Annotated in this window: 53 protein-coding genes, 1 tRNA gene and 1 pseudogene (2 of these 55 running past the window's edge); 17 read left to right on the top strand and 38 right to left on the bottom strand. The window is 64.1% G+C overall.

Features of this window, described 5'->3' with window-relative positions; genetic code table 11:
• The 13 genes from G5S42_RS18215 to G5S42_RS18155 form a co-directional block, all read right to left on the bottom strand.
• Nucleotides 1–13, bottom strand: the 5' end (the start) of a protein-coding gene (locus tag G5S42_RS18215) for an integration host factor subunit alpha (protein ID WP_176108086.1). It extends 398 nt beyond the left edge of the window; the window shows 13 of its 411 coding nt (coding positions 1–13); it begins with the start codon at nt 11–13; its stop codon lies off the left edge, out of view.
• A gap of 69 nt (nt 14–82) precedes the next feature.
• Nucleotides 83–2,518, bottom strand: a complete 2,436-nt coding sequence (pheT, locus tag G5S42_RS18210) for a phenylalanine--tRNA ligase subunit beta (RefSeq protein ID WP_176108085.1) — start codon at nt 2,516–2,518, stop codon at nt 83–85.
• 159 nt (nt 2,519–2,677) lie between these two features.
• Nucleotides 2,678–3,691: a phenylalanine--tRNA ligase subunit alpha gene (gene pheS, locus G5S42_RS18205; RefSeq protein ID WP_176108084.1), complete on the bottom strand. Its 1,014-nt coding sequence runs from the start codon at nt 3,689–3,691 to the stop codon at nt 2,678–2,680.
• A 158-nt stretch (nt 3,692–3,849) separates the two neighbouring features.
• Nucleotides 3,850–4,209, bottom strand: coding sequence for a 50S ribosomal protein L20 (gene rplT / locus G5S42_RS18200; protein ID WP_006052502.1), 360 nt, complete (start codon nt 4,207–4,209; stop codon nt 3,850–3,852).
• A gap of 29 nt (nt 4,210–4,238) precedes the next feature.
• A complete protein-coding gene (gene rpmI / locus G5S42_RS18195; protein WP_006052501.1) occupies nt 4,239–4,436 on the bottom strand; it encodes a 50S ribosomal protein L35 in 198 nt (65 codons plus the stop codon).
• A gap of 258 nt (nt 4,437–4,694) precedes the next feature.
• Nucleotides 4,695–5,219: a translation initiation factor IF-3 gene (gene infC, locus G5S42_RS18190; RefSeq protein ID WP_075643713.1), complete on the bottom strand. Its 525-nt coding sequence runs from the start codon at nt 5,217–5,219 to the stop codon at nt 4,695–4,697.
• Nucleotides 5,220–5,267: 48 nt separating this feature from the next.
• Nucleotides 5,268–7,175, bottom strand: a complete 1,908-nt coding sequence (gene thrS, locus G5S42_RS18185) for a threonine--tRNA ligase (protein WP_176108083.1) — start codon at nt 7,173–7,175, stop codon at nt 5,268–5,270.
• Nucleotides 7,176–7,428: 253 nt separating this feature from the next.
• Nucleotides 7,429–7,505: transfer RNA gene (locus G5S42_RS18180), tRNA-Val, on the bottom strand.
• Nucleotides 7,506–7,610: 105 nt separating this feature from the next.
• Nucleotides 7,611–9,854 (bottom strand): RelA/SpoT family protein, encoded by a 2,244-nt coding sequence (locus G5S42_RS18175; RefSeq protein ID WP_176108082.1) that lies wholly within the window; start codon nt 9,852–9,854, stop codon nt 7,611–7,613.
• Between the two features lie 69 nt (nt 9,855–9,923).
• Nucleotides 9,924–10,277, bottom strand: a complete 354-nt coding sequence (locus G5S42_RS18170; RefSeq protein ID WP_176108081.1) for a RidA family protein — start codon at nt 10,275–10,277, stop codon at nt 9,924–9,926.
• Nucleotides 10,278–10,355: 78 nt separating this feature from the next.
• Nucleotides 10,356–11,270 (bottom strand): alpha/beta fold hydrolase, encoded by a 915-nt coding sequence (locus G5S42_RS18165; protein ID WP_176108080.1) that lies wholly within the window; start codon nt 11,268–11,270, stop codon nt 10,356–10,358.
• A gap of 225 nt (nt 11,271–11,495) precedes the next feature.
• A complete protein-coding gene (locus G5S42_RS18160; RefSeq protein WP_013089923.1) occupies nt 11,496–12,137 on the bottom strand; it encodes a CoA transferase subunit B in 642 nt (213 codons plus the stop codon).
• Between the two features lie 2 nt (nt 12,138–12,139).
• Nucleotides 12,140–12,844, bottom strand: coding sequence for a CoA transferase subunit A (locus G5S42_RS18155; protein ID WP_176108079.1), 705 nt, complete (start codon nt 12,842–12,844; stop codon nt 12,140–12,142).
• 223 nt (nt 12,845–13,067) lie between these two features.
• Here G5S42_RS18155 and G5S42_RS18150 point away from each other — a divergent pair, with 223 nt between their 5' ends.
• Nucleotides 13,068–13,613, top strand: coding sequence for a LuxR C-terminal-related transcriptional regulator (locus G5S42_RS18150; protein ID WP_176108078.1), 546 nt, complete (start codon nt 13,068–13,070; stop codon nt 13,611–13,613).
• Nucleotides 13,614–13,659: 46 nt separating this feature from the next.
• On the opposite strand, the gene G5S42_RS18145 is transcribed toward G5S42_RS18150, so the two are convergent.
• Nucleotides 13,660–14,091, bottom strand: a complete 432-nt coding sequence (locus G5S42_RS18145; protein WP_176108077.1) for an acyl-CoA thioesterase — start codon at nt 14,089–14,091, stop codon at nt 13,660–13,662.
• A gap of 55 nt (nt 14,092–14,146) precedes the next feature.
• On the bottom strand, nt 14,147–14,923 hold the full coding sequence (locus G5S42_RS18140; RefSeq protein ID WP_013089927.1) for an SDR family oxidoreductase: 777 nt from the start codon (nt 14,921–14,923) through the stop codon (nt 14,147–14,149).
• Between the two features lie 187 nt (nt 14,924–15,110).
• Between G5S42_RS18140 and G5S42_RS18135 the strand changes: the two genes are divergently transcribed.
• Nucleotides 15,111–16,784, top strand: a complete 1,674-nt coding sequence (locus tag G5S42_RS18135; RefSeq protein ID WP_176108076.1) for an electron transfer flavoprotein-ubiquinone oxidoreductase — start codon at nt 15,111–15,113, stop codon at nt 16,782–16,784.
• Nucleotides 16,785–16,959: 175 nt separating this feature from the next.
• Here the strand turns inward: G5S42_RS18135 and aroC are convergent, their stop codons facing one another.
• From aroC to G5S42_RS18120, 3 genes are all read right to left on the bottom strand, one after another.
• Entirely contained in the window at nt 16,960–18,060 is a 1,101-nt protein-coding gene (gene aroC, locus G5S42_RS18130) for a chorismate synthase (protein WP_176108075.1), read from the bottom strand.
• Nucleotides 18,061–18,199: 139 nt separating this feature from the next.
• Nucleotides 18,200–20,137 carry an MFS transporter gene (locus tag G5S42_RS18125; protein ID WP_176108074.1) on the bottom strand — a complete coding sequence of 646 codons (1,938 nt, stop codon included), beginning with the start codon at nt 20,135–20,137 and terminating at the stop codon, nt 18,200–18,202.
• Nucleotides 20,138–20,326: 189 nt separating this feature from the next.
• Complete coding sequence (locus G5S42_RS18120; RefSeq protein WP_176108073.1) at nt 20,327–20,794, bottom strand: CBS domain-containing protein; 468 nt, start codon at nt 20,792–20,794, stop codon at nt 20,327–20,329.
• 287 nt (nt 20,795–21,081) lie between these two features.
• Here G5S42_RS18120 and G5S42_RS18115 point away from each other — a divergent pair, with 287 nt between their 5' ends.
• The 3 genes from G5S42_RS18115 to G5S42_RS18105 all read left to right on the top strand — a co-directional run bounded on the left by G5S42_RS18115 (nt 21,082) and on the right by G5S42_RS18105 (nt 23,686).
• Nucleotides 21,082–22,419: an O-acetylhomoserine aminocarboxypropyltransferase gene (locus G5S42_RS18115; RefSeq protein ID WP_176108072.1), complete on the top strand. Its 1,338-nt coding sequence runs from the start codon at nt 21,082–21,084 to the stop codon at nt 22,417–22,419.
• On the top strand, nt 22,416–23,249 hold the full coding sequence (locus G5S42_RS18110) for an alpha/beta fold hydrolase (RefSeq protein WP_176108071.1): 834 nt from the start codon (nt 22,416–22,418) through the stop codon (nt 23,247–23,249). The genes G5S42_RS18115 and G5S42_RS18110 overlap by 4 nt, the downstream gene beginning before the upstream one ends.
• Before the next feature lie 116 nt (nt 23,250–23,365).
• Nucleotides 23,366–23,686, top strand: coding sequence for an Mpo1-like protein (locus tag G5S42_RS18105; RefSeq protein ID WP_176108070.1), 321 nt, complete (start codon nt 23,366–23,368; stop codon nt 23,684–23,686).
• A 34-nt stretch (nt 23,687–23,720) separates the two neighbouring features.
• On the opposite strand, the gene G5S42_RS18100 is transcribed toward G5S42_RS18105, so the two are convergent.
• Complete coding sequence (locus tag G5S42_RS18100; protein WP_176108069.1) at nt 23,721–25,031, bottom strand: YihY family inner membrane protein; 1,311 nt, start codon at nt 25,029–25,031, stop codon at nt 23,721–23,723.
• Nucleotides 25,032–25,173: 142 nt separating this feature from the next.
• Between G5S42_RS18100 and wrbA the strand changes: the two genes are divergently transcribed.
• The 4 genes from wrbA to G5S42_RS18080 are packed head-to-tail and all read left to right on the top strand — an operon-like array spanning nt 25,174 to nt 28,615.
• The gene (gene wrbA / locus G5S42_RS18095) at nt 25,174–25,776 is read left to right on the top strand and encodes an NAD(P)H:quinone oxidoreductase (protein ID WP_176108068.1); all 603 of its coding nucleotides are present in this window, start codon (nt 25,174–25,176) and stop codon (nt 25,774–25,776) included.
• A gap of 10 nt (nt 25,777–25,786) precedes the next feature.
• The gene (locus G5S42_RS18090; protein ID WP_176108067.1) at nt 25,787–26,305 is read left to right on the top strand and encodes a DUF2069 domain-containing protein; all 519 of its coding nucleotides are present in this window, start codon (nt 25,787–25,789) and stop codon (nt 26,303–26,305) included.
• Nucleotides 26,306–26,337: 32 nt separating this feature from the next.
• Nucleotides 26,338–27,756: an FAD-binding oxidoreductase gene (locus G5S42_RS18085; RefSeq protein WP_176108066.1), complete on the top strand. Its 1,419-nt coding sequence runs from the start codon at nt 26,338–26,340 to the stop codon at nt 27,754–27,756.
• A gap of 52 nt (nt 27,757–27,808) precedes the next feature.
• Entirely contained in the window at nt 27,809–28,615 is an 807-nt protein-coding gene (locus tag G5S42_RS18080; protein WP_176108065.1) for a metallophosphoesterase, read from the top strand.
• A gap of 19 nt (nt 28,616–28,634) precedes the next feature.
• Here the strand turns inward: G5S42_RS18080 and G5S42_RS18075 are convergent, their stop codons facing one another.
• Nucleotides 28,635–28,787, bottom strand: coding sequence for a hypothetical protein (locus G5S42_RS18075; RefSeq protein WP_176108064.1), 153 nt, complete (start codon nt 28,785–28,787; stop codon nt 28,635–28,637).
• Nucleotides 28,788–28,985: 198 nt separating this feature from the next.
• Nucleotides 28,986–29,924, bottom strand: coding sequence for a LysR family transcriptional regulator (locus G5S42_RS18070; RefSeq protein ID WP_176108063.1), 939 nt, complete (start codon nt 29,922–29,924; stop codon nt 28,986–28,988).
• Nucleotides 29,925–30,135: 211 nt separating this feature from the next.
• On the opposite strand from G5S42_RS18070, the gene G5S42_RS18065 reads away from it, so the two are divergent.
• The 4 genes from G5S42_RS18065 to G5S42_RS18050 are packed head-to-tail and all read left to right on the top strand — an operon-like array spanning nt 30,136 to nt 35,089.
• A complete protein-coding gene (locus tag G5S42_RS18065) occupies nt 30,136–31,761 on the top strand; it encodes an efflux transporter outer membrane subunit (RefSeq protein WP_176108062.1) in 1,626 nt (541 codons plus the stop codon).
• A gap of 8 nt (nt 31,762–31,769) precedes the next feature.
• Nucleotides 31,770–33,986, top strand: a complete 2,217-nt coding sequence (locus tag G5S42_RS18060) for an FUSC family protein (RefSeq protein ID WP_176108061.1) — start codon at nt 31,770–31,772, stop codon at nt 33,984–33,986.
• Nucleotides 33,976–34,176: a DUF1656 domain-containing protein gene (locus G5S42_RS18055; RefSeq protein WP_013089944.1), complete on the top strand. Its 201-nt coding sequence runs from the start codon at nt 33,976–33,978 to the stop codon at nt 34,174–34,176. Before G5S42_RS18060 ends, G5S42_RS18055 begins: the two co-directional genes overlap by 11 nt.
• A 13-nt stretch (nt 34,177–34,189) precedes the next feature.
• On the top strand, nt 34,190–35,089 hold the full coding sequence (locus G5S42_RS18050; protein WP_176108060.1) for an efflux RND transporter periplasmic adaptor subunit: 900 nt from the start codon (nt 34,190–34,192) through the stop codon (nt 35,087–35,089).
• Nucleotides 35,090–35,203: 114 nt separating this feature from the next.
• Here the strand turns inward: G5S42_RS18050 and G5S42_RS18045 are convergent, their stop codons facing one another.
• The 3 genes from G5S42_RS18045 to G5S42_RS18035 are packed head-to-tail and all read right to left on the bottom strand — an operon-like array spanning nt 35,204 to nt 38,193.
• The gene (locus G5S42_RS18045) at nt 35,204–36,022 is read right to left on the bottom strand and encodes an ankyrin repeat domain-containing protein (RefSeq protein ID WP_176108059.1); all 819 of its coding nucleotides are present in this window, start codon (nt 36,020–36,022) and stop codon (nt 35,204–35,206) included.
• Between the two features lie 18 nt (nt 36,023–36,040).
• Entirely contained in the window at nt 36,041–36,862 is an 822-nt protein-coding gene (locus G5S42_RS18040; RefSeq protein WP_176108058.1) for an ankyrin repeat domain-containing protein, read from the bottom strand.
• 14 nt (nt 36,863–36,876) lie between these two features.
• The gene (locus G5S42_RS18035; RefSeq protein WP_176108057.1) at nt 36,877–38,193 is read right to left on the bottom strand and encodes a Tle-like phospholipase domain-containing protein; all 1,317 of its coding nucleotides are present in this window, start codon (nt 38,191–38,193) and stop codon (nt 36,877–36,879) included.
• A gap of 110 nt (nt 38,194–38,303) precedes the next feature.
• On the opposite strand from G5S42_RS18035, the pseudogene G5S42_RS44360 reads away from it, so the two are divergent.
• Nucleotides 38,304–38,618 (top strand): annotated as a pseudogene (locus G5S42_RS44360) (hypothetical protein); the annotation flags it as partial.
• Here G5S42_RS44360 and G5S42_RS18030 read toward each other — a convergent pair.
• On the bottom strand, nt 38,573–40,174 hold the full coding sequence (locus G5S42_RS18030; RefSeq protein WP_176108056.1) for a methyl-accepting chemotaxis protein: 1,602 nt from the start codon (nt 40,172–40,174) through the stop codon (nt 38,573–38,575). The pseudogene G5S42_RS44360 and the gene G5S42_RS18030 overlap by 46 nt on opposite strands.
• A gap of 477 nt (nt 40,175–40,651) precedes the next feature.
• Between G5S42_RS18030 and G5S42_RS18025 the strand changes: the two genes are divergently transcribed.
• From G5S42_RS18025 to G5S42_RS18015, 3 genes are all read left to right on the top strand, one after another.
• Entirely contained in the window at nt 40,652–41,917 is a 1,266-nt protein-coding gene (locus tag G5S42_RS18025) for an MFS transporter (protein ID WP_217709915.1), read from the top strand.
• Nucleotides 41,918–42,598: 681 nt separating this feature from the next.
• Complete coding sequence (locus G5S42_RS18020; RefSeq protein ID WP_176108054.1) at nt 42,599–44,956, top strand: UvrD-helicase domain-containing protein; 2,358 nt, start codon at nt 42,599–42,601, stop codon at nt 44,954–44,956.
• Nucleotides 44,953–45,747 carry a 5'-methylthioadenosine/adenosylhomocysteine nucleosidase gene (locus G5S42_RS18015; protein WP_176108052.1) on the top strand — a complete coding sequence of 265 codons (795 nt, stop codon included), beginning with the start codon at nt 44,953–44,955 and terminating at the stop codon, nt 45,745–45,747. The genes G5S42_RS18020 and G5S42_RS18015 overlap by 4 nt, the downstream gene beginning before the upstream one ends.
• 12 nt (nt 45,748–45,759) lie before the next feature.
• On the opposite strand, the gene G5S42_RS18010 is transcribed toward G5S42_RS18015, so the two are convergent.
• The 13 genes from G5S42_RS18010 to G5S42_RS17950 all read right to left on the bottom strand — a co-directional run.
• Entirely contained in the window at nt 45,760–47,703 is a 1,944-nt protein-coding gene (locus G5S42_RS18010; protein ID WP_176108050.1) for a propionate--CoA ligase, read from the bottom strand.
• A 405-nt stretch (nt 47,704–48,108) separates the two neighbouring features.
• Complete coding sequence (locus G5S42_RS45770; RefSeq protein WP_176108043.1) at nt 48,109–48,447, bottom strand: hypothetical protein; 339 nt, start codon at nt 48,445–48,447, stop codon at nt 48,109–48,111.
• A gap of 527 nt (nt 48,448–48,974) precedes the next feature.
• Entirely contained in the window at nt 48,975–49,265 is a 291-nt protein-coding gene (locus tag G5S42_RS18000) for a hypothetical protein (protein ID WP_176108042.1), read from the bottom strand.
• Between the two features lie 43 nt (nt 49,266–49,308).
• Nucleotides 49,309–49,914 (bottom strand): HEPN domain-containing protein, encoded by a 606-nt coding sequence (locus G5S42_RS17995; protein WP_176108040.1) that lies wholly within the window; start codon nt 49,912–49,914, stop codon nt 49,309–49,311.
• A gap of 11 nt (nt 49,915–49,925) precedes the next feature.
• A complete protein-coding gene (locus tag G5S42_RS17990; protein ID WP_176108038.1) occupies nt 49,926–50,195 on the bottom strand; it encodes a hypothetical protein in 270 nt (89 codons plus the stop codon).
• A gap of 352 nt (nt 50,196–50,547) precedes the next feature.
• Entirely contained in the window at nt 50,548–51,240 is a 693-nt protein-coding gene (locus G5S42_RS17985) for an HK97 family phage prohead protease (protein ID WP_176108036.1), read from the bottom strand.
• Nucleotides 51,182–52,243, bottom strand: a complete 1,062-nt coding sequence (locus G5S42_RS17980) for a phage major capsid protein (protein ID WP_176108034.1) — start codon at nt 52,241–52,243, stop codon at nt 51,182–51,184. The genes G5S42_RS17985 and G5S42_RS17980 overlap by 59 nt, the downstream gene beginning before the upstream one ends.
• Nucleotides 52,244–52,347: 104 nt before the next feature.
• Nucleotides 52,348–52,620, bottom strand: a complete 273-nt coding sequence (locus G5S42_RS17975; protein ID WP_176108032.1) for a hypothetical protein — start codon at nt 52,618–52,620, stop codon at nt 52,348–52,350.
• Between the two features lie 12 nt (nt 52,621–52,632).
• The gene (locus G5S42_RS17970; protein WP_176108030.1) at nt 52,633–53,880 is read right to left on the bottom strand and encodes a hypothetical protein; all 1,248 of its coding nucleotides are present in this window, start codon (nt 53,878–53,880) and stop codon (nt 52,633–52,635) included.
• A 95-nt stretch (nt 53,881–53,975) separates the two neighbouring features.
• On the bottom strand, nt 53,976–54,653 hold the full coding sequence (locus tag G5S42_RS17965; protein ID WP_176108028.1) for a ParB N-terminal domain-containing protein: 678 nt from the start codon (nt 54,651–54,653) through the stop codon (nt 53,976–53,978).
• A gap of 41 nt (nt 54,654–54,694) precedes the next feature.
• A complete protein-coding gene (locus tag G5S42_RS17960) occupies nt 54,695–55,147 on the bottom strand; it encodes a hypothetical protein (RefSeq protein WP_176108026.1) in 453 nt (150 codons plus the stop codon).
• A 109-nt stretch (nt 55,148–55,256) separates the two neighbouring features.
• Nucleotides 55,257–55,823 (bottom strand): hypothetical protein, encoded by a 567-nt coding sequence (locus tag G5S42_RS17955; protein ID WP_176108024.1) that lies wholly within the window; start codon nt 55,821–55,823, stop codon nt 55,257–55,259.
• 152 nt (nt 55,824–55,975) lie between these two features.
• A protein-coding gene (locus G5S42_RS17950; protein ID WP_176108022.1) for a tyrosine-type recombinase/integrase crosses the window boundary here: on the bottom strand, nt 55,976–56,690 show its 3' portion. The gene runs 533 nt beyond the window's last position; only the last 715 of its 1,248 coding nucleotides appear in the window; the start codon falls outside the window, past its right edge — the gene reads right to left on this strand; it ends in the stop codon at nt 55,976–55,978.

Raw genomic sequence — 56,690 nt, 5'->3', positions numbered from 1 at the left:
TCATTTCATTCATATCTATCAAATGGCGCGCCAAGCATAAAACAATGGATGCGGAAACAGCCGTGCAAATGTTAAATGCGGGTTATCCGCGCAACCGTGCGCCATATACTCGAGCCAGACGTTCCACCAGAGTTTGAATAGCCAGATCGACCGTTTCATCCTGAAGGGTTCCGCCAGTATCTTGCAAGGTCACCCGGAACGCAAGGCTTTTCTCGTGCGCGGCCAGACCACCGGAAGTGTTTGATTTTGGACGAAATTCGTCGAAAAGCGCAACCTTCTGGACAGCCTTGCAGGCCGGTTCGGACTGGGCCTTCTGGAGCTCGTCGAGCAGCGCCTGAACCTCGATTTTCTGATCGACGACCACCGCAATATCACGTCGTACCGGCGGGAATTTTGAAACTTCCGACGGAACCGGCAATACCCGTTGCATTAATGCTTCCGCTTCGATTTCAAACAGAATCGGCGCATGCGGCAAATCATATTTTTGCATCCAGCGCGGATGCAATTCGCCAATCCAGCCCACTGCGCGACCATTCAATTCGATACGCGCGCTGCGTCCCGGATGCAGCGCCGGATGCTCGGCCTTTACGAACCGCGCGAGCGCCGGTGCGAGCAGCGCTTCGATGTCGCCCTTCATGTCGAAGAAGTCGACGGCACGCGTCGGTGCGCCCCATTGCTCGTCGAGCGCGGGACCATAGGCGAGCGCGCCGATCATCTTCGGCTGCGCGAAACCTTCGACCGTCAGCTCGCCGTCCTTGATCGACGGATCGTGCAGGAACACGCGGCCCGCTTCGAACACGCGCACGCGGTCCGCCGCGCGACGGTTCAGGTTCGTGCGCAGCACATGAATCAGGCTGCCGAACAGCGTCGTGCGCATCACCGACAGCTGGCTTGCGATCGGGTTAATCAGACGCACCGGGTTGCTATTGCCCGCGAAGTCCTGCTCCCACTCGGCGTCGACGAAGCTGAAGTTCACCGTTTCCGCGTAGTCGCGCGCGGCGAGTGCATGCCGGATCGCGTGGATCGAGCGTTGCGTCTCGTTGGTCGCGCGCATTTCGCTGGTCGCGACCGGCGGGCGCGCCGGAATCTTTTCGAAGCCGTAGATACGTGCGACTTCTTCGATCAGGTCCTCTTCGATTTCGATATCGAAGCGGTACGACGGCGGCATCACCGAGAACGTATCGCCGTCACGCTCGAACGACAGGCCGAGGCGCGTGAAGATCTGCCCGATTTCATCGGCGCCGATCGCGACGCCGATGATGCGGTTCGCGCGCGAAACGCGCATCTTCACGGGCGCGCGCTTTGGCACGTTGACGATCTGATCGTCGACCGGACCCGCTTCGCCGCCGCAGATGTCGAGGATCAACTGCGTGATGTGCTCGATATGATCGACGGTCGTTGCGTAATCCACGCCGCGCTCGAAGCGATGGCCTGCATCGGTCGAAAAGTTGTACTTGCGCGAGCGGCCACGAATGCTATCGGGCCACCAGAACGCGGCTTCGAGATAGATGTTGGTGGTGTCGAGCGTGACCGCGGTGCTGTCGCCGCCCATGATGCCCGCGAGGCTTTCGATGTGCTGCTCGTCGGCGATCACGCCGACCGTTTCATCGAGCTCGACCGTGTCGCCGTTCAGAAGTTTCAGCGTTTCGCCCTTGCGTCCCCAGCGCACGTCCATGCCGCCGTGGATCTTGTCGAGATCGAACACGTGCGACGGACGCCCCAGCTCGAGCATCACATAGTTCGAGATGTCGACGAGCGCGGAGATGCTACGCTGGCCGGAGCGCTCGAGACGCTCGACCATCCATTGCGGCGACTTCGCGCGCGCATTGACGCCGCGGATCACGCGGCCCGAGAAACGGCCGCACAGATCGGGCGCCGAGATTTTCACGGGCAGCGTTTCATTCAGCTTCACCGGAGCCGGCTTGATGTCGAGCGAGCGCAGCGGTGCCCCGGTAATCGCCGACGTTTCGCGCGCCACGCCGAATACCGACAAACAGTCGGCCTTGTTCGGCGTCAGCTTGATTTCAAAAACGGTGTCGTCGAGGTTGAGGGTCTCGCGGATGTCCTGGCCGATCGGGGTATCTTCCGGCAGGATCATCAGACCACTGTGATCTTCGGAGAGCTTCAGCTCGCGCGCCGAACACAGCATGCCTTGGCTTTCGACGCCGCGCAGCTTCGACAGCCTGATCGCGAACGGTGCGCCGCCCTCTTCCGCCGGCGGCAGTTGCGCGCCGACCAGCGCGACCGGCACCTTGATGCCGGGCGCGACATTCGGCGCGCCGCATACGATGTTCAGCGTCGCGCCGGTGCCGGCGTTGACCTGACACACGTTGAGCTTGTCCGCGTCCGGGTGCTTGACGACTTCCAGCACCTGGCCGACGACGATCTTCGAGGTCGGCGGCGCGGCCGGCCGCAGGTCCTCGACTTCGAGACCCGCCATCGTCAACGCGTGCGACAGTTCGTCGGTGGTCAGTCGGGGATCGACAAAAGTTCTGAGCCAGGATTCCGGAAATTGCATGGTTCTGTGTACGTTCTGATCAGGTTAGGTCCACGTCCGGCAGGTGCTTCGTAAAGCCGGTGGTCTTGCGCCGGTTCAGCGAACTCTGCCGGGGACGCTCGCGGCGCGCACCGGGTGCGCTGCCGCGTTCTTTGCTTTGTAGCGCTCGCGCGCGCCGGTTCACGCGAATTGACGCAGGAAACGCAGGTCGTTTTCGAAGAACAGGCGCAGGTCCTGCACGCCGTAACGCAGCATCGTGAGACGCTCGAGGCCGCTGCCGAAAGCGAAGCCGATATAGCGCTCCGGGTCCAGACCCATGTTACGGATCACGGTCGGATGCACCTGGCCGGAGCCCGAAATTTCGAGCCACTTGCCCGCGTTCTTGCCCGTTTCGAACTGCATGTCGATCTCGGCCGACGGTTCGGTGAACGGGAAATACGACGGACGGAAGCGCACGAGAATGTCGTCGCGCTCGAAGAATTTTTTCAGGAAGTCGGTATAGACACCCTTCAGGTCCGCGAAGCTGATGTTCTCGTCGATCCACAGGCCTTCGACCTGGTTGAACATCGGCGAATGCGTGGCGTCGCTATCCACGCGATACGTGCGGCCGGGCACGATCACCTTGATCGGCGGCGTGTTGGTACGCGCGTAGCGTACCTGCATCGGACTCGTATGCGTACGCAGCAGCAGCGGGCGGCCGTCGGCGTCCTTGCCGTCGACGTAGAAGGTATCCTGCATCGAACGCGCCGGATGGTTTTCCGGGCTGTTCAGCGAAGTGAAGTTGTACCAGTCGGTTTCGATCTCGGGGCCGTCGGCCACGTCGAATCCGATCGTACGAAAAATTTGCTCGACGCGCTCCCAGGTGCGCATCACCGGGTGCAGGCTGCCAGCATTGGCGCCGCGGCCCGGCAGCGTGACGTCGATCGCTTCAGCGGCGAGGCGCTGGTTCAGAAGCGCATCGGCGAGCGACTGACGACGTGCCGTCAGCGCGGCTTCGACCTGTTGCTTGACGAGATTGATCCGAGCGCCTTCTGTCTTGCGCGTTTCGGGATCGAGTTTGCCAAGGCCTTTCAACATCTCGGTCAGCGCACCCGCCTTACCGAGAAAGCGCGCTTTCTCGTTCTCGAGGGTGGTGACGTCGGGGGCTTCTGCGAAGGCTTTTTGCGCGTCGGCGACAATCTGGTCCAGATCCATTGATCCCATCATTTCAACGTCAGTGTTCTATCGAAACAAAACTGGTTCTACCAACAAAAACGGGGCTCGGTGAGGAGCCCCGTTTTTGTTGCAGCGTCACCGAGACTACCGGATGTTCGCTGCAACGAACCACGCAGTTTTAATTGCCAGAAGCGCAATCAGGCTGCAACGGCGGCTTTCACCTGCTGAACGATCGCAGCAAAAGCAGCCTTGTCGAATACAGCCATGTCGGCCAGCACCTTGCGGTCCAGTTCGATCGACGCCTTCTTCAGGCCGTTGATGAACACGCTGTACGTCATGTCGTGCTGACGCACCGCCGCGTTGATACGCGTGATCCACAGTGCGCGGAACACCCGCTTCTTGTTGCGGCGATCGCGGTAGGCGTACTGGCCTGCGCGCATGACCGCCTGCTTGGCGATGCGATAGACGTTATTGCGACGGCCGCGGTAACCCTTGGCCAGCTTGATGATCTTCTTGTGACGGGCCCGTGCGGTAACCCCACGTTTTACTCGAGGCATGTTTCGCTCCTATGAGTGTCGGTTAAGGGTTAAGCGAACGGCAGCATTGCGCGAACGGAGTTCAGATCGGAATCATGAACTGCCGTGGAGCCGCGCAGATGGCGTTTGTTCTTGGTGGTCTTCTTGGTAAGAATGTGACGCTTGAAGGCCTGACCGCGCTTAACGGTACCGCCCGGACGCACCACGAAGCGCTTTGCAGCGCTCTTCTTGGTCTTCATCTTCGGCATGACAACTCCATTATTAGATGGACATGGGTGTGCGGTCGGCCAGATGGCCATTTCCCGCCCTTCGAAACCCATTCCACTTGGTATGCAGGCCGCCGATACCGCCAGCGGCCGCTTTTCGGGAACGACTGCGCGCTTGCATGCGCGACGTTCCGAAATTTTCCAACACCGCGCCAGACACCCAGCACAGCGTCAAACAACCTTGCGCTACCGGAGAGCGGGCCGCATGGCACGCCGCCGCTCCGGCCAACTGCTCCCCGCTTACTTCTTTTTCTTCGGAGCGAGCACCATGATCATCTGGCGCCCTTCCATTTTCGGCATCTGCTCGACCTGACCGACTTCGTCGAGGTCGGTGCGCAGGCGTTCGAGCATGCGCATGCCGATTTCCTGGTGAGCCATTTCGCGGCCACGGAAACGCAACGTGATTTTCGTCTTGTCGCCGTCTTCGAGGAAGCGGACGAGGTTGCGCAGTTTGACGTTGTAATCGCCGTCGTCGGTACCCGGGCGGAATTTGACTTCCTTGACCTGAATGACCTTCTGCTTGAGCTTGGCCTCGTGTTGCTTCTTCGCTTCCTGGTACTTGAACTTGCCGTAGTCCATCAAGCGGCAAACCGGCGGAACCGCTTGCGGGGCGATTTCGACCAGATCCACGTCCTGCTGTTCCGACATGCGGAACGCATCAGCGAGTTTCACGATGCCGAGCGGTTCGTTCTCGACGCCGACCAGACGCACCTCGGGTGCTGTAATTTCACCGTTGATGCGGTGCGCAGACTTATCAGTAGCGATGTTACGTTTCCTCTAAAAATTAAAAAAAACGAGCCGGGTACCGAGTGGTTAGTTGAACGACTGCACATCCTGGCGCAGACGCTCAATGAAGGCGTCAACAGGCATCACACCCATATCGACACCACCACGGGCACGCACGGCTACCGTTTGCGCTTCACGCTCCTTGTCGCCGACCACCAGCAGGTACGGCACCTTTTCCAGCGTGTGCTCGCGTATTTTATAGCTAATCTTCTCGTTGCGCAAATCGGCCTCGACTCTAACCCCTTGTTTTTGCAACGATTGGGCTAGCGACTGCGCATATTCGGCCTGACTTTCCGCGATATTCATCACGACGACCTGGATCGGCGCGAGCCAGGCGGGCATTGCACCAGCATGGTGCTCGATGAGAATCCCGAGGAAGCGTTCCATCGATCCGACGATTGCCCGGTGGAGCATGATGGGGCGACGACGACTATTGTCTTCGGCGACGTATTCGGCACCCAGACGCTCCGGCAGCACCATGTCGAGTTGCAGCGTACCGCACTGCCACGAGCGGCCGAGCGCGTCCTTGATGTGATACTCGACCTTCGGGCCGTAGAACGCACCCTCGCCGGGCAGTTCTTCCCACGTGACGCCGCAGGCCGTCAGCGCCTCGCGCAGCCCCTGCTCCGCGCGATCCCACGTTTCGTCGGTGCCGGCGCGCGCATCCGGACGCAGCGACAGCTTGATCTCAACGTTGTCGAAGCCGAAGTCGCGGTAGACGCTCATCGCCAGCGTGTTGAACGCGATCGATTCGCTGATGAACTGGTCTTCGGTACAAAAAATATGGGCGTCGTCCTGCACGAAGCCGCGCACGCGCATCAGTCCATGCAGCGCGCCCGACGATTCGTTGCGATGGCACGAACCGAACTCAGCGTAACGCAGCGGCAGATCGCGATACGAGCGCAGACCGTGGTTGAACACCTGCACGTGACCGGGGCAGTTCATCGGCTTGATTGCGTAGTCGCGCTTTTCCGATTCGGTCGTGAACATATTTTCACGATAGTTCTGCCAGTGTCCCGACGCTTCCCACAGCGAGCGGTCCATGATCAACGGCGTCTTGATTTCAAGGTAGCCGGCGTCATTCACGCGACGGCGCATGTACTGCTCGACCTGCTGCCACAGCGTCCAGCCGCGCGGATGCCAGAACACCATGCCCGGCGACTCGTCCTGCATGTGGAACAGGTCGAGCTGCTTGCCCAGCTTCCGATGATCGCGCTTCTCGGCCTCTTCGAGCATGTGCAGGTATGCTTCCTGGTCTTCCTTCTTCGTCCAGGCCGTGCCGTAAATTCGCTGCAACTGCTCGTTCTTCGAGTCCCCGCGCCAGTAGGCTCCCGCGACTTTCATCAGCTTGAAGACCTTCAGCTTGCCGGTGGACGGCACGTGCGGGCCGCGGCACAGATCCGTGAAGCCGCCATGGGAGTACAGTTTGATTTCGTCGCTGGCGGGAATCGATTCGATGATTTCGGCCTTGTACTTTTCGCCGATGCTCTTGAAGTACTCGGCCGCTTCGTCGCGCGACACCACGCGACGCGACACCGGCTCGTCCTTCTTCGCGAGCTCCTGCATGCGCTTTTCGATCTTTTCGAGGTCTTCCGGCGTGAAAGGACGGTTGTACGAGAAGTCGTAATAAAAGCCGTTGTCAATGACGGGGCCGATCGTAACCTGCGCTTCGGGGTACAGATCCTTCACCGCATACGCGAGCAGGTGTGCCGTCGAGTGGCGGATGATATCGAGTCCGTCTGCATCCTTCTCCGTGATGATGGCGAGCGCCACGTCGCGATCGATCAGCGCAGACGTATCGACCAACTCCCCGTCGATCTTCCCGCCGAGTGCGGCTTTCGCGAGGCCGGGGCCGATCGAGGCGGCCACTTCGGCGACGGTCACCGGATGCTCGTACTGTCGAACAGAACCGTCAGGCAAACGTATCGAAACCATTGCGTTCTCCGTGGTGCCGACCGGCGGCGGCACATACAACCAGGGTCAAAAAGACAAAAAAAATGCGGCCCCACTTTCGAGGGGCCGCATTCACATTTTACGCAAACATCACTGGCGAAAGAGGTCCTCGACTAGCGTCGCTCCGAAGTGGTTTCGGTCAACGTTCGCGGTGTCATAACCGTATTCGCCTTTTTGCGCTCAAAGCGCTTACTGCATCTTGCGAAACCCCGGCGAGACCGGAATTCCATTTCGTTGGTAGGCTCGATTGGACTCGAACCAACGACCCCCACCATGTCAAGGTGGTGCTCTAACCAGCTGAGCTACGAGCCTGAAGAAACGAGAGTATATGGGGTACAGCCCAGCTTGGCAAGTACTTTTATGCAGCGACTTTAATTCGTCTCTCCGTCGGCAGGCCCTTTTCCAATCGTCCGCGCCTCAGTTCTTGCGCGTCGCCCGCACCACGCCCGTGATTTCGCCCAGCAACGTGCACGCGCGCTGGATCTGCGCAGAGCTAGAAACCTCGACGGTAAATTGCATGAACGCGGCATTGCGGCGCGTTTGCGTCTTCACGCCAATCACGTTCATCTTTTCCCGCGCGAACACTTCGGAGATATCGCGCAGCAAGCCTTGTCGGTCCGTCGCCTCGATGCTGAGGTCGACCGGGTAGACGGACTGGCCGCGACCGCTCATCACGTCCGCCGACCACGCGGTCTGCAGCACGCGCTCCGGCGCGCGCTCTGCCATCCGGCGGAACGTCGCGCAGTCGCTGCGATGCACCGACATGCCCTTGCCGCGCGTGACGAAGCCGCAGATGTCGTCGGGCGGCGCGGGCCGGCAGCAGCGCGCGAGCTGGGTGAGCAATGCATCGACGCCGACCACCAGCACGCCGGTAGACGCGCCGCGCGCGACGCTCGCGCCACTGCTGCGTTTCTCGAATTTTTCCGGCGCCTCGAGCTCGGGCTCGGGCGGCGGCGCGTCCTGCAGCGCCTGCTCGACGAGCCGCAGGCTGAATTCCTCCTTGCCGACCACGGAGAACAGGTCGTCGGTGGTCTTGAAACCAAGCCGCGCGGCCAGCTGATCGAGATTGACCGAGGTCTTGCCTTCGCGCTGCAGGGTTTTTTCAACCATCGCGCGACCGTTCGCGATGTGCTCCTGCAACTCGACCGCGTTGAACCACGCGCGCACCTTCTGCCGCGCTCGCCCGCTTTGCAGATAGCCAAGCTGCGGATTGAGCCAGTCGCGCGACGGACCACCCTCCTTCACCGCCACGATCTCGACCGTCTGGCCATTCTGCAATGCGGTGTTGAGCGGCACCATCACGCCGTCGACGCGCGCGCCGCGGCAACGATGCCCAAGCTCGCTGTGCAGGTGATATGCGAAGTCGATCGGCGTCGCGCCGTGCGGCAACGGAATCACGCGCGCCTGCGGCGTCAGCACGTAGATGTGATCGTCGTCGAGCGTGGCCTGCCGCAACTGCTCCCATGGCTGCACCGCGCCCGCTTCGCCATGCTCGCCCTCGGACACCTCGTCCTTCCACGCGAGCAGCTGTCGCAACCAGGCGATCTTCTCGTCGTATTTCTCGCTCGCGGTGAACGTGCCGCCATAGCCGCGCGCACCCGCTTCCTTGTAGCGCCAGTGCGCGGCCACGCCGTATTCGGCGAAGCGATGCATTTCCTGCGTGCGGACCTGCACTTCGAACGCGCGGCCGTCGTCGCCGATCACGACCGTGTGCAGCGACTTGTAGCCGTTCGGCTTCGGCCGGGAAATGTAATCGTCGAACTCCTTCGGCACCGGCTGCCACAGGTTGTGCACGATGCCGAGCACGGTGTAGCAGTCCTTGATGTCCGGCACGATCACGCGAAACGCGCGCACGTCGTACAGCTCCGCGAAGTCGAGCTGCTTGCCGCGCATCTTGCGCCAGATGCTGTAGATATGCTTCGGCCGACCGCTCACTTCGGCGCGAATGTGCGCGGCGGCCAGCTCCTGCTGCAGGCGTTCGATCGCCTGTGCGACATAGCTCTCACGCTCGACGCGCTTCTCGTCGAGCAGCTTCGCGATGCGCTTGTAGGTGTCCGGCTCCTCGAAACGGAACGCGAGATCCTCGAGCTCCCACTTCAATTGCCAGATGCCGAGGCGGTTCGCGAGCGGTGCGTAGATATCGAGGGTTTCGCGCGCGACGTCGGGCGACGGCGTGATCTTCGCGGCCGCGTAGTAACGCAGCGATTGCAGCCGCGACGCGAGGCGGATCAGCACGACGCGAATGTCCTGCGCGAACGCGAGCAGCATCTTGCGCAGCGCCTCGACCTGCGCGCGGCGCGCAGCCTGCGCGTCACGCCCGGCCTCGGGCATCGCGTTTTGCGCCGCACGCAAACTGACCGTGCCGAGCCGCAGCAGTTTGCGCACGTCGCCGACCAGTTGCGCGACTTCTTCGCCGAAGTTGTCGGCGATCACGCGCTCCGGATCGTGCAGATGCGGTGTCAGCGCGAACAGGGCCGCGGCCAGCACCGCCGGCGGATCGACGTTGAGCTTGCGCATGATCGACGCGGTGCCCGCCGCGTGATCCGCGAGCAATTCGCCCGACGACAGCCGCACCTCGCCCGCATATTCGCGCACGAACGCCATCGCTTCGTCGAAGGAACGATGGGGATGAGGCGCGTTCGGAACGGTTTCGGTATTCATGGTGCGACGGCCCGCCGGGCCAGACGATTCAACGGAAAATCAACAACGGTGCGGCCTCTCAATCGCAAATCAGCTGCGCTGCGCCGCGATCACGACTATTTCGACGAGGCACTTCGGATTCGCGAGCTTTGCCTCGACGGTCGCGCGCGGCGGCGTGTCACCCTGCGCGACCCACTCGTCCCACACTGCGTTCATGCCGGCGAAATGCGCCATGTCCGAGATATAGATCTGCACCGACAGCAGCAGCGACTTGTCGCTGTTCGCTTCAGCGAGCAGACGGTCGATGTGGCCGAGCACTTCGCGCGTCTGGCCGGTGATGTCCTGCTCGTCGTCCTCGGCGATCTGACCCGCGAGGTACACGGTGCCGTTGTGCACGGCCATTTCCGAGAGACGCTTGCCGACGTGATAACGAATGACTGCCATGAAATGTCCTGAGCTGAGGGTTGATCGAACTACACGCCGCACGACACCGTTAATAAAAGCTTCATGCGGAACTCAATATTATGACCCGTTCGCGGCCGAGCCGATGAAGAACTCCCTCGCGAGCGCGATCTGGTCCGCCGCGAGAAACGCCGGCGCATGACCGACGCCCGCGATCTCCACGCTCGATACCGCACGCCCGGCCGCCACCATCTTCGCGACCGTTTCACGCGACAGCAAATCCGACTGCTCGCCGCGCACCACGAGCACCGGCCCCTGGAACGACGCGAGCGAATGCCACAGCGCCGCTTCGCCGAGCTTCGCCGCTTCCTCGGTGACCGCCGCGAACGGCTGGGCGATGCGCGGGTCATAGCGCAGCACCCACGCGCCGTCTTCTTCGCGCAGCAACGGCGTATTGATTTCGCGCCATTCGTCAGGCGTCAGCGGGCCGAAGCCCTGCGCGAGTTGCGCCGCGTAGTCGACACCCTGCTGCAGCGTATCGAAGCGTGCGGGCTTGCCCAGATAATCGCCGATGCGCTTGACCGCGACCGGCTCCAGATGCGGCCCGACGTCGTTCAGCAGCAGCTTGCGGATCGGCGTGTCCGGCAGACCGGCGAGCCCCATGCCGATCAGGCCGCCCATCGAGGTGCCGAACCAGTCGACGGTATCGACGTCGAGCCGCGCGATCAGCGTGACCATGTCGGCGACGTACTGCGGTACCGCATATAAGTTGGGGTTCGCGAGCCACGACGACAAGCCCCGGCCAACCACGTCCGGGCACACCACGCGATAGGTGTCCGCGAAGTTGGCAGCGAGTCGGTCGAAATCGCGCCCCGATCGTGTCAGTCCGTGCACGCACAGCAGCACGCGCGGATTGTCCGGATCGCCCCACTCGGTATAGGAGACGCGATGCAGGCCGGCCGCGCTCGCGCACTGCACGTAACGTTGACGCGGCGCGGGCCGCCCGGTGGTGGAAGCATAAGTCGTTGCGGTCATCTGGTGTCCTTGCAAAGACGCTGCGGATTGGGCTGCGAACGATTGTAAACCGCTTCGTCGCGCGGCAAGCATCGGCCAGAAGGCTTAGGAAGATCGTGCAAACCGTCCGGCGCATCCGGCGCCGCGCGCCAAAAATAGAACGGGCGAGACTCGCGTCTCGCCCGTCCGGAAAGCATCGTTGCCGCCGCGCTCGCATCGACGCGCGCAGCGGCGTCTCAACCCGCGTCAGCTCACCGCGCTCACATCGAGCGGCGCGCCGGTCTTCGCCTTGATTTCGTCGACGCTCACGCCCGGCGCAAGTTCGGTCACTTTCAAGCCGTTTTCGGTCACTTCGATCACGCCGAGATCGGTGATGATCTCATCGACCACACCCACGCCCGTCAGCGGCAGCGTGCATTCTTCGAGGATCTTGTGCTGATCGCCCTTGGCGACGTGCTCCATCAGCACGACCACGCGCTTGACGCCCGCGACCAGGTCCATCGCGCCGCCCATGCCCTTGATCATCTTGCCCGGGATCATCCAGTTCGCGAGATCGCCCTTCTTGCTGATCTGCATCGCGCCGAGAATCGCCAGATTGATGTGGCCGCCGCGAATCATCGCGAACGAATCCGCCGAAGAGAAAATCGACGAACCGGGCAGCGTCGTCACCGTCTGCTTGCCGGCGTTGATCAGGTCGGCGTCGACTTCGTCTTCGGTCGGCGACGGGCCGATGCCGAGCAGACCGTTTTCCGACTGCAGCCACACTTCGACGCCCGCCGGCACGTGGTTCGCGACTAGCGTCGGCAAGCCGATGCCGAGGTTCACATAAAAGCCGTCCTGCAGTTCCTTCGCCGCGCGCGCGGCCATTTCGTCACGAGTCCATGCCATGATCAGTCTCCTTTCGCGCGGACGACGCGTTGTTCGATGCGTTTTTCCGGATGCGCATTCAGCACGATGCGCTGCACGAAGATGCCAGGCGTATGGATCGCGTCCGGATCGAGCTCGCCCACTTCGACGATCTCTTCAACCTCCGCGACGGTGATGCGGCCCGCCATCGCGCACATCGGATTGAAGTTGCGCGCGGTGCGGCGATAGATCAGGTTGCCGGCCTTGTCGGCCTTCCATGCCTTGACGAGCCCGATATCCGCGGTCAGCGAATGTTCGAGCACGTAGTGGTTCTCGCCGAACTGACGGGTTTCCTTGCCCTCGGCGATCTGCGTGCCGAAACCAGTGTTCGTGAAAAACGCCGGGATGCCCGCGCCGCCTGCGCGCAGCTTCTCGGCGAGCGTGCCTTGCGGCGTGAATTCGAGCTCGAGTTCGCCGGCCAGGTACTGGCGCTCGAACTCCTTGTTCTCACCGACGTACGACGAGATCATCTTCCTGATCTGGCGCGTCTCGAGCAGCAGGCCAAGGCCGAAACCGTCGACGCCCGCGTTGTTGCTGATGCAGGTGATGCCCCGCACCTTCGAATCGCGCAGCGCCGCGATCAGCGCCTCGGGAATGCCGCACAAGCCGAAGCCGCCGACGGCGAACGTCTGCCCGTCCTTGACGATGTCCTTCAGCGCCTCGGCGGCGCCTGGATAGACCTTGTTCATCTGTATGTCCCTTCCTCTATGGAAACCCGAAACCTGAACGCAGGCCGCCGGATCATTGCGGCTGATATCGCAACTGGCGAACTTCACGTCGCCTCACGATACCGCTACGTCATTCTAGTAGTCATCCGCGACATGCGCCGCGTTGTCATCTGCCCGAAAGAGTACGCTGGGCCCGCCATACGGCACAATACGCAAAAATACATAAGTACTTGCCGCCCCGCCCATGCCCTCCCTGGATTACCGCACTGCATTTCACCTCGCGCCGATCGGACTCGTGCTGTCGCGCGAGCGGACCATCGAAGACTGCAACGACGAGCTCGCGTCGATTTTCGGCTACGCGCGCGACGCGCTGATCGGTCAGTCATTCCAGGTGTTGTACCCATCGGCGGATGAGTTCGAGCGGATCGGCGCGCGCATTCCGCCGATCATGACCGCGCAAGGCAGCTACGCGGACGACCGCATCATGAAACGCGCGAACGGCGAGCTGTTCTGGTGTCACGTGACGGGCCGCGCGCAGCAGCGCACCGACCCGCACGCGGCGGGTGTCTGGACCTTCGAGGATCTGAGCGCGACCCGCCGGGTCGCGGTGGAACTGACGCCGCGCGAGCGCGAAATCGCCGCGCAACTGGTGACGGGCAAGACCAGCAAGCAGATCGGCCGCGTGCTCGACATCAGCCCGCGCACGGTCGACGTCTACCGTGCGCGGCTCATGCGCAAATACGATACGGGCAATGCGACCGAGCTCTTGCAACGGCTGCTCGGGGATTGACAGAGAAAGGAAGGATGAAGCACGCGACCACGCTCAGGCAGCGCCGTCAGGCCGCCTTGACGAGAGCGGCGCTCTCGATGGCCGCGCGCAGCACGTCGGGCACCGGCATCGACTTGCCCGCCGCGTAGTCGATCCACACGCATCGCGCGGCGCCCCGCGCATAGAGCGTATGCGGCTCATCGGCACGCAGGAGCTCGAAAGCCGTATCGAAGCTGCTGCGCCCCGGCGTGGCCACCGACATCCGGCCGATCACGTCACCCGGATAGTGCAGTTGCTTCAGAAACTCCATCGACGCATTGACGATCACTGGTCCCTGCCCGTCCGGGCGCTCGCCGAGGAAGTCCATCTGTTCGAACCAGGAAATCCGCACCTGCTCCATGTAGCGAAAATAAACCGTGTTGTTGACGTGACCGAAGGCGTCCATGTCGCCCCAGCGGATCGGCATCGTCATTTCGAAAACTGCGTGAAAATCGCTCATGCTTTACTTCCGTTCTTCCTTTGCTGCCTGACTGTTGAAACGTTTGACTGCGCGCTCACGCGAGCCCGAAACCGTCGTCGGCGGCGATCACCGAGCCGTTGATGAACTGCGATTCGTCCGCCGCGAGCAGCAGGAGCAGCCCGTCGAGATCCTCCGGTTTGCCGACCCGATGGCGCGGCAGCATCGCAATCAGTTTCTGCCCCTGATCGGTCGACCAGTGGTGGTGGTTGATCTCGGTGTCGATATAGCCGGGGCAGATCGCGTTCACATTGATGCCATGCTTGCCCCACTCGAGCGCCATCGCCTTCGTCATGTGGACGACCGCGGCCTTGCTCATCGAATACAGGCCGATTTGCGGCAGCACGCGCAAGCCCGCCATCGACGCGATGTTGATGATCCGGTACGACGGCTTCTGCGCGTTGTTGCCGCGCATGATCATGCGCTTGGCGACTTCCTGCGCGACGAAAAAAGCGCCGCGCGTATTGGTGTCGAACACGTATTCGAAGTCCGCCGGCGTGACCTCGGACAGCTTCTGCGTAGTCGACACGCCCGAGTTATTGACGAGGATATCGATGGTGCCGGCTTCGGTCTCCGCGTGCGCGACCGCCGACTTGATGCTCTGGTAGTCGGTCACGTCGAGCGACACCACGTGCGCGGCGCCGCCGGACGCCTCGATTTCCGCGCGCAGCTCCTTGAGCCGCTCGGTCCGTCGGCTCGCCAGCACGACCTTCGCGCCCGCCTGCGACAACACCTGCGCGAAGCGCTTGCCCAACCCGCTCGAGGCGCCAGTGATCAGCGCGACCTTGCCTTCCAGATTGATCGAACGGCCCATTGTCTTTCCTTGCTCGGTTGTAGTGACAACTGCGGTTGACGGGGTTTGGTACGACCGCGATAAGGGTCTATACCGTATCATGAAATAGTACGCTCGTGCTAATCTGTGGCTTTTGGGTTGCGGCGTAGGGATCGATCGCCCACAATACGAACCCGAAAAAAGCATTCTAACGGTAAGAGGAGCATCAATGACCCCCGCAAGTCTCATTGAGCAGTACGGCCCGCGCGAGTCGATGGAGTATGACGTCGTCATCGTCGGCGGCGGCCCTGCGGGCCTGTCGGCTGCCATTCGTCTGAAGCAGCGCGCCGCCGAACAAGGCGTCGAGCTTGGCGTCTGCGTACTCGAAAAAGGCTCTGAGATCGGGGCGCATATCCTGTCGGGCGCGGTGATGGACCCGCGCGCGCTGACCGAGCTGATCCCGGACTGGAAGGAGAAAGGCGCGCCGCTGACGGTCGAGGTGACCGAAGACCGCTTCCTGTTCCTGTCGGCGACGGGCGCGAAGAGCGTGCCGAACTGGGCGCTGCCGGACAATTTCAAGAACCACGGCAACTACGTGATCAGCCTCGCGAACGTGACGCGCTGGCTGGGTCAGCAGGCCGAGGCGCTCGGCGTCGAGATTTTCCCGGGCTTTCCGGCGGCTGAAGTGTTGTACAACGACGACGGCTCGGTCAAGGGCGTCGCGACCGGCAACCTCGGCATCGGCAAGGACGGCGAGCCGACCGAGAACTTCCAGCTCGGCATGGAGCTGCACGCGAAGTACACGCTGTTCTGCGAAGGCGCGCGCGGCCACCTCGGCCGCCAGCTGAACGAGAAGTTCAAGCTGCGCGACGGCGTCGATCCGCAGGTGTACGGCATCGGTATCAAGGAGCTGTGGGAGATCGATCCCGCCAAGCACAAGCCGGGTCTGGTGATGCACACGGCCGGCTGGCCGCTCGAGAACGACACCTACGGCGGCTCGTTCCTCTACCACATGGACAACAACCAGGTCGTGGTCGGCTTCGTGGTCGGCCTCGGCTATTCGAATCCGTATCTGTCACCGTTCGAGGAATTCCAGCGCTACAAGACGCATCCGGCGATCCGCGCGATTCTGGAAGGCGGCAAGCGCGTGTCGTACGGTGCGCGCGCGATCACCGCGGGCGGTCTGATGTCGCTGCCGAAGCTGGTGTTCCCGGGCGGCGCACTTGTCGGCGACGACGCTGGCTTCCTGAACGCGTCGCGCATCAAGGGTTCGCACGCCGCGATCAAGACCGGCATGCTCGCCGCCGACGCCGCATTCGCCGCCGTACAGGCCGGCCGTCAGTCGGACGAACTGACCGCTTATCCGGAAACCTTCAAGACGTCGTGGCTGTACACCGAGCTGTATCGCGCGCGTAACTTCAAGCAGTGGATGAGCAAGGGTCTCTACCTCGGCACGCTGATGGTCGGCGTCGAGCAGAAGCTGCTCGGCGGTAACGTGCCCTGGACGCTGCATCACCAGCATTCCGATCATGAGATGCTGAAGCCGGCTTCGCAGTGCAAGCCGATTCCCTATCCGAAGCCGGACGGCAAGCTGACGTTCGACCGGCTCTCTTCGGTGTTCATCTCGAACACGAACCACGAGGAAAATCAGCCGGCGCATCTGACGCTGAAAGATCCGAGCGTGCCGGTCAACGTGAACTGGCAGACTTACGCCGGACCGGAGTCGCGTTATTGCCCGGCTGGCGTGTACGAGTTCGTGAAGAACGACGAAGGCAACGAGCGGCTCGTCATCAATGCGCAGAACTGCGTGCACTGCAAGACCTGCGATATCAAGGACCCGACGCAGAATATCGTGTGGGTCACGCCGGAAGGCGGTGGCGGTCCGAACTATCCGAACATGTAATTGTTGTGCTGTTTGCTTTTGCGGCGCTGTGCGATAAGCGGCAGCGTCGCGAAGGCAAATTCCGATAGCGCGCTCGCGCCTTCGTCTGCGCGCATTCTCGCGCGTTTCGTCCGTCCCCTTCGCTATTCATTTTCATGGCGGCTCGTTCGCCGCCAATCTCGGGGCCGCGTCAGCGTTACGGCGCGCTCGCCGCGATCTTCGGCGTGCTCACGGCCACATCGCCGCATTGCGCGCGATGGCGCAGCGCGTGATCGATCAGCACGAGCGCAAGCATCGACTCGGCGATCGGCGTCGCGCGAATGCCGACGCACGGGTCGTGCCGCCCGAAGGTTTCGACGACCACCGGCTGTCCCGCCTTGTCGATCGAACGGCGCGGCGTGCGAATGCTCGAGGTCGGTTTGATCGCGATCGACACCGTGATGTCCTGTCCCGTCGAAATGCCGCCGAGCACCCCGCCCGCGTGATTGCCGACGAAGCCCTCCGGCGTCAGCTCGTCGCCATGCACCGAGCCGCGTTGCGCGACGCTCGCGAAGCCCGCACCGATCTCGACGCCCTTCACCGCGTTGATGCCCATCATCGCGTGCGCGATGTCGGCGTCGAGACGGTCGAACAGCGGCTCGCCGAGGCCGACCGGCACACCGGAGGCGACCACGTTGATGCGCGCGCCGATCGAATCACCGTCCTTGCGCAGCGCGTCCATATACGCCTCGAGCTGCGGAACGATCTGCGCATTCGGCACGAAGAACGGGTTTTCGCGCACCTGCGCCCAATCGACGAACGGCACGTCGATCTCGCCGAGCGCGGCCATATAGCCGCGAATCTCGGTGCCGAACTTCTCGCGCAGCCACTTCTTCGCCACCGCGCCCGCCGCGACCGTGGGCGCCGTCAGCCGTGCCGACGAGCGGCCGCCGCCGCGGTAATCGCGAATGCCGTACTTCTGCCAGTACGTGTAGTCGGCGTGGCCCGGGCGGAACGTCTCGGCGATGTTGCCGTAGTCCTTGCTGCGCTGGTCGGTATTGCGTATCAGCAGCGCGATCGGCGCGCCGGTGGTTTGACCTTCGAACACGCCCGACAGGATCTCGACCCTGTCCTCTTCCTGGCGCTGCGTCACGTGGCGCGACGTGCCCGGCTTGCGGCGATCGAGTTCGAACTGGATATCGGCTTCGTTGAGCGCCATGCCCGGCGGGCAGCCGTCGATCACGCAGCCGATAGCGGGGCCGTGCGATTCGCCGAAGGTCGTGACAGTGAAAAGCGTACCGAGCGTGTTGCCGGACATGAGCGTCGTCCAAAGAAATTCGGGGAGAACGCTATTATGCCAGCCCGCTCGCCCCGAAGACGGGCGTGGCGACAGCGCTGCCGAATGCGGGTGATAGTGGACGAGCTAGCGACCTCGGCATCCGCGCACCGGCCCAAGGCTATTTGCGCGCGCCGCGCAACTCGGTCACGATCTGCTGCAGTGTTTCCGGCGTCGCGAGCGCCGGGTCGATCGGCTCGCCGACCGCGAGGCTCAGCCGGCTCATCACGCCCTTTCTGAGCGGACGCGGCCAGTGGGCATCGACCGCGCGCGAAAACACGCTGCCCCACAGACCACGCAGCGCCATCGGAATAACCGGCGCCGGCGTGCGTCTGACGATCTCGGCGACGCCGTGGCGAAACGGGTTCAGCTCACCCGTGCGCGTCAGCTTGCCTTCGGGAAAGATGCAGACGAGTTCGCCGTCCGCGAGCGCCCGCGCGCACAGATCGTACGCACGCGAGAGCAGCGCCGCGTCCTGATGCGCGGGCGCGATCGGAATCGCCTTCGCATGCCGGAATAGCCAGCCGACGAACGGCGAGCGGAAGATTTGATGGTCCATCACGAAGCGGATCGGCCGCGGGCTTTCGGCCATGATGACGATCGCATCGACGAAACTGACGTGGTTGCACACGAGCACCGCCGCGCCGCGCTCCGGAATCCGCTCCGCGTGCACGAGCCGGATCCGGTAAAACGTATGCACGAGCAGCCACGCAACGAAGCGCAGCAGAAACTCGGGCACGAGCGAATAGATGTAGCCCGCGACCACCACGTTCAGCAGCGCGGTGACGAGAAAAATTGCCGGAATGGCGAAGCCCGCGGCGGTCAGGCCCATCGCCATCAGCGCCGACACGATCATGAACAGCGAGTTGAGGATATTGTTCGCGGCGATGATGCGCGCGCGATGACTCGGCTGGCTACGGCTCTGAATCAGCGCATACAGCGGCACGCTGTAGAAGCCGCCAAACATCGCCAGCAGGAACAGATCGGCGAGCACGCGCCAATGTGCGAGCCGCGCGAGAAATTCCCCGACGCTGAGCAGATTCCCCGCCGGCGGCAGCGCATGGCTCGCAAAAAAAAGATCGATCGCGAACACGCTCATGCCGATCGAGCCGAGCGGCACGAGGCCGACTTCGATCCGCCGCTTCGACAGCCGTTCGCACAGCAGCGAGCCAATGCCGATGCCGATCGAAAACGTGGCGAGCAGCACGGTCACGACGTCCGGATCGGCGGACAGCACGTCCTTCGCAAAATTGAAGAACGACGCGAGGAACGTCGCACCGACGAACCACAGCCACGAGATGCCGAGCAGGCTCAGAAACACCGTGCGGTTTTCGTGCGCGAGCTTCAGATTGCGCCACGTTTCGCTGACCGGGTTCCAGTTGATGCGCAAGCCGGGCTGCGGCGCGGGCGTAGCCGGCACGAAGCCGGACACGCCGCGCCCGATCAGCGCGATCGCGATACACGCGCCAGCGAGCACCACCGCGCCATGCTCGGCGAACCCCGCGCCCGCGCCGCCGACGATCGTGCCGACCAGGATCGCGACGAAGGTGCCCATCTCGATCATGCCGTTGCCGCCGACCAATTCGGCCTTCGACAGATGCTGCGGCAGATACGAGTACTTGACCGGCCCGAATACGGTCGAATGCACGCCCATCAGGAACGTGCACAGATACAGCAGCGGCGCGCTATGCAGCCAGAAGCCCGCGCCGCCGACCAGCATCACCGCGATCTCGAAAGTCTTGACGAGTCGCGTGAGCAACGCCTTGTCGTACTTGTCCGCGATCTGGCCGGAAGTGGCCGAGAACAGCACGAACGGCAGAATGAAAATCGCGGAGATCAGGAACGCCGCGGTTTTCGGATCGACGCCCGAAAACTGCGCCGCCTGATAGGTGACGAGCGACGTGAAGCCGATCTTGAACACGTTGTCGTTCATCGCGCCGAGAAACTGTGTCCAGAAGAACGGCGCGAAACGGCGCTGGCGGAGCAGGCGGAACTGGGATTCGTGCGCTTCGTGCGCGCGAGCGGCGCGGCGGGCGGCAGGCAACGGACGATCGTTCATGAAGTCAGAACAACGGCGCGGAAAATGGCGATGAAGCGCGCGGAGCGGCGGACAAACGGGCCGGTGCGACGCGCGCTCCAGATCCGGGCACCGGCCCGGACACAAAAAAAGCGCCCGCTTGCGCGCGCGCCCTGTCGGCGGATTCGCGCTCGCGGCGACGGCCGGAGCGCGACCTTCGAGCCACGCGCATCAACGCGCCGGCTGCTGATCCTGTCCTTCCTGCTCTTCCGGCCAGTCGCGGATATAGGCCTTCAGCATGCGATTCTCGAACCCCTGCTCCTCGACCACCGCCTTCGCGACGTCGTAAAACGAGATGACGCCCATCAGCGTGCGGCTTTCCATGACCGGCAGATAACGCACGTGATGCTCGAGCATCATGCGGCGCACTTCGTTGACGTCGGTTTCGGGCGTGCAGGTGAGCGGATGGTCGTCCATCACCTTGCGGATCGTCGAAGTACCGACGCTGCCGCCGTTTTCCCTCAAGGTCAGAATGATTTCGCGAAACGTCAGCATGCCGACGAGGTCGCCGTACTCCATCACGACGAGCGAGCCGATGTCGTGCTCGGCCATGGTAATGACGGCGTCATGCAGCGTGGTATCCGGCGTGACCGTAAAAAGGGTGTTGCCCTTGACTTTAAGAATGTCGCTGACTCGCATGATCTATCTCCTGGTACCGCCAATCTTGCAGTGCATTAAATGGTTGTTTCGATCCTATCGGAAAGGCCCATAAAAGGAAAGCGGCCCGCCAGCCAAGGCTCGGCGGGGTTTCGGGGGCTCCAATTCATCTGACTTCCAGATAGCGAGCATGCCCCGCTCCCGGCACGAGCCGCACAAATCCGCGGTCCATCCCACGGGAAAACCGCGCTTGAAGCGGCGCGCGCCAATGATAGGATGGCCGGCCTACCCTGATCATTCGCGTGGCCCCTCGCGGCCCGCCGCACACGATGTCCGCCAACCGTTTCGATACGCTTGCGCTGCACGCCGGCGCTGCCCCCGACCCCGCCACCGGCGCGCGCGCGACGCCGATCTACCAGACCACGTCGTTTTCATTCCGCGACTCGGACCACGCCGCCGCGCTGTTCAACATGGAGCGCGCCGGCCACGTCTACTCGCGCATCTCGAATCCGACCGTCGCCGTGTTCGAAGAGCGCGTCGCCGCGCTCGAAAACGGCGCCGGCGCGATCGGCACCGCAAGCGGCCAGGCCGCGCTGCATCTGGCGATCGCGACGCTGATGGGCGCCGGCTCCCACATCGTCGCGTCGAGCGCGCTGTACGGCGGCTCGCACAATCTGCTGCACTACACGCTGCGGCGCTTCGGTATCGAGACGACCTTCGTGAAGCCCGGCGACCTCAACGCGTGGCGCGCCGCGCTGCGCCCCAACACGCGCCTGCTATTCGGCGAAACGCTCGGCAATCCGGGCCTCGAGGTGCTCGACATCGCCGCGCTCGCGCAGATCGCACACGCGCACCGCGTGCCGCTGCTGGTCGATTCGACCTTCACGACGCCCTACCTGCTGCGCCCGTTCGAGCACGGCGCCGACTTCGTCTACCACTCGGCGACCAAGTTTCTCGGCGGCCACGGCACGACGATCGGCGGCGTGCTGGTCGACGGCGGCACGTTCGACTTCGAGGCTTCCGGCCTCTTTCCCGAGTTCACCGAGCCATACGACGGTTTCCACGGCATGGTGTTCGCCGAGGAAAGCACCGTCGCGCCGTTCCTGCTGCGCGCGCGGCGCGAAGGCTTGCGCGATTTCGGCGCGTGCCTGCATCCGCAGGCCGCGTGGCAACTGCTGCAAGGCATCGAGACGCTGCCGTTGCGCATGGAACGGCACGTCGCCAACACACGCCGCGTGGTCGAGTTTCTCGCCGCTCATGCGGTGGTCGAATCGGTTGCCTATCCCGAGCTGCCGACGCATCCCGACCACGCGCTCGCGAAGCGGCTGCTACCGCGCGGCGCCGGAGCGGTGTTCAGCTTCAACCTGCGCGGCGACCGCGCGGCCGGGCGCGCCTTCATCGAAGCGCTGACGCTGTTCTCGCACCTCGCGAACGTCGGCGACGCGCGCTCGCTGGTGATCCACCCGGCATCGACGACGCACTTCCGCATGGATGCCGCCGCGCTCGCCGCGGCCGGTATCACCGAAGGCACGATCCGTCTGTCGATCGGCCTCGAAGATCCGGATGACCTGATCGACGATCTCAAGCGCGCGCTGAAGGCCGCGCAAAGAACCGCCGCTGCGGCGCCCACCGCCACGAACGCCCCCGCCCGCCCGGAGTCCCCATGATCGTCACCGTCCAAGGCAAACCGGCCTACGCCTACACCGGCGGCAAACCCTTCGACGCGGGCCTGCCGACCGCGGTGTTCATCCACGGCGCCGAGCACGATCACAGCGTGTGGGCGCTCCAAAGCCGCTATTTCGCGCATCACGGCTTCGGCGTGCTCGCGCTCGACCTGCCGGGCCACCGACGCAGCGCCGGCCCCGCGCTCGCCAGCATCGCCGCGCTGGCGGACTGGCTCGCCGCGCTGCTCGATGCCGTGGGCGTCACGCGTGCGTTCGTCGCCGGTCACAGCATGGGCTCGCTGATCGCGCTCGACTTCGCCGGCCGCTATCCGCAGCGCGCCACGCATCTTGCGCTGCTCGCGACCGCGCTGCCGATGACGGTCTCCGACGCGCTGCTCGACGCGGCGCTCAATCGCGAGCCCGAGGCGATCGACATGGTCAACCAGTGGTCGCATTCGACGCTCGCCGCGAAGCCCTCGTGCCCCGGCCCCGGCTTCTGGCTGCACGGTATGAACCAGCGGCTGATGGAGCACGTGTCCGCCAGCGGCGAGCCGCATCTGTTCCACACCGATTTCACCGCCTGCCATACCTATGCGGACGGCCTCGCCCGCGCGGCGCAGGTGCGTTGCGCGACGCGCCTGATCGTCGGCCGCCGCGACGCGATGACGCCACCGCGCGCGGCGAAAGCGCTCGCCGATGCGCTCGCGCAGGCGGGCACGCCGGTCGACACCGTCACGCTCGATGCGGGCCACGCGTTGATGACCGAGCAACCCGACGCGACGCTCGATGCGCTGTACAGCTTCGCCACGCGGGCACCGCACGAAGGGCGCTGAATCACGACGATATCCACGCCGAACCCGCCGCGCCATCGGCCGAATGGCCAGGTTGCGTTAGGCAGGCGATCGCCGGAGAATGATTGAAGCTGTCTTTTCAGCCTCCGGAGGCCGCTATGGCTCATACAGCACATACCGATCACTTCGCGAGCTTCGCGGAGTTTTATCCGTACTACCTGAGCGAGCATCGCAACATCGCGTCGCGGCGGCTGCATTTCGTCGGCTCGCTCGGAGTCATTGGCTTTCTCGCGATGGCGCTCGCCACCGGCAACTGGGTATGGCTGCCGGCGGCCGTGGTGTGCGGCTATGGCTTCGCGTGGGTCGGCCATTTCTTCTTCGAAAAGAACAAACCGGCCACGTTCCGTCATCCGCTTTACAGCCTGATGGGCGACTGGGTGATGTTCAAGGACATCTGCGTGGGGAAGATTTCGTTGTAGTTTTACCAACGCGGCTCGAAGTCGAGCCGCCCTGTCACGCCGCCTGGTGCGGCATCGAAGCCGCCGCGCGCTCGTTTCCGGGTCGCGCTGCCCTTGCCGCCGCGCGCGAGGCAAGGAGCGCGGCGAGCGTCACCTTCAGCTGGTCGTTGTCGAGCGCGGCGAGCAGCATTCCGCCGTCAACCCGCGTGGAGTCGAGTTCGAGCTGATACGTAAGCTCCGCGCGGTCGATCACGAACAGGTCGTACAGCCGCTGCACGGTCACCTGCGCCGGGTTCGCGAGCAGCACGTAGTGCGGGCCGGTATGGTCCTCCTCCAGCCGCGCGATCCATTCGATCTCCTCGAGACGCTGCAACAGCATCAGCGTCGTATCCTTGTCGCGGCGAAGCATGCGCGCAAGCTCGGGCATCGTGTAGCCACGTCTGCCGCCCTCACGCGCTTCGCACAGCCGCGCGAGCAATTCGAGCGAATCGAACAGATTGCTGCCATAGAACACCGGGCGGTGAAACTGACCGATGCGGATCGCCGGCAACGCCGATGCGATCATCGCTCCGGTCAGCGTGATGAACCAGCAGAGGTACATCCACACCAGGAACAGCGGCACCGCGGCGAACGCGCCGTACACCGCCGTATAGGTCGGAATACGGCGCACGTAGTAGCCGAAACCGCGCTTGGCGAGCTCGAACGCGACCGCGGCGATCACGCCGCCGACCACCGCGTCGCGCCATTCGACACGGCAGTTCGGCAAATAAACGTAAAGAATCGTGAACGCGAGCATCGTGAACGGCAGCGTGGCGCTCGCGAGCGCCCATTCGATCAGCGGCGTGATGCGCTGCGCGGCGCTAAACGACATCGATTGCGTGAACAGATACGACGAGATGGACAGGCTCACGCCGATCAGGATTGGACCGAGCGTGATGATCGCCCAGTACACGAGGATGCGCTGCGCGACGGGCCGCGCCTTGCGCACGCGCCAGATCACGTTGAACGCGGACTCGACGGTCATCATCGTCATCACCGCGGTGACGAACAGAATGATCATGCCGATCGTTGTCAGCCCTTTGGCCTTCGACGCGAACTGGTTCAGATACTTGAAGATCTGATCGTTCAGTTGCGCGGGCATCAGGTGATCGGCAAGAAAAAACTGCAGCGACGCCTGGAACGAGCTGAAGATCGGAAACGCGGTGAACAGCGCAAACGCGACGGTGGCGAGCGGCACGAGCGCGAGCATCGTGGTGAACGTCAGGCTGCCCGCGACCTGCGGAATCCGGTCTTCGCCGATGCGTTGCGCGGCGAATTGCGCGAGCCGTTTGAGCGTGTCGAGATCGAAACGCACCCTAACCAACAAACCTGCCTCCTTGCTTGCTGAACCGTCAGAACGGGACTTCGGGAACCCCTTGCGGCGTTTGGCCGAACCTCCTGGCCGAACGGCTATGAATGTCCTGTGCAACGGACCGAACCCCTATAATACCCGTTCAATGATGAGGCCTATGAAAGACATTCTCGTGCTTTATTACAGCCGTCACGGCGCCACGCGCGAGCTCGCGCTGGCGATCGCGCACGGCGTCGACAGCGTCCCCGGCATGCAGGCGCGCGTGCGCACCGTACCAGCGGTTTCCACGGTCTGCGAGGCGAGCGAGCCGGACATCCCCGCCGAAGGACCACCGTACGTCGAGCTGCGTGACCTCGAAGAATGCGCGGGCCTCGCGCTCGGCTCACCGACCCGCTTCGGCAACATGGCGGCCGCGCTCAAATACTTTCTCGACGGCACCACGCCGCAGTGGCTATCCGGCGCGCTGTCAGGCAAGCCGGCCTGCGTGTTCACGTCGACCGGCAGCCTGCACGGCGGCCAGGAATCCACGCTGCTGTCGATGATGCTGCCACTGCTCCATCACGGCATGCTGATCGTCGGCATTCCGTACACGGAGAGCACGCTGACCACCACGCAAACCGGTGGTACGCCGTATGGCGCGTCGCATTTCGCGCGCGCGGGCACGGCCGGCCATGGCATCTCCGCCGACGAACGGACGCTGGCCATTGCGCTGGGTGCGCGCGTTGCGCGCACGGCGGCGTCGATGTCCGAACGGCCCTGAGCGCAAAGCCGTGAACGACCCGCATCCGCAACCAACCGAACGCCGCGACGCCCGTCGGGACGCCAGCGGCGCGGAATTCGCAAGCACGTCGGCAGCCGCAACCGTTGCACCCGTGCAGCCCAAAGCCGCCGCCGCGCTCGTCGCCGCTTTCACACTGGTCGCGATGATCGTGCTGGCGGTCGCATGGGAATGGTGGCTCGCGCCATTGCGGCCTGGCGGCTCGCTGCTCGTGCTGAAGGCGTTGCCGTTGCTCTCCGCGTTGCCCGGCGTGTGGCGACGTCGGCTCTATACGATGCAATGGGCGTCGATGCTGATCCTGCTGTATTTCGCCGAAGGCGTCGTGCGCGGCTGGAGCGATCATGGCTTGGGCGCGCGGCTCGGCTGGCTGCAAGCGGCGCTCGCCGTGGTCTTCTTCGCCTGCGCGCTCGCGTATGTCGGGCCGTTCAAGCGCGCGGCGAAACGAGCCGCGAAGCAAGCCGCAAAGCAGGCTGCAAAGCAAACCACCGGCGAACCAACCCCGCCCCGCTGACGTCCAAGCCTCAAAACCGTCAACCGATCCGCATGAAACACACCGCTTTTCTCGCCGCCTGCCGCGACGCCATCGGCGCGGCTCACGTCCTGACCGATCCGCACGACACCGCTCCCTTTCTGACCGACTGGCGCCGCCGCTACACCGGCGCGGCCTGCGCGGTGCTGTGCCCGGCCACGTCCGCGCAAGCCGCCGCGCTCGTCAGGCTCGCGGTCGAACATCGCGTCGCGCTGGTGCCGCAGGGCGGCAACACCGGCCTCGCAGGCGGCGCGACACCTGACGCCAGCGGCGCGCAGGCGGTCATCAGCCTGCGTCGCCTGAATCGCGTGCGCGACATCGATCCGCACAACAACACGATCACCGTCGAAGCCGGCGTGATCCTCGCCGACGTGCAGAAGCACGCCGAAGCGGCCGGGCGTCTGTTTGCGCTGAGCCTCGCCGCCGAAGGCAGCTGCACGATCGGCGGCAATCTGTCGACCAACGCGGGCGGCACCGGCGTGCTGCGCTATGGCACCACGCGCGAGCTGTGCCTCGGCCTCGAACTGGTGACGCCGCAAGGCGACCTGTGGGACGGCCTGCGCGGGCTGCGCAAGGACAACACCGGCTACGATCTGCGCGACCTGTTCATCGGCGCGGAAGGCACGCTCGGCCTGATCACCGCGGCGGTGATGAAGCTGCATCCGCAGCCGGCCGCGCGCGTGACCGCGCTCGCCGCGCTCGCATCGCCGCATGCGGCGCTCGATTTTCTCGCGCTCACGCAACGCGTCGCCGGGCCGCTCCTGACCGGCTTCGAACTGATGTCGGATTTCTGCCTGCGCCTCGTTGGCCGGCATTTCGAACAGATGCGTTATCCATTCGCCGAACCGCATGCGCAAATCGTGCTGCTCGAACTGTCGGACAGCGAAAGCGAAGAGCACGCGCGCAGGCTGTTCGAGGGGCTGATGGAAACCGCGCTCGAACAGGGTCTCGTCGAAGACGCCGTGGTCGCGGAAAACCTCGCGCAGTCGCGCGCGTTCTGGAATCTGCGCGAGCACATTCCGCTCGCGCAGGCCGAGGAAGGCCTGAACATCAAGCACGACATCGCGGTGCCGATCTCACGCATCGGCCACTTCATCGAAGCGACCGATGCCGCGATCGCGCAAGCCGCGCCGGGCGCGCGCATGGTCACGTTCGGCCATCTCGGCGACGGCAATCTGCACTACAACGTGCAGGCGCCCGAGGGCGTCGATGCGAAGGCGTTTCTGCGCCAGTATCAGAGCCCGATCAACCGGATCGTCTACGACAGCGTGAATGCGCACCGCGGCAGCATCAGCGCGGAACACGGACTTGGCCAGCTGAAGATCGACGAAGCCGCGCACTACAAACAGGACGTCGAGGTGCGGATGATGCGCGCGATCAAGCAGGCGCTCGATCCGCTGAACCTGATGAATCCGGGCAAGGTGCTACGCTAATGTTTGAAGCCACCGCGATCCGGCGCGGCGGCGTTTCGCAGGAGGCGCGTCCGTGAAGATTCGCGTGCTGTCCGATCTGCATCTGGAAAACGACGAGCCTGAACTGATCCCGCATGCGCAGGCGGATCTGGTCGTGCTGGCGGGCGACATTCACAACCACGCGGCCGGCCCGCGCTGGGCCGCGCAGGCGTTCGACGACACGGTGCCGGTCGTCTACGTACCGGGCAATCACGAGTATTACGACGGCGAGTTCGGCGCGCTGGAGAGCGCGACGCTCGACGCGGCCGCACAGGTCGATAACGTGCACGTGCTGAACAACGCCACGCTCGTCGATAGCCAGGGGCGCTGGCGCGTGCTCGGCACGACGCTGTGGACAGACTTTGCGCTGTACGGCGCGACGCCCGAAGCAATCGAGGAATCGATCGTCGCCGCGCGGCGCGTCATGCTCGATTATCGCGGGCTGATCCAGATGAACTGGCCGCACGACCCGCGCGATGCGGCGCGCGACTTCACGCCGGCCGATTCGCTCGCGCTGCACCAGCATGCGCGCGCGTGGCTCGAAAGCGAGCTGACCAAACCATTCGCCGGCCAAACGATCGTGGTCACGCACCATGCGCCGCATCGGCTGAGTCTCGCCGAGCGCTTTGCCGAGGACCGCGTGTCGGCGGGCTTCGTCAATCACCTGCCGGAGCTCGTGCGCGCGCCCGTCGCGTTGTGGATTCACGGCCACACGCATACGTCGTTCGACTATGTGGTGGACGGCACGCGTGTGGTGTGCAATCCGCGCGGCTATTTCGACCGGCGCACGCGCGAGTGGGAAAATCCGCTGTTTGCGTGGGACAAGGTCGTCGAGATCTAGCTGGTTCTAGCGGGCCCGCTCACCGCTCTGGCCGCGGCGCATCCTGTGACTCGACTTCGACCGGCACGAGCCGCGGCTGCTGTACACGCATGCGGCGCAGCAAATCGCGCGACGCGGCGACGCCGATCAATCCGAACATGACGGCCAAGCCGATCATCAGGTGCGTATCCATGGATGTGTCGTCCTTCAGTGGTTGCGAGGTGCCGAACGGCGGCGAATCCAGCGCGTCCGGCCAGAGCGGCGACGCGTGAACGACACGTTAACAAATCGACTGCGCGGCAGAAGTAAAGAAATGTTGCGACGCGGGGCGTGTGTAACAGGCTGTCACGTCGCGCGCCCCTCGAACGTCAACGCTTGACGAGCAGACCGTTCAGGTTCGCGCGAACTGCCGCAATTCTTCCTGATCCGCCGCCAGCGTCGAGGGCAACTCGTCGCGCAGGAATTCGACCCATGTGCGGATCTTCGCATCGAGATACTGCCGCGACGGATACAGCGCATACAGATTCATCTGCTGTGACGTGTACTCGGGCAGCAGCCACACCAGTTCACCGCTGCGCAAACCACTGATCGCCGAGTAGATCGGAATCAGCGCGATGCCCATGCCCTGGGCGACAGCCACGACCATCGCCTCGGCCACGTTCACCTGGAACGTCGCCGAACCGAGCGACACGACTTCCTCGCCGTTCGGGCCGTCGAAGGTCCATTTGTCGGGCGGGTACACCGGCGTCACCATCTGCAGGCAGGTGTGCTGCGCGAGGTCCGCGGGCGTTTGCGGCACGCCGCGCCGCTCGAGATACGCAGGCGACGCGCACGCAATGCTGAACGCGCTGCCAATGCGCTGCGACACGAGCCCCGAGTCCGGCAGGACGGTGGCGAGCGTCAGCGACACGTCGAAGCCTTCGTCGAGCAGATCCGGCATGCGCTGCGCGAGCGTCAGTTCGACATGCACGTCCGGGTAGCGCTGCTGGTAACGGCTCACGGCCGGCACCACGTAGTGCTGGCCGAAGCTCGTCATCGCGTGAACCTTCAGCTTGCCGGACGGGCGCGCGTGCGCGTCGCTCGCCTCGGCCTCCGCCTGATCCACGTACGCGAGGATCTGCTCGCAGCGCTGCAGATAGCGCTCGCCCGCCTCGGTCAGCGCGATGCGGCGCGTGGTCCGGTTCAACAGCCGCGTGCGCAGATGCGCTTCCAGATCGGAAACCGCGCGCGACGCGTAGGCCGTCGTCGTATTCAGATGTTGCGCGGCGCCCGTGAAGCTGCCCGCTTCGACGACGCGGACGAATACGCGCATGTTTTGAAGCGTGTCCATACCTATCCTCTGTCGACCGGAGTTTGCGCTCTAGCCCTTGCTCCGATCCCATGCAGCACAGTTGCGAAAAATCGGCAGCGATTGTTACACGATCAGCAATGGCCATTATCTCATGTCCCGTAAAAATGCCTTGCATCTTTACCGGTTATTCCGCAATTGATCGAAAAATATAATTGCGCACAAGGTTCTATAGTCAAATTTGGAGGAAATCGTGCAGTCTCCGGTACACAAATGGATCGCCGCAGCCTCGGTTCTTACGATCCTATTAACAATCGCCGGATGCGCAAGTACCGGGGGCGTGGCGCCGCAAACGCGCACGATCAATCCTTCATCGCTCGACGCCGGCAACGCGATTCGCGCCGCCAACGCCGATGCGCAGTGGCCCGCCGCCGACTGGTGGCGCGCCTATGACGATCCGCAGCTGAACCGGTGGATCGCGGACGCACAGGCCGGCAATCCGAGTCTCGCGGTCGCCCAGGCGCGCGTGCGCGAGGCGGCGTCGATGGCCGGCGTCGCGCGCGCGGCGCTCGCGCCGCAAGTCAACGGCAGCCTGTCGATCCAGCGCGAACAATGGCCCGACAACGTGTTCTACGGGCCGGGGCCGCTCGCCGGCGAGCAGTCGTGGAACAACACCGGCACCCTCGCCCTCGCCTATCACCTCGACTTCTGGGGCAAGGACAAGAACGCCGCCGAGCGCGCGCTCGACCTCGCACACGCGAGCGCCGCCGACGCGCGCGCCGCACAGCTCGAACTGCAAGCGAACGTCGTGCGCACCTATATCGAAATGTCGCTGAACTACGCGCTGCTCGATATCGCGAAGGCCACGCTGCAACAACAGCAGCAAATCGTCGACCTCGCGAACCGGCGCCTGAGGGGCGGCATCGGCACGCAGCTCGAAGTGAGCCAGGCCGAAACGCCGATGCCCGAGTACGAGCGCCAGATCGACGCGATCGAGGAAAAGATTGCGCTCGGCCGCAATCAGTTGGCCGCGCTCGCGGGCAAGGGTCCAGGCGCCGGCGACGCGATCCAGCGCCCGACGTTGTCGCTCGCCGCGCCCGCCGGTTTGCCGGCCGCGCTGCCCGCGGATCTGATCGGCCACCGCCCCGACGTGGTCGCGGCGCGCTGGACGGTCGCCGCACAGGCGCGCGGCATCGACGTCGCCAAGGCCGGGTTCTATCCGGACATCAACCTGCTCGCGTCGATCGGCGGCTATGCGGCGATGGGGCCGCTGTTCCAGTTCCTGAAGAGTCCGTCACATAGCTGGAGCGCGGGCCCCGCGCTGACGCTGCCGATCTTCGACGGCGGCCGGCTGCGCTCGCAGCTCGGCGCCGCGTCGGCGGGCTACGACGAAGCGGTCGAGCGCTACAACCAGTCGATCGTCACCGCGCTGAAGGACATTTCCGACCAGGTGATCCGCATCCGTTCGCTGACCACCCAGGCCGACGACGCCGACCGCTCGGTCGCTGCCGCGCGCAGGAACTACGATCTGTCGCGCGAGGGTTTCCGGCGCGGCTTGACCGACTATCTGAACGTGCTGGTCGCGCAAAACCAGTTGCTGCGTGCGCAGGAAGGCGTCGCCAAGGTGCAGGCCGAGCGTCTTGGCGCGCATGCATCGCTGATGACGGCGCTCGGCGGCGGTCTCGACGATCCGGCCAACGGTCCGCAGGATAACGAAACGTTGCCGGCGCATGGCAAGGGCAGCAACGAAGGCAAGAGCGGCTCGGCGGATACCGGCACGGCGAAGGCAAAGGCGGATGCGAACGCCAACGCCAGGACGATCGCAGTCACCACCGCCACCACCGCCTCGCGCGCCCCGAACGCGCCCGCATCCGAGTAAGAAAGGCCATGTCCTCGTCGCCCTCCCAATCGACCGCGCGCCCCGCGTCGTTCGCCGCACTCTACGAAGCCGCCGCCCACTGGGCGCGCACCGACGGCCTCGTGTGGATGTACCTGTTCAAATCGCTCGCCGCGTGTTTCCTCGCGCTCGGCATCGCGATGAAACTCGATCTGCCGCAGCCGCGCACCGCGATGACCACCGTGTTCATCGTGATGCAGCCGCAAAGCGGCGCCGTGTTCGCGAAGAGCTTCTACCGGATCTGCGGCACGCTGGTCGGTCTGGTCGTGATGCTCGCGCTGATCGGCCTGTTCGCGCAGCAGCCGGAGCTGTTTCTGATTACGACCGCGATCTGGGTCGGCATCTGCACTGCCGGCGCCGCGCGCAATCGCAACTTCCGTTCGTACGGCTTCGTGCTGGCCGGCTACACGGCCGCGCTGATCGGCATCCCGGCGTGGCAGCATCCGGACGGCGCGTTTCTCAGCGCGCTCACGCGGGTCGCCGAAGTCGTGATCGGCATCATCTGCGCGGGCGCGGTGAGCGGCCTCGTGTTTCCGCAATTCGCCGGCCAGCAGATGCGCAGCACTGTGCGCGCGCGCTTCTCGGCCTTCGTCGAATACGTGTCGACGTCGCTGGCCGGCCGCAACGACCGCGCGCAGATCGAGGCGACCAATGCGCGCTTCGTCGCCGACATCGTCGGCTTCGAGGCCGCGCGCAGCATCGCCATGTTCGAAGGTCCCGATTCGCGGATGCGCGGCGGGCGCCTCGCGCGTCTGAACAGCGAGTTCATGACCGCGTCGACGCGCTTTCACGCGCTGCATCAGCTGATGAACCGTCTGCGCGAGAACGGCACCCACGGCGCGTCGATTGCGATCGACGCGCTCGAGCCGTACTTCAAGGAGATCGCGCCGTTGCTCGCGAAGTCGGGCGAGCCGGTGCTGAGCGCGGTCGACGCCGCGCACGCCGCGGCGCAGCTCGACACCTACAGGAGCGAATTGCCGAAACGCGTGCGCGCGACGCGCGACGAGCTCGAAACGCATCCCGACGCGCCGTTGCTCGATTTCGACACGGGCGCCGAACTGCTGTACCGCTTCATCGACGACCTGCACGCGTACGCGGCGACCTACGCGTCGCTCGCGGTCGACACGCACGCGCGCGAACGCTGGATCGAGCGCTACGAACCGAAAACCAACGCGATCGCGGCCGGCGTCGCGGGCCTGCGCGCAGCCATCGTGATGCTGGTGCTCGGCGCGTTCTGGATCGCGACTGCGTGGCCGAGCGGCTCGACGCTGACGCTGGACGCGGCGGCCGTGTGCGCGCTCGCGTCGTCGTCGCCGGACCCGAAGCGCACCGCGTTCCAGATGGCCGGCGGCACGGTGCTCGCGACGCTGATGGGCATGACCGCGGTGTTCGGCGTCTATCCGCACATCGACGGCTTCGTGATGCTGTGCGTCGCGCTCACGCCGTTCCTGCTGCTCGGCGTGTTCATGACCACGCGTGCGAAGCTCGCGGGCTACGGCGTCGGCTATTGCATCTTCTTCTGCTTCCTCGCCGGCCCCGACAACGTGATTCACTACGACCCGAGCTCGTTCATGAACGACGCGCTCGCGCTGGTGCTGTCGATGCTGGTGGCGTCGATCGCTTTCGCGGTGCTGCTGCCGCCGTCCATGCCGTGGCTGCGCAACCGCCTGCTCGTCGACCTGCGCCGCCAGGTGGTGCTGGCTGGCCGCGCGAGTCTTGCGCGCGTGCGCTCGCGCTTCGAGAGCGGCGCGCGCGATCTGATGTTCCAGATCAACTCGCTGTCGCAGAACGAGCCTGAAACGAAGCGCGACACGCTGCGCTGGCTGTTTTCAGTGTTGGAGGTCGGCAACGCGGTGATCGACCTGCGCCGCGAAATCGCGACGCTGCCCAACGAGCCGCGCTACCACAAGGCGGCACCGTGGCGCGTCGCACTGCGTGCGCTGCGCGATGCGCTCGCGGCGCTGTTCGAGCGGCCACGGGAACAGCAATTCGCGCGCGCTCTCGCGGCGACCGCCGACGCGATCGCGCAAGTACAGCAGTTGATGGCCGGCTTCACGCCATCGCGCGAAGAACGCCATCAGCTGCTGCGCATCCTCAGTCAACTGCATTTCATTCGTACCGCGCTGCTCGATCCGCAGTCGCCGCTCGCCTCGGCGATCGGCGCGCGCGCGGACACCTCAGAAGAAGGAGCTCCTCATGCCGCGTGATATCGCCGTGCTCGATGCCTATGTGCCGGCCATTCTGCTGCTGTTCATCGCGGGCGCCGCGCTGACCTGGCTACTCGATCGCGTGATCGCCTATACGGGCCTCTATCGCGTGGTGTGGCATCCCTCCCTGTTCCGGGCGAGCTTGCTCGTGTCCGTGTGCGGCCTTCTCGGCCTCGCCGTTTATCGTTGATCAGAGTCGAAACATGACCATCCGAAATCTTGTGGGCTTCATCGCGACAGCCGTCATTTTCATCGTCGCGATCCTGATTGGCCGCGTGCTGTGGGTCCATTACATGGACGAACCGTGGACGCGCGACGGCCGCGTACGCGCCGAGATCGTCAACGTCGCGCCGGACGTGTCGGGCGCGATCGTCGATCTGCCGGTCAAGGACAACCAGTTCGTGAAGAAGGGCGAGCTGCTGATGCAGATCGATCCGTCGCATTATCAGATCGCGGTGGAGCAGGCGCAGGCCGCGGTGGCCGCGCGCAAGGCCGAATTGCAGATGAAGCGCGACGACGCGCAACGGCGTGCCGACATGGATTCGCAGGTGGTGTCGAAGGAGGCCCGCGAAAACGCGACGCATACCGCGTCCGCCGCCGATGCCGCCTATCAGCAGGCGCTCGCCGCGCTCGACGCCGCGAAGCTGAACCTCGAGCGCACGCGCGTCGTGTCGCCGGTCGATGGCTACGTGACCAACCTCTCGGTGTTCCGCGGCGACTATGCGACCGCCGGCGCCGCGAAGCTCGCGATCGTCGATAGTCGTTCGTTCTGGGTGTATGGCTATTTCGAGGAAACCAAGCTGCCGCACGTGCGCATCGGCGATCAGGCCGAAGTGCGGCTGATGAGCGGCGGCACGCTGCAAGGCCATGTGGAGAGCATCTCGCGCGGCATTTACGACCGCGACAATCCGCAAAGCCACGAGCTGCTTGCGGACGTGAATCCGACCTTCAACTGGGTGCGCCTCGCGCAACGCGTGCCGGTGCGCGTGAAAATCGACTCGGTGCCGGCCGATGTGATGCTGGCGGCGGGCACGACCTGCACGGTGGTAGTGCGGCCGGGGACGGGTTCCAACTCCCACTTCGCGTCGGCCAACGCGAGCTGACGAGCGCATCGTTTTTTATAGCCGGAACTGTCTCATCTTCGCCTTCAGCCCTATCCGCCTTGTCGTATGCGAGGCGGTTAAGAACTTCTAACCTCTCGCCAGCGTGTAGCTGCGTCAAGGCAGCGGAAGCTTGCTGTCATCGAGCCGGCGCGGAGGATTGGCTCCCCAACGAGCCCGTATCTGCCCCGGAGTCTCCGGGGGCCATTTCACGCCCATCCTGATGATGCGGTCCCGGATTTCGACCAGTTTGACACCTGATTCGGAGGTGGGGCCTACATGTTCCATTTGCGATTCCAATTGTCTCGGAAACGAGATTCCATTGATGTTGTAAGTGTTCGGGTTTGCTCCGTGATCGAGAAGGTAATTGACTGCCCCGGTGTCATAGCCAGTTAGCGCTTCGTAGAGAGATGTGTTGCGCAACGAATCGCGCTGGTCCACATCCGCGCCACGCTCCACCAGCAACTGGAGTGAGCCCAATTTGCGATCGCTTGTAACAAAGAAAACGATGGGTCTGCGGCCCTCGATCATGGTGTTGGGATCAACACCGCCGTCCAGCATCGCACGCAGGAATTCCGGTTGCGCGCTGTTGAGCATGACCCCGAGCGGGTCACCAAAATCCGGCACTTCCTGCAAGGGATCGGCTCCGGCCTTCACCACCTCCGACATAACCGCAAGCCGATGCGGGTCGAGCTGCAATGCCTCCTGGAACGCAAAAAACAGCATCGTCATGTTCTTGCGTCCAGGCGTGTTCAGGTCCGCCTTTGGTGCCAGCCGCCTGACCTGCTCCATGTCACCTCGCTCGATGGCCTGCGCCAGTTCGAGTTGCGGGCCGCTAAAAAAATCAGTGGCGGGAAATTTTCTCATTGCATGAACCACTGGGGATAGCGCCAGTAACAGCACCAGCACGATCAGGATTCGGCTGAGTGTTTTCATCGCTTTCAGCCTCGTTATTCAAGGCAGCGGAAGCTTGCGGTCATCGAGCCACCGCGGTGCGTTTGCCCCCCAGCGCGCCCGTATCTGTGCCGGTGTCTCCGGGGGCCATTTCACGCCCATCCTGATGATGCGATCCCGAATCTCGATTAGCTTTATGTAGGTCGGGGAATTCGGCGCGGATGCGTTATCGGCAATGCGCGTTGATAGCGCCTGAGGAAACGACAGGCCTTTGATATCGTAGGTGTTGGGATTCGCCCCATGATCCAGCAAGTAGTCAATCTGATCTAGCGCGCGATTTGCCAGCGCCTCATACAGCACTGAATTACGCAACGAATCGCGCCGGTTCACATCTGCGCCACGCTCCACCAGCAGTTCGAGTGAGCCAGATGTCGACTCTCCTGCAACAAAGAAAATTAGTGGATCTCCCTTGTAGACCAGATTAGGATCAACGCCCCCGTCCAGCATCGCGCTCAGGAATTCCGGGTGGGAGCTGTTGAGCAGGACCCCGAGGGGGCTGCCAAAATCCGGTACAGCCTGCAAGGGATCAGCCCCGGCCCTCACCACCTGCGACGCAACCGCAAGCCGATGCGGGTCGCGCTGCAATGCTTCCTGAAACGCAAAAAACAGCATCGTCATGTTCTTGCGCCCAGGCGTGTTCAGATCCGTCTTCGGTGCCAGTCGCCGGACCTGCTCCATGTCGCCGCGTTCGATGGCCTGCGCCAGTTCGAGTTGCGGGCCGCTAAAGAAATCAGTGGCGGGAAATTTTTTCATTGCATGAACCACAGGGGATAGCGCCAGTAACAGCACCGGCAGGATAAGGATTCGGCTGAGTGTTTTCATCGCTTTCAGCCTCGCTATGACAGTGTTTCAAGTACGGAGATGTCCTCCGCCTTCTGCTGCTCGATGCCGTCAATTGCCTGCGTGATGAAGTGCCGCGACACGGGCGAGCCGCTGCCGGGAAGGAGATAGGGAGTTCCGACTGCACCGGGCAGGGGAGTCCACGTCTGTGCGACGGTCAGAATGTCGCCGTTCACATGGTAGGCATTGATGTTCGATGGCGTGACCTGGCCGCCGTAGTGTTCGACCGTCTCCGGGTGCAGACCGGCGGCATTGAAGCTCCAGCAGTCCTTGCCGCTGGCCAAAGAAGCGGCAGAACACAGACCGCCACCTAGCGAGTGTCCGGCAATATCAATTGGCGAGCGACTATCGCGCAGCTTTTCCCCAATATTTACGGCTCGCCTATAGTAAGGCGACTTCATATCCACGCTCTGGTTGAAGTTGTTCGACCAGTCGCTCAGGCTCGTCATTTCGGTTCCCTTGAAGGCGAGTGTCGGATTCATGTCGGCACCGAAGACCGCCGCATCCGGTTCGTATAGCTGCGCCCTGAAATTCGAGTCTTCGATTTCCAGGTCTTTTGGCTTCAAGCCGTACTGCCGTAGCAATCCCATATTCCCGCTGCGGTTCGCCCACCCTTCGGGCACTGGCCCGGACGGCTCGTAGACATGATCGGAGAGTCTGGCCTTCTCCACCGCGACATTGTTGCGTGCGAGCCGTTCAGCCGCCGTCCGCACGCGCCCGGACATGGCCGCATTTCCCGCCGCAATCAGCGCCTTGCGCGTCTGCCACCGCTGCGCCTTGGTCAGTGCCTGTGGTATCTCGATGTGTGGCGGTGTCGCCCTGGCTGCGCGCGCAGCGGCTAACTGGGCTTGCCAGGTGGCCGGATCATACTCGACGGACAGAATGGGTTCGCCGTCCGGATGACTGCCGGTCCTCGCTACGGGATTCCTTAACGGCGTGCTGCTGTAGGGTGACGGAAACAGGCTATTACGCGGACCTCTAATGGCAAGCAGTTTGCCCCGGCGAACCTCTTCGAGAAGAGCCACGATAACCCACCATCCATCGGTGTCAGGGTTACGGTCCCGCACGTTATGAAAAAACAGCCAGTGACTGTCAAGGAGATTCCTGACCAACTTCCGGTCCTGCTCCCACTTCCTGTGATTTAGTTCGGCAATCTCAAGAAATTCCCGGGTCTCCGCCCTGGCCTTCGGAAGGTCCGCGGCCTTGCCGAGGGACGCCTTATAGCGCCATTCGTCGCAGATGACGTAACAGGCACCCAGTGGCCGCTGGCAGAACAGCTCCACGGAGTGCATCTCAAATACGGACAGGGACATAGGTGTGTCGTTGGTCTATCTGAAGTCGCTGCCGGAGTTGACAGAGTCAGATAATTACCGTGCGACAGGCAGTCCGTACATGGGCGACCGCCCAAAATCGGCTTTCGATGAACCTCGCGGTGTTCAGCTGCGACTATGCGACCGCCGGCGCCGCGAAGCTCGCGATCTTCGATAGTCACTCGTTGGGGTGTATGGCTATTTCGAGGAAGCCAGGCTGCCGCACGTGCGCGTCAGCGATCCGGCCGAAGTGCCTCGCGCAACGCGTGCCTGTGCGCGTGAAGATCGACTCGGTGCCGGCCGATCTGATGCTGGCGGCGGGCACGACCTGCATGGTAGTCGTCGGGCCAGAAACGGCCCCCAGTTCCCACCGCGCCGCTTTTTACAGCCGGAACTGCCCCACCATCGCCTTCAGCCCGCGTGCCTGATCGTCGAGCGAGCGGGCGGCGGCGGTGGCCTCCTCCACCAGCGCCGCGTTCTGCTGCGTGCCCGCGTCCATCTGCGTGACCGCGAGATTGATCGCCTCGATACCGGCGCTCTGCTCGGACGACGCCGCCGAAATCTCGCCGATGATGTCGGTCACGCGCTTCACGGCCTTGACGACTTCGTCCATCGTCTGACCGGCGTCCGCGGCGAGCGTCGAGCCGTTGCCGACGCGCTCGACCGACGTCTGGATCAAGCCCTTGATCTCCTTCGCGGCCGCAGCGCTCCGTTGGGCGAGATTGCGCACTTCCGCCGCCACCACCGAAAAGCCGCGCCCCTCCTCGCCCGCGCGCGCCGCCTCGACGGCCGCGTTCAGCGCGAGGATGTTGGTCTGGAATGCGATTCCCTCGATCACGCCTATGATGTCGCCGATGCTGTGCGCACTGTCGTTGATGTCGTTCATCGTCGCGACCACGCGGCTCACGACTGCGCCGCCCTGCTCGGCGATCTCCGACGCGTTGTTCGCGAGTGAGCTCGCCTGCTTCGCGTTGTCGGCGTTCTGACGCACCGTCGACGTCAGCTGTTCCATGCTGCTCGCGGTGCGCTCGAGCGCGAGCGCCTGCTGCTCGGTGCGTTGCGACAGGTCCAGGTTGCCCATCGAAATCTGTCCGGACGCGGTCGCGATCGCATCGGCGCTCGACGCGATGTCGGCGACCGTCGTCGCGAGTCCGCTTTGCATATCGGACAGCGCGAACAGCATGCTCGAACGGTCCTTGCCGCCGAGCGTAATGCGGTTCGACAGATCGCCCGCGGCAATGCGGCGCGCGATTTCCTTCGCGTACGCGGGCTCGCCGCCGAGCTGCGCGGTGAGCCGCCGCACGACCCACGCCGCGATGCCGAACGCGAGCACGATCAGTGCGAGCGTCATCACCGCGATCATCACGAACGACGACTGGTAGATGAAGCCGGACGCGTCGATCGTCGCCTTCGCGGCGGTGCCGCGCTGGGTGACAAGTTCGTCGACGAGCTTTTCGAGCTTGCCGGTTTCGACGAGCAGCGATACGTCCTGCGTGCCGACCTGCCAGTTCATCTGCGACAGATCGAGCGGCTGCGCTTTCACGAGCGTGACGAAGTCGCGCAGATGGGTGCTCCAGGTCCCGATCGCCGCGGCGAACGCCTTCTGCGCGGCGACCGCCTTCGCGTCGGACGGATCGACATACTGCTGCAGCGTACGCAGTTGCTCGTTCAGACCGGCGAGGCCGCGCTCGATGTCGGCGCCGAGTTCGTCGCGCTCCTTCGCGGTGGTCGCGGTCAGCAGCATTTTTTGCGCGCGGCTCGCGCGCAGCATGTGGCCGCGCGCTTCCTCGGCGGCGCGGCTCGCGACGTGGCCCTGGTCGTAGATCGATTGCGTGGACGCGTTCAGCCGGCCGATCTGCAGCAGCGAAAACACGCCGATCAGCAGTGTGCCGGCGAGCAGGATCGCGAACGCGATCCGCAGCGTCGCCTTTACCGACAGGCCGTTGAACTTCGTTGCCGCCGCGCTGTGTGCCACTGCTTCCATAGTCCCCAATCCCCACGTGTCGACGCGCCGGAAAGGTCGGTTCCGGCGTCCCCGCTTTTCTCTCCGGGTCTACGGCAGCCTGCCGCGCGATCTTGAATGTCGCGCGATCAGACGACGGCGGGTCGTGCGCCGCCGACCGTTCCCGGTCCCATGTTCGACGCGCCGCTTCGTGAGCCGCGCATTCGCGAGCGCTTTATACCGCAGACAAAAACCCGCCAAAAATGCCTCGACAGCGCAGAGCAGACGATTCGCCATTCGTCAGCGAAAGGGAAGTCATCCGGCCCCATGTCCGATTCGCGACAAAACTTGTCCTTACAATTCACTCCGGCCACATTAAACTTCGGCTGAATAGTCAAAACGCCGGGTGCCGCGACCAAATGACGCAGCGGTTTGCGGAACGCGCCTACGAAGCGCGCTGCCGCACCGGTTCCAGCGCCGATTTTTTCTCACATTTGCCTGATCTTCTTCTGCTCGCGTATGGAAACCAGCCTCGATAAAAGCGCCCTCGCCGGCGCATCCGCCACGGGGGCGAGCGCCTCCCCGGTCACCGCCGCGCCGGCGGCCGCCAAGGTGCAGCGCACCGTGTATTCCGTGCTTGGTGCAATCAGCTTTTCGCACCTGCTCAACGACATGATCCAGTCGCTGATCCTCGCCATCTACCCGATGTTCAAGGACAACTTTTCGTTGTCGTTCGGGCAGATCGGTCTGATCACGCTGACCTATCAGATCACCGCGTCGCTGCTGCAGCCGCTCGTCGGCAGCTATACCGACAAGCATCCGAAGCCGTACTCGCTGCCGGTCGGCATGGGCTTCACGCTTGCTGGTCTGCTGCTGATGTCGGTTGCGCCGAACTTCAGCGTGCTGCTGGTCGCCGCGGCGCTGGTCGGCTGCGGCTCGTCGGTGTTTCATCCGGAGTCGTCGCGGGTCGCGCGGATGGCGTCGGGCGGCCGTCACGGTCTCGCGCAGTCGCTGTTCCAGGTCGGCGGCAATGCGGGTTCGTCGCTCGGGCCGCTGCTGGCCGCGCTGATCGTGATTCCGCATGGCCAGCGCAGCATTGCGTGGTTCTCGGCGGCGGCGCTCGTGGCGATCGTCGTGCTCACGCAGATCGGCCGCTGGTACAAGCGGCATCCGTCGGTCAGGAAGGCACGCGGCCACGCGGCGCAGGCGGCGCTGCCGCGTAACAAGATCATCCTCGCGATGAGCGTGCTGGTGCTGCTGGTGTTCTCCAAGTACTTCTACCTCGCGAGCATCAACAGCTATTTCACGTTCTATCTGATCGACAAGTTCCATCTGTCGGTGCAGGCCGCGCAGATTCATCTGTTCGTGTTCCTCGCGGCGGTCGCGGCGGGGACGGTGATCGGCGGGCCGATTGGCGACAAGATCGGGCGTAAATATGTGATCTGGGTGTCGATTCTTGGCGTCGCGCCTTTCACGCTGCTGCTGCCGTATGCGAATCTGTTCTGGACCGGGGTGCTGACTGTTGTGATCGGGGTGGTGCTCGCTTCCGCGTTCTCGGCGATTCTTGTTTATGCGCAGGAATTGATTCCTGGGAAGGTGGGGATGGTTGCCGGGTTGTTCTTTGGTTTTGCCTTTGGGCTTGGCGGCGTTGGCGCCGCAGTGCTTGGGCAGTTGGCTGACGCTACCAGTATTGGGTTTGTTTATAAGGTCTGTTCGTTTTTGCCGTTGATTGGGGTGCTCACCGTTTTGCTGCCGGATGTTGAAGAGAAGCGGGTGAAGGGGTGATATCGCTGTGGGATGGGCCTTTCGTTCTTCACAGGGTGTTTGCCTTTCCTTGCTTTGTTATCGGTCTATTAGCGTTGCCCCTGTGCGGGGCGGCACCTACTTTCTTTGCTGCTGCAAAGAAAGTAGGCAAAGAAGACAGCTCAAACCGTCAGCTCATAAGCGGGTCCCCTGGCTTGGTTGGGGCAGTGGTGCATCTGGAATCCGTGCCCCCGCACATTCCCCGTTCGTGACAAAGCCATCATCCCTCCCACTCCGCACTACGTGCGTCGCGGACGGGTCCGCCTGGGAAACCGGCGGGCTTGCCCGCGCAGCGGGAGCCCTCGGCTCCGCCTCGGCGACACGCCGAAATGACCAGTGGTTTTGGAGCGGGGATTCGGCGCGCGGAGCGCCGCCGGAAGAATGACTGCCTTGCCACGAACGCGGAATGTGCGGGAGCACGGATTCCAGATGCACCACTACCTCACGCGGACCGAGGGACCCGCTTAAGAGTTAGCGGTTTGAGCTGTCTTCTTTGCCTACTTTCTTTGCAGCAGCAAAGAAAGTAGGTGCCGCCCCGCACAGGGGCAACGCCAATAGACCGACAAGCCAGCAAGGAAAGGCCAAAGAAGCCAGAACAACGACAAAAAAGCGCCGCCCCCGCCGGGGCATATAATGTCCCCCGAACTGCGCTCCGCGAAAAAAATGCCTGACCTCCTCTCCAATCTAAACCCCGAACAACACGCCGCCGTAACGCTCCCGAATGAGCCCGCCCTGATCCTGGCGGGCGCCGGCAGCGGCAAAACCCGCGTCCTGATCACCCGCATCGCGTGGCTGATCCAGCAAGGCCTCGCGTCCCCCGCGACCGTCCTCGCGGTGACCTTCACCAACAAAGCCGCCCGCGAAATGATGGCGCGCCTCTCGGCGCTCTTGCCGATCGACACGCGCGGCATGTGGATCGGCACGTTCCACGGCCTGTGCAACCGGATGCTGCGCGCGCATCACCGCGACGCCGGGCTGCCCGCCACGTTCCAGATTCTCGACACCGCGGACCAGCTGTCGGCGATCAAGCGTCTGATGAAGGGCCTCAACATCGACGACGAAAAGTACCCGGCGAAAAATCTCCAGTACTTCATCAACAACGCGAAAGAGCAGGGCCTGCGCCCCAAAGACGTCGACGCCACCGACAACTTCAACCGCAAGTTCGTCGAGCTCTACGAAGCCTACGATCAGCAATGCCAGCGCGAAGGCGTGGTCGACTTTCCCGAACTGCTGCTGCGCTGCTACGAGCTGCTCGCGCACAATCCGCCGCTGCGCGCGCATTACCAGGCGCGCTTCAGGCACATCCTGGTGGACGAGTTTCAGGACACCAACAAGCTGCAATACGCGTGGCTCAAGCTGCTCGCGGGTCAGCACAACGCGATCTTCGCGGTCGGTGACGACGACCAGTCGATCTACGCGTTCCGCGGCGCGAACGTCGGCAACATGCGCGACTTCGAGCACGAGTTCAACGTGCGCAATCTGATTAAACTCGAACAGAACTACCGCTCGCACGGCCATATTCTCGATGCCGCGAATCAGCTGATCGCGAACAACTCGCGCCGCCTCGGCAAGAATCTGCGCACCGACGCGGGCCACGGCGAACCGGTGCGCGTCTACGAATCGGCGACAGATTCGCAGGAGGCCGGCTGGATCGTCGAAGAGATCCGCGCGCTGATCAACACCGGCCTGTCGCGCAGCGAAATCGCCGTGCTCTACCGCAGCAACGCGCAGTCGCGCACGATCGAGCACACGCTCGTCAATGCGGGCATCGCGTACCGCGTGTACGGCGGCCTGCGCTTTTTCGAGCGTCAGGAAGTCAAGCACGCGCTCGCGTACCTTCGCCTGATCGACAACCCGAACGATGACACCGCGTTCGGCCGCGTCGTCAATTTCCCGACCCGCGGCATCGGCGCGCGTTCGATCGAACAGCTCGCCGACGCGGCGCGTCTGTACAACTGCTCGATGGCCGCGGCGATTCCGTACGTCGCGGGCAAGGCGGGCTCGAGCCTCGCCGCGTTCGCGAACCTGGTCGGCAAGATGCGCGCCGACACGCAGCAGATGAGCCTGCCGGAGACCGTCGAGTACGTGGTCCGCGCGAGCGGCCTCGCCGACTTCTATCAGAACGAGCGCGAAGGCCAGGAGCGGCTCGAGAACTTGCAGGAACTCGTCAACGCGGCCGCCGCATTCGTCAGCGAGGAAGGCTACGGGCTCGATACGCCCGCGCGCTCAATCCCGCTGCGCCCAGGCGCCAGCGCCGCGCCCGAACTCGCGGTCGCGACAGACGATCCGAACACGGTGGTCCTCGACGCCCCGGGCATCGCCGATCCGGCGCAAAACCCCGACACGATGACGCCGCTCGCGGGCTTCCTGTCCCACGCGTCGCTCGAAGCGGGCGACAACCAGGCGCAGGCCGGCCAGGAAGCGGTGCAGCTGATGACGGTGCACGCGGCAAAGGGGCTCGAATTCACCGCGGTGTTCATCACCGGTCTCGAAGAAGGGCTGTTCCCGCACGAGAACAGCGCGATGGAGGCGGACGGCCTCGAAGAAGAGCGGCGTCTCATGTATGTCGCGATCACGCGCGCGAAGGAGCGGCTCTATCTGTCGTTCGCGCAGAGCCGGATGCTGCACGGTCAGACCCGCTACAACATCCGCTCGCGTTTCTTCGACGAATTGCCGCAGGAAACGCTGAAGTGGCTCACGCCGAAGGTCGAGGCGGGCTCGCGCTGGGGCGGTCGCTCGGACAACGCCGGCTACGGGCGCGACTGGTTTGCACGGCCGGGCTATGGCGGCGGTTCGGCGGCGGCGGTGACCTCGGCGCCGGCACCCGCCTTCGCGAACGAGCAGCGCGCGGCCGAAACGGGCTTTCGCGTCGGCCAGCAGGTGTTCCACACGAAGTTCGGCGAAGGCACGATCACCGCGCTCGAAGGCAACGGCACCGACGCGAAAGCGCAGGTCCGTTTCAAGCGGCATGGCGAAAAGTGGCTGGCGCTGGCGGTAGCTAAATTGCAGGCGGTCGAATGAGCAAGCCCTTGAACGTCAGCCACGGTGCACGGCGTCCCCTCGGCATTCTGGCCGCGTTGCCGCAGGAACTCGGCGACCTGATCGAAGCGATGCGCGCCGAGTCCGGCGTGCGCACGGTCAAGTACGGCCAGCGTGACTACCACGTCGGCACCGTGCACGGCACGCCGTGTGTCGTCACGCTCGCGCGCGTCGGCAAGGTCGCGGCGGCCGCGACGGTCAGCGCGCTGATTCACGCGTTCGATGTCGAAGCCGTTGTGTTCACCGGTGTCGCGGGTGGGGTCGGCGTCGATGTGCATGTCGGCGATATCGTCGTCGCGAGCACGCTGATGCAGCACGATGTCGACGCGTCGCCGCTGTTTCCGCGCTTCGAGGTGCCGCTGCTCGGCATGTCGCGCTTTGCCGCCGACGCGGCGCTCGCCGATCGTCTCACGCTCGCATGTGAGCAGTTCGTCGCCGAAGAGGGCGCGGCATGCGCGGCCCGGTTCGGCACGCGCGAGCCGCGTGTGCATCGCGGCTTGATCGTCAGCGGCGATCAGTTCGTCGCGAGCGCGGCGGCCGTCGCGGCGCTGCGCAACGCGCTGCCCGACGCGCTCGCGGTCGAGATGGAGGGCGCGGCGATCGCGCAAGTCTGCTACGAGTACGGCGTGCTGTGCGCGGTCGTGCGCACGATCTCCGATACCGCCGACGACCACGCGCCCGGATCGTTCATGTCGTTCCTGACCGGCATCGCGGGCACGTATTCGAACGCGATCCTCGCGCGCTTTCTGGGCACGCGCCACGCCGCGGGCTGAGCGCCCGCTGGTTTATTTCTTCGCGCCGTCGCCGAGCGCGTCGCGCACCTGCTGTAGCGCGGCCGGATCTTCGATCGTTGGCAGATCGCCCGGCTCGCGTCCCTCGGCGAGCGCCGCGATAGCGCGGCGCAATAGCTTGCCGGAACGCGTCTTCGGCAGCATCGATACCATCACCACGCGTGCGGGCCGCGCAATCGAACCGAGCTGGCGGTCGACCGTCATCGTCAGCTCGGCCGCCAGCCGCGCGCGCTCACTCGGGTCGCCTTCACTTTGCGCGCCGCGCAGCACGACGAAGGCCATCGCCGCTTGACCCTTGACCGGATCGGTCACGCCGACCACCGCGACTTCCGCGACGGCTGCGTGGCTCGACAGCGCCTCCTCGATCTCGCGCGTGCCGAGCCGATGGCCCGCGACGTTGATCACATCGTCGGTGCGGCCGAGGATCGTCACATAGCCGTCTTCGTCCTGCACGCCCCAGTCGAACGTCGAATAGACCTGCTGATTCGGCACGCTCGACCAGTAGGTGCCGACGAAGCGCTTGTCGTCGCCCCACACCGTCGACATGCAGCCCGGCGGCAGCGGATAGTCGAGCGTCAGCACGCCTTTCTCGCCGGGCGCACAGGGCTCGCCGGTCAACTCGTCTCGCACGGTCAGGCTATAGCCGACCGACGGCACGCCCGGCGAGCCGAGCTTGGTCGGCAGTACCTCGATGCCACGCGGAATCGCGAGCATCGGCCAGCCGGTTTCGGTCTGCCAGTAGTTGTCTATCACCGGCTTGTTCAGCGCGGTCGAGATCCATTCGGCGGTCGGTTCGTCGAGCGGTTCGCCGGCGAGAAACAGCGTGCGCAGGCTCGACAGATCGGCTGCCTTCATCAGCGCCGGGTCCTGCTTCTTCAGCACGCGTATCGCGGTCGGCGCGGTGAACATCAGGTTGATCTTGTGCTGTTCGACGAGGCGCCACCAGATGCCGCCGTCCGGGCGAATCGGCGTGCCTTCGTACATCACCGTGGTGAGCCCCGCGATCAGCGGCGCGTACACGATGTAGCTGTGGCCGACCACCCAGCCGACGTCGGACGCGGTGAACATCGTGTCGCCGGCCTTTCCCTCGAAGATGTATTCCATCGATGCCGCGAGCGCGACCGCATAGCCGCCGACATCGCGCTGCACGCCCTTCGGCTTGCCGGTCGTGCCCGACGTGTATAGCACGTACGACGGCTCGTTCGATTCGAGCCATTCGCACGGGACGTGGGCGTCGAAGAACTGTTCGCGCAGCGGCTCGTAGGCGACGAGGTAGGGCGCATTCAGGCGCTCGGGCGCGAGCTGCCGGTCGATCAGCAGCACGTGCGGCGTCTTGTGCTTCGCGCGCGAGAGCGCTTCGTCGACGAGCGGCGTGTAGTCGACCACTTTGCCGCCGCGCGCGCCGGCGTCGGCGGTCACGATCAGCACCGGCTTGGCGTCGTCGATACGCGCGGCGAGGTTCGGCGCCGCGAAGCCGCCGAACACGACCGAGTGGATCGCGCCTAGCCGCGCGCAGGCGAGCATCGCGAACAGCGCCTCGGGGATCATCGGCAGATAGATCAGCACGACGTCGCCGCGCTTCGCGCCCAGCGAACGCATGACCGCGGCCATGCGGTTGATCTCGGCGTACAGCTCGGCGTAAGTGTACTGGCGCTCGATGCCGGTTTCGGTCGATACGTAGACCAGCGCGTTTTGCTGTGCGCGCTCGGCCAGATGGCGGTCGACCGCGTTATGACAGAGGTTCGTGCGGCCGCCGACGAACCAGCGCGCAAATGGCGGCTTCGAGCGGTCGAGCACGGTGCCGAATGGCGTGTGCCAGTGAATGCGCTGGGCTTCTTCGCGCCAGAAGGCTTCGGGGTGTTCGATCGAGCGGCGGTGGAAATCGCGGTAGCGGGTCATCGGCGGCGATCCTCGTGCGGCGGGAGTGGACGGGGGCATGAAACGGCCGTGCAATTTGCGCGCCCGACGCGGCGCGGGTTATCCGCACAAGCATAGCTACGGGCGGGAGGGTGAGCAAGCTGGTTCGCCGCAAGGGCGAAGAGCAACAGGAAAAAATCGTTGTTCCTCAGATTCATCCGTCGCCCATATCCAGGTTTCTCGATGCCAGGTAGGGTGGAGACGGCCAACGTGGCACATCGCTTTTACCCAAACATGGAGGTTTGCTTGCCCAATCGATACGCTTCCGAGCGTGGTAGTCCGCGTGTTCCGGCCTGCGCGAGGTCTCAGGTGTCGTGCGCGACCTGAAGGAGGCGGCGACGCCGTCGCCGGATTGCTTCATTCCACTAACGGTCAGGTACTGACATGCGGAAAACCAGATTTGTCCGTGTTTTCGCTGGCGTAGTTTTACTTGCCATTGCCATTGCCATTGCCATTGCCATTGGCGTTGCTGTCGTCGCGTTCAACGTGGTCAACCTTAACGAAGCGTATGGAAACGGCGAGCCCTACTATTCGCGTACGACGAACATGGACAAGTGGACTGATCCTTTGCCAGTGCTGAGCGTCGTCGACGGTGTTGCGGTTGTCGTAGTTGCCGTGGGCTTTTTTACGTGGAGACGGATGCGGGTCTAAGGCGCGGGTGGTGTTCTTTGCGGTGTTGGCCTTTGCTTGCTGGCTTGTCGGTCTATTAGCGTTGCCCCTGTGCGGGGCGGCACCTACTTTCTTTGCTGCTGCGAAGCGACGCATCCCGCTGAACCCCTTGTCTGACGGGGTTTTCAGGGAAATTCCCCGGGCCCGACCCCCGTCTCTACCCCCGTCCTGAATTCGCCTGCAGGCAGAACTCCCGCAATTTTTTAAAATTCGCACACGCCGCTCGTGCCCGCGCCCGTCACGAGCACACGGGCGACCCGGCGCGAACGGCGCTACGCCCGTTCTCGGGCGTATGCGAGTGACTTTCGGGGAGGATCAGGACGCGTTCATCTGGACGAATCGCAGCGCGCGGGGTCACGCTTCTGCATTCCGAGCTTTCTTACGAAGTTGATCTAACATGTCGTCTCGGCTAGAACCCGGATCCTAAATCTGATGACTTCGGGAAGCCGGACTTTGACTGGACGCCGTATCAATCGACGGGGTGAACGATGGGTAAGGTCAGGCTGACAAAAGAAGAGCGACTGGAGCGCATCAAGCGCCATGTAACAACGTTGCGTAGTCATATCCAGAAGTGCGATCCAGCCACACAACAGGACACTATCAAGAGACTTCAGAGACAGTGCTTAAGGCAGGAGCAGGCAATAGCCCGGATTGAAAAAACGGTAGCGCTGAGGGCCAAGGGTCTCCTCAATGAACACGGCGCTCTCAAGACCAAACAGGAACTGTTTCTCGAACAGATTCGCCGTGAGCACGGCCAACACGTTCGGGTCGAGTATGTCGTCGAGGCGAGCGAGCCAAGGTCGGTATGGACTAGTGGGCAGGCTGGCGGCCCCGGCACCGGCAAGCGACGCTGAACGGCGAGGATCAGGACGCGTTCGGAAATCGAAGTCGAACGGTACGACATTGATCGACAAGCCCGCCCTTGCTGACCTCGGCACACATTCAGACCTTCGCGTTTCAGGCACTGCCGGTCCTGTCATGAGCGTCCTTCCAGCGCTGAATATTGGCTGGAATTGGCCGCTGCGTTAGCAGGCGTATAGCCGCGAGATTATTGAGCATCATCCACTTCGGATCGGGCATGTTCGTCATCCCGAAGTACGCGGCATATAGGTACGGCCATGCCCCAATCTTGTATCGAAGTTCGCCAGTGATCGGAGATTGATCCAGCAGGTAGACGTACAACTCGTCCACGTCGTGTAGTTGTGACGTCATATGGGCCAGCGAATCCGATCCCGAGTCTGGATAGCGTCCGTCATAGCTCGACTGCAGGAGCTCGATCGTCTTTTCATACGGTGCGAGCGAGATGTGCCCGTAGTGGGAGTGCAAGACCTCTATCAGGCGCGCAAGGTCGTGTCCTTTCTTTCCCTTGGGCTTAAAGCCCGGGTCCATAAACAAGATGAACGCTTTAATTAGCTTCTCGACGGCTTGCTCTGCCATCACGAAGCCGGGGAAGAGACCGTTCAACAGGCAACACCTTGCCGCCGCATAGTCTTCGGCAGATTGCTTGAAGAAGTACCCCGCATTGAGGTCACGTCCATGTGGATCGAAGTTACTTGCGGTCATATGGTCACGGACTAGTCGCCTTTCCTGAGAAGTTGGCGCATCGGGCCGACGCCGAACTGCGCCTCCAGACCAGCGACAAGCGTCGAAAGCCGATGCTGATTCGACGTTGGCTGATCGAGCGGCGGCAGCGCGACGGGCGGCGCGCGGCGGCGTCTCAATTCTGCAAGGATCATGTCACCGCCGAGTTCCTCCGGCGACAGATTCCGCGCGCGTGCGTAGGCCAGCAACTGCTCCTTAGCGCCACGCGTGAGCCAGACGACCTGCGGTTGCCCTGTTGTCATCGCTGCCCCCAAAAAAAGACCGCGCTAGGAGCTTACGCCAGCGCGGCATACAGGAACAGCCGGTCATCCAGATCGATCGTCGCGCGTCGCGGTGTCGTCGATGCGGGTCGGCGCGCGGTCGGCCCGGGGTCGGCGGCGGGTCGCGCCCCCCTGATCGCAATTTGCGACGTGATGGATCTATAGGGGGATGTCGGAGGCTCCCGGTTTTTTTTCGGGGAAGCCCCCCCGGTGCCGGGCCGCCCGGTCGTGTTCGTGCGCGCAGTGCTCCCGCACCCGCTGCGCGCGCCGGGCGTGGACCGGAGCCGCCGACCGGCCGACGCACCCAGCGGCTCCGGCTGCAGGTCCTGAACTGTCACCGGAGCTTCACGACGCGCGCGGGTGCACGACGCACGAGCGGACGGACCGCGCGGGCTTCAGCAAGAAAGCGCGTGACGAACTCCGGCTCGTCAAGCTGACGCACGGACTGGATGGTCGCGTCCAGATTTGCCGGAAGCACGACCAACGAAAGCTCGCACCATCGCCATTTCACGTGCCGCCGTCCACCGCCTGCAATTGGTTGCGACTGCAACGAGATAAAACCGATTGAAACCGCGCGCACCAGCTGCGCCTTGACTGACTCCCATGCCTCGTTGCAGCGATCCTGCAGCGTGCCGGGTGTGTTGATGCGGGCAATCTGGGCGCGAAAACGAATGCAGGAGTCATCCCGTTGTGCGGCGATCACGGCGCCGACCGGCGCGTCGGCGTGGTGCGAAAATAATAGCGGGACTGGCAGCGTGTATTCAGCGCCTCCCGGTTGCACAATGTCGCCGTAGCTGTCGACACTGCCCGATGTCGCGACGCCTTCAATGATGCGTTCGTCCTCGTCAATGTCGACCCCACGCGACAGCAGTGCGGTCGCGTACTGGAGGCGTTCGCGCTTGGCGGGCTGCTGTTGGTGCGCCGCGTCCGGACCGGTGCGCATCGTCGCGAGCGCATCGTGAAGATTGTCACTCATGCTGTGCGCTCCTGCGGCCGTGCCGCGCCACTTCGGTTGCGCCTGCAGCATCGGGCGGCGATGCAAACAGGTTGTCAATCACGGCGACGCCGCCTGCCTGCGCGAGCATCCAGTTGATCCGCCGTTCGAGCAGCACGCACGACATGTTGACCTGCCAGAGCGCCAGCGTGCCCGTGGCGCCCGCGCTGTCCGCCACGTCAAGCGCCGCCTCGCTCGCCACATCCACGGTCAGCGGATCGCTCGCGACGACCAGCGCTGACGAATCAAGCAACACCAGCGACCCGGCCGGCGCGGCGGGGCTCGCAACCAGTGGCAGGCCTGCGAGCGTGCCGCCCGTCGCGCGCACGTCGGCCGTGAAGGTGACATCGAGCAACGCCAGCGCAACGGCGTCGCCAGCGTTCGCGATCCAGATGCAGCGCGCAAGGTTGCCCGTGAAGTCCGCGAGCAGTGCGCGCACGTCGGCGGCAAGCGCCTGCGCGGTCGTGCCGCTGGCATGCACCGGCGTGACACCGTGCAGCAGCCCGGTCGGCACCGCTTCATTACCGGCACTGGCCGATAGCAGCGCCTCGCCTTCGGCGAGCGCATAGGCGGTCGTCAGTGACGCCGCAATGGTGCGTTCGAGCGGTTCGCGACCGGCCTGCCGCAGCGCCTCGGTCGTCGCTATGACCGCACCGGCAACCTTGCGCGGCGCAAGCTGGAAAGGCTCCAGACTGATATCCGCAATGAGCTTGGCCGTACCCTGCGCCGACCATTCAACGCGCGCGGGCTGCTTCTCGCGGGCGAGCGGCGTGAAGAACGGCACGCGTCGCAGCGTCACCAGCGCGTCGAGCCGTTCGATGATGCTGTCGGCTGCCAGCAGCGGGACAAAGCCGTTGGCGAGCGCCGCGTAATCGACGCCGCCCAGATTGCCGGTGTCAAGACCGAAGCGCAGCGCCCGCGTCACCGTCGCCGTGTCACCCCAGCGCTGCACCGCCCAGGCATGCGCACCGGACAGGCCACTGCTGCCGCCCGCCGCGAGCGCTGCGACCAGCCGCACCAGACCGTGATCCGCCATGTTTCCTCCGCACGCAGTCCGTTGATGTCATGTCAAGGATGGGCGACGGCGCGCGCGAACCCAACCGTCAGTTTCACCGTTTTCACATTTTTCTTTCGGGATGCTTACCGGTTGTGCCAGCCGTCGATCATGAAGCGTGCGAGGTCAGCGACGGCATACCAGCGCGAGCGGCCATTGCGCCGGTACGGCAGACGCAGTTTGCCCATCGCGTGCTGCTTGGCAAGCGCCGAGCGGCAGCAGCCAAGGCACGCCGCCGCGCCCGCTTCGCTCGTGCTGCCGTCGCCCGCAACCGGGTAACCGCCTTCACGAAGGCGCGCATACAGCCGCCGTTCAAGCTCCGCGATGCGCGCGGCGCGGTCGTCGTCGAGCGGATCCACGCGCGCCACCGTTCAGTGCAAAGTGCCGTTGCCGGGCAGGTAGACGCCCGGCGCAAGGCCGGGCGGATCAAAAAAACGTTTGTCCTCGACGGACTGCTGCGACGCGTTGCGCCTGCGCGCCTCCATCCGTGCATCGAGCGCGACCTTCACGCTTCTCCATGTGAGCTTCTTGCCGCTGGACTCGGCCTCCTTCGCCACGTCGAGGCACGAGGCTTCGAACACCGCTTCGTCCACGTTGTGCCACGCGACGCAGCGGCAGAGCCACTCGCCCATCGCGTAGCGTGCGACACCCGAACTCCACGCGGGCTTGTCGAGGTACTGCACAAAAATCGCTTCGAGTCGCTGCGCGGCGCGTACGACCTCCACGCTGAACGCGTGCGCGGGCGCGGTAACGACCGACTCGCGGGTGCGCAGCAGGCCGTCCAGCACGTTGCGCACGGACACCCACCTCGGCTTGCGACCGTCCCTCTCCTTATGCATCGCCGTGGCAATCGCGTTGAGCATGTCGTCCACGCTTGCACCGCGCTCCGCGAAGAGACGGCAACCACCTTCGGCCTCGCTGCGCACCTTCGCCTCGCAGCACGCGTCGAACTCGTCAAGCATCACCTGTGCGATTGCTGCGATGTCGGGTGTCCCGTCCGCTTCGTGTCCGGGTGCGCTGCGCGCGTCAACGAGAAGTCGCGGCTTCGCTTGCGAAACGCGACTAGCCTGCGCGGCAATGAGCGCCCCTCCAGAACCCTGCTTTAATCCCTCTAACCCTAAAACCCTCGTACCGCTCCCAGCGGCAACTTCGGGGGTCATTTGCGGCAACTTCGACTCCTGTTTGCGGCAACTTCCATCGGCAAAAGCGGCAACTTCGCGGTCCATTTGCGGCAACTTCCCGTCGTCGTGAGTGCTCGTGCCGAAGTCCAAGTTACCGCTCGGTGCGGCAACTTTGGTGCCGTTGAAGTTGCCGCTGGGTGCGGCAACTTTCCTGCTGGCCTCCGTCGGTCTGTTGCGCCGCCCAGTGGCACTGAACTCGTCCCATTCAACGTTGCCGGGATAGAGTTCGTGCAGGCGCTGGATGTCGATACGGCGAACGAGGGAACCGCCCTTGTCGCCGGTTCCCTCGACCCGCACGGTCAGGCCGGTGCGGTCGAAGCTGGCGAGCGCGCGCTGGGCGGTGTCATGGCCGACACCCGCCCGGTGGGCGACACGCAGCGCGGACGGCCACACGATGCGGCGGTCGTCAGTGATGAAGCGCACGAGCGCGAACGCCACGGCCTGCCGCGTGTCGGGGAATGGATAGCGTTCAAGCTCGCGCTCGGCTTGTTCGCGGGCGCTCAGGTTCTCTGCATTCACCCCGCGACCGGCGCTCATGCGGCGACCTCCGGCGAGTATCTGTCGGCCAGCGCGAGCAACTCGCTGACCTCGTCGGCGTCCATGTCGAGACATTCTCTGCAGAACACGTCGAACTTCCGGTAGCCCTCTATGCGGTATTCGCGTTTGTCCCTGATCTCGCGCAGAATGCGGCCAGCCTCGGCCTGTCGCCTGAGGACGGCCTTGATGTGCTGCTCTCTTTCGTGAAACTCGGTAAGTGCATCGAGCGCTTCGTAGTCCGCGTCATTCCGCAGGCGCTTCGACTTCTCCACAGGCAGCTTTCGTGTTTTGCCGTCCGCACCTTCACGTGTCTCCAACTGGGGAATTTCCCCAGTTGAGGCCAGCCCGGCGCGCTGCGTACTCACGGTCTTGTGATCGACGCCGAGCGCCGCCGCTATCTGCCGGTCGGATTGCTGCGGCGTGTCTCGCAGTTGCCCCGCGATGAGTTCGCGCCGTTGCTCGCGCGTGAGGTGCCGTCTGGCCGTGTTGAGCGTGCGGGCCAGCGTGCGCTTTTCTTCGTCGCCCAGTCCCTCGCGGGTTTCAGTCGGGCAGACAATCCCGAGTTCGTCGGCAATGTGCCTGCGATGATGGCCGTCGATGATTGCGCCGTTTTCATCGACCAGCACCGGCACCTGTATGCCGTGAAGTTCGATGCTGGCGCGAAGTTCGGCCATCTCGTCGGGTGCGAGCGGTGGCAGGAGTTGATATGGAACGCTCATGGTTTCCCCGCCTGATCGGGCAGATTCGCTTTCGTTCGCTCGGCTGGCTCACATGGTTCGGTATCCGAAGCGTCTGGCGTTTCACTGGACGTCACGGCCGGCCTCCGACCGGCCTTGCGGTCTGCCCGCGCTGCCATGCGTTTGCGTTTTTCCTCGGCTGCCATCTCGGCCAGCCAGCGCAGATAGCGCAATGCGTCGGACTTAAACCAGCGCTGGTGGCCGCCCGCAACGCTGAACGACGCCGGAAAGTGCGGGTCGTAAAGGACGGCGCGTCGCAGTGTCCACGTTGACCAACCCAGCAGCTTGCGCATGTCGGCGCCGGTGAGCAGCGTCAGGTCTTCTTCAGGCGAGGGGACGACGGCGGGTTCGGGTGCGGGCTGGACTTTTCGCGGGCGTCCGGGGCCGCGTCGGGCCGGGACCGCTACCGCTTCGGCGCTTGTCGTGGGCATGGTCGTGTTCCTCTGGGCTCCGGCGAGCGCCGGACATGCCTCTTACGATAAGTGGCGCAGCGCGCACTGCAATCCCCGGCGTTCACAGATAGCCGCTACCCGTGAATATTTATTTTTCGTCCCCACGCCACGGCGTGCCGCGCCGTTTTGCGGCCGAGCGCATGTTCCGCACGGTTGCCTTCTTCAGCCCGAACCGGCTAGCGGTGTGAAAGTCGGCGCGTTCCTGCGGGACGTGCACCCGCTGCGCCTCCCAGAACGATTGCTGCTCCTGCCGTACCGCCTTCCGGGTCTGGGCCAGCCGCGAGCCCCCGTGCCGACCCTGCGCCTGACTGAATGCCTGCAGCATGCGACGTGTGACCGACATGAGTTGCGACGTGGGAAGTTCGCCGGCACCGGGCACCTCGCGCGCGAGCACCGCCGCTGCGCATACAACCGGCATAGCGCGGGCCATGTTTCTCGTGAGCCGGTCGAGGGTCGCTGCCATGTCGAGGGAAGGTGCGGCGACGCGGTCCAGTTCGGCAACGGACCGGGCAAGCGCAGCCATTGCCGTCGCCATGTCCCGACGCCAGCGCTGCATCTCGGCCGCACGGCGCGCCATGCCGGACAGACGACTATTGCTGCTGTCGTGACCCGTCTGCGGCAAACCGGGTCGCTGCCTGATTCCGGGACGTGCCATGACGCGCCTCCGCCTCACCGTATGCCCAGACATTATCAGACGCGCACAGACGTGCCCGCGCATGCCCGATAGCGAGGATTGGGTGAAGGGCGAACGAAGGACGGCGGGAGGGGAAGACACCGCACGGCAGACGCCGTGCGGCAGGGTGTGGCTCAGCGTGACGCGCGCAGCGGCACGACGTTGCTGTCGGGTGACGTGTCGAGATCGAGATGGTTGGCCCACGCCTGCGTCGGCTCGATGCGCGCTGCGTAATGTCTCGTTCGTTCGTAAGCTTTCCGCACGCCGTCGCGCTTGTCGTGTCCGAGCGCGCTTTCAGCGATATCGGACGGCAGCGCGAGCGACTCGGTGAAAAACGTTCGCAAGCTGCTGCGCGCGCCGTGCATGCTTAGCTGCTCGCGCGCATAGCCGAGCTTTCGCAACAGGTCGCGTAACACGGTTCCGGCGATCTGCGTGCGTGTCCGTTCCGAATTGAACAGCCTGTCTTCGGGCCGGTGCTCGCCGGGCAACGCTTCAAGCAGGCGAAGCGCCTGATCGCTGAGCGGCACCCAGTGTTCCCGTTTCTGTTTCGTCCGTTCGGCGGGGATGCGCCATGTGCGGTTCGGAACGTCGATTTCGCTCCACACTGCGCCAGTCGCCTCGCCGCTGCGCGCGCCCGACAGAACGGCGAACTCCACGCAGCGCGCGACATCGCCCGATACCCCGCGCAGCTTCGTCATGAATGCCGGCATGTCGCGCCAGTCGAGCGCGGCGCGATGGGTCGTGCGCTCCTTCAGCTTCGGCAGCAGATTTTCGAGATGCGCATCGAACCTCGCCGGATTGTCGCCCGAACGGTAGCCGTGACTTTTTGACCAGTCGAGGATCGCCTCG

The organism is Paraburkholderia youngii, from assembly GCF_013366925.1.
GTDB lineage: Bacteria > Pseudomonadota > Gammaproteobacteria > Burkholderiales > Burkholderiaceae > Paraburkholderia > Paraburkholderia youngii.
The sequence above is the reverse complement of the archived record's forward strand: the minus strand, read 5'-3'. Positions and strand labels throughout refer to the sequence as shown.

Bases quoted from the DNA above. Each gene is read 5' to 3' on its own strand.
- G5S42_RS18050 (WP_176108060.1), top strand. From the start codon at position 34,190: ATGACCATCCGAAATCTTGTGGGCTTCATCGCGACAGCCGTCATTTTC.
- G5S42_RS18010 (WP_176108050.1), bottom strand. From the start codon at position 47,703: ATGCCCCCGTCCACTCCCGCCGCACGAGGATCGCCGCCGATGACCCGC.
- G5S42_RS45770 (WP_176108043.1), bottom strand. From the start codon at position 48,447: ATGCGTCGCTTCGCAGCAGCAAAGAAAGTAGGTGCCGCCCCGCACAGG.
- thrS (WP_176108083.1), bottom strand. From the start codon at position 7,175: ATGGTTTCGATACGTTTGCCTGACGGTTCTGTTCGACAGTACGAGCAT.
- pheS (WP_176108084.1), bottom strand. From the start codon at position 3,691: ATGGATCTGGACCAGATTGTCGCCGACGCGCAAAAAGCCTTCGCAGAA.
- G5S42_RS17980 (WP_176108034.1), bottom strand. From the start codon at position 52,243: ATGGCGGATCACGGTCTGGTGCGGCTGGTCGCAGCGCTCGCGGCGGGC.
- G5S42_RS18150 (WP_176108078.1), top strand. From the start codon at position 13,068: ATGCCCTCCCTGGATTACCGCACTGCATTTCACCTCGCGCCGATCGGA.
- G5S42_RS18045 (WP_176108059.1), bottom strand. From the start codon at position 36,022: ATGAAAACACTCAGCCGAATCCTGATCGTGCTGGTGCTGTTACTGGCG.
- G5S42_RS18025 (WP_217709915.1), top strand. From the start codon at position 40,652: ATGGAAACCAGCCTCGATAAAAGCGCCCTCGCCGGCGCATCCGCCACG.
- G5S42_RS18155 (WP_176108079.1), bottom strand. From the start codon at position 12,844: ATGAACAAGGTCTATCCAGGCGCCGCCGAGGCGCTGAAGGACATCGTC.
- G5S42_RS18070 (WP_176108063.1), bottom strand. From the start codon at position 29,924: ATGGACACGCTTCAAAACATGCGCGTATTCGTCCGCGTCGTCGAAGCG.
- G5S42_RS18115 (WP_176108072.1), top strand. From the start codon at position 21,082: ATGTCCGCCAACCGTTTCGATACGCTTGCGCTGCACGCCGGCGCTGCC.
- pheT (WP_176108085.1), bottom strand. From the start codon at position 2,518: ATGCAATTTCCGGAATCCTGGCTCAGAACTTTTGTCGATCCCCGACTG.
- G5S42_RS18110 (WP_176108071.1), top strand. From the start codon at position 22,416: ATGATCGTCACCGTCCAAGGCAAACCGGCCTACGCCTACACCGGCGGC.
- G5S42_RS18105 (WP_176108070.1), top strand. From the start codon at position 23,366: ATGGCTCATACAGCACATACCGATCACTTCGCGAGCTTCGCGGAGTTT.
- G5S42_RS17960 (WP_176108026.1), bottom strand. From the start codon at position 55,147: ATGCCCACGACAAGCGCCGAAGCGGTAGCGGTCCCGGCCCGACGCGGC.
- G5S42_RS18040 (WP_176108058.1), bottom strand. From the start codon at position 36,862: ATGAAAACACTCAGCCGAATCCTTATCCTGCCGGTGCTGTTACTGGCG.
- G5S42_RS18020 (WP_176108054.1), top strand. From the start codon at position 42,599: ATGCCTGACCTCCTCTCCAATCTAAACCCCGAACAACACGCCGCCGTA.
- G5S42_RS18055 (WP_013089944.1), top strand. From the start codon at position 33,976: ATGCCGCGTGATATCGCCGTGCTCGATGCCTATGTGCCGGCCATTCTG.
- aroC (WP_176108075.1), bottom strand. From the start codon at position 18,060: ATGTCCGGCAACACGCTCGGTACGCTTTTCACTGTCACGACCTTCGGC.
- G5S42_RS17990 (WP_176108038.1), bottom strand. From the start codon at position 50,195: ATGACAACAGGGCAACCGCAGGTCGTCTGGCTCACGCGTGGCGCTAAG.
- rplT (WP_006052502.1), bottom strand. From the start codon at position 4,209: ATGCCTCGAGTAAAACGTGGGGTTACCGCACGGGCCCGTCACAAGAAG.
- G5S42_RS18175 (WP_176108082.1), bottom strand. From the start codon at position 9,854: ATGAATACCGAAACCGTTCCGAACGCGCCTCATCCCCATCGTTCCTTC.
- G5S42_RS18170 (WP_176108081.1), bottom strand. From the start codon at position 10,277: ATGGCAGTCATTCGTTATCACGTCGGCAAGCGTCTCTCGGAAATGGCC.
- G5S42_RS18015 (WP_176108052.1), top strand. From the start codon at position 44,953: ATGAGCAAGCCCTTGAACGTCAGCCACGGTGCACGGCGTCCCCTCGGC.
- G5S42_RS18145 (WP_176108077.1), bottom strand. From the start codon at position 14,091: ATGAGCGATTTTCACGCAGTTTTCGAAATGACGATGCCGATCCGCTGG.
- G5S42_RS17995 (WP_176108040.1), bottom strand. From the start codon at position 49,914: ATGACCGCAAGTAACTTCGATCCACATGGACGTGACCTCAATGCGGGG.
- G5S42_RS18030 (WP_176108056.1), bottom strand. From the start codon at position 40,174: ATGGAAGCAGTGGCACACAGCGCGGCGGCAACGAAGTTCAACGGCCTG.
- G5S42_RS18125 (WP_176108074.1), bottom strand. From the start codon at position 20,137: ATGAACGATCGTCCGTTGCCTGCCGCCCGCCGCGCCGCTCGCGCGCAC.
- G5S42_RS18085 (WP_176108066.1), top strand. From the start codon at position 26,338: ATGAAACACACCGCTTTTCTCGCCGCCTGCCGCGACGCCATCGGCGCG.
- G5S42_RS18165 (WP_176108080.1), bottom strand. From the start codon at position 11,270: ATGACCGCAACGACTTATGCTTCCACCACCGGGCGGCCCGCGCCGCGT.
- rpmI (WP_006052501.1), bottom strand. From the start codon at position 4,436: ATGCCGAAGATGAAGACCAAGAAGAGCGCTGCAAAGCGCTTCGTGGTG.
- G5S42_RS17955 (WP_176108024.1), bottom strand. From the start codon at position 55,823: ATGGCACGTCCCGGAATCAGGCAGCGACCCGGTTTGCCGCAGACGGGT.
- G5S42_RS18160 (WP_013089923.1), bottom strand. From the start codon at position 12,137: ATGGCATGGACTCGTGACGAAATGGCCGCGCGCGCGGCGAAGGAACTG.
- G5S42_RS18120 (WP_176108073.1), bottom strand. From the start codon at position 20,794: ATGCGAGTCAGCGACATTCTTAAAGTCAAGGGCAACACCCTTTTTACG.
- G5S42_RS18035 (WP_176108057.1), bottom strand. From the start codon at position 38,193: ATGTCCCTGTCCGTATTTGAGATGCACTCCGTGGAGCTGTTCTGCCAG.
- G5S42_RS17965 (WP_176108028.1), bottom strand. From the start codon at position 54,653: ATGGCCGAACTTCGCGCCAGCATCGAACTTCACGGCATACAGGTGCCG.
- G5S42_RS18075 (WP_176108064.1), bottom strand. From the start codon at position 28,787: ATGGATACGCACCTGATGATCGGCTTGGCCGTCATGTTCGGATTGATC.
- G5S42_RS18060 (WP_176108061.1), top strand. From the start codon at position 31,770: ATGTCCTCGTCGCCCTCCCAATCGACCGCGCGCCCCGCGTCGTTCGCC.
- wrbA (WP_176108068.1), top strand. From the start codon at position 25,174: ATGAAAGACATTCTCGTGCTTTATTACAGCCGTCACGGCGCCACGCGC.
- G5S42_RS18135 (WP_176108076.1), top strand. From the start codon at position 15,111: ATGACCCCCGCAAGTCTCATTGAGCAGTACGGCCCGCGCGAGTCGATG.
- G5S42_RS18140 (WP_013089927.1), bottom strand. From the start codon at position 14,923: ATGGGCCGTTCGATCAATCTGGAAGGCAAGGTCGCGCTGATCACTGGC.
- G5S42_RS17985 (WP_176108036.1), bottom strand. From the start codon at position 51,240: ATGCTGCAGGCGCAACCGAAGTGGCGCGGCACGGCCGCAGGAGCGCAC.